Origin of the sequence: Enterobacter sp. ZOR0014 (assembly GCF_000798855.1) — a bacterium.
Lineage (GTDB): Bacteria > Pseudomonadota > Gammaproteobacteria > Enterobacterales > Enterobacteriaceae > Enterobacter > Enterobacter kobei.
In genome coordinates, this window is the sequence record NZ_JTLF01000277.1 from 1 (window position 1) to 57,394 (window position 57,394).

Consider the following 57,394-nt stretch of genomic DNA (forward strand, 5'->3'; position numbering starts at 1 on the left):
AACGCCCAAAGCAGAGTAATATGAACTAACCAAAAAGGCCGCCCACGCGGCCTTTTTTCTTTGCGCTCTCTGGCAAACCGACCGTAAAATCAAAGACATCACACGCTAATAAAACCACGCTCATGCTTGATTATGCTCATCGCCAACACCGTTCCGACCGACGTCGCCTGCTATTGCTGGCGCTGTTGCTGATTGTCGCCGCGGGTATCAGCCTCTGCGCGGGCGACAGCTGGATTGGGCCCGAACGCTGGCTGGGGCCTGACGGGCAACTCTTCGTCTGGCAAATTCGTCTGCCTCGCACCGTGGCGGTGATGCTGGTCGGTGCTGCACTGGCGCTGTCAGGTACCGTTATGCAGGCGCTGTTTGAAAACCCGCTGGCGGAACCCGGTCTGCTCGGGGTGTCGAACGGTGCAGGCGTCGGGCTGATTGCGGCGGTAATGCTGGGCGGAGGAGAACTCTCCGGATGGAGTATTAGCCTCAGTGCCATTTTCGGCGCATTACTGATCACCATCATCCTGCTTCGCTTTGCCAGACGGCACTTGTCGACCAGCCGCCTGCTGCTTGCCGGGGTTGCGCTGGGGATCATCTGCAGCGCGCTAATGACCTGGGCGGTCTACTTCTCGACCTCCTTTGACTTGCGTCAGCTGATGTACTGGATGATGGGCGGCTTTGGTGGCGTTGACTGGCATCAGGGCTGGCTGATGGCACTTCTGGTGCCTGGGATTGTATGGGCAGCCCTGCAGGCGCAGCCGCTGAACATGCTCGCGCTGGGGGAGATCTCAGCCCGTCAGCTCGGCATGCCGATGGCGTTCTGGCGTAACGTGCTGGTCATTGCCATCGGTTGGCTGGTGGGCGTGAGCGTGGCGCTGGCGGGAGCGATTGGTTTTATCGGGCTGGTTATCCCGCATATGCTGCGTCTGTGTGGCTTCACGGACCATCGAACCTTGCTTCCGGCTTCGGCCGTGGCCGGAGCCGTCACGCTGCTGGTGGCTGATATCATCGCTCGTCTTGCCCTGACAGCCGCGGAGTTACCGATTGGTGTGGTCACCGCCACGCTGGGCGCGCCAGTCTTTATCTGGCTACTATTAAAATCCGGACGTTAAAAAACGACCCGTAAGACAACCTGAGGGAATGCTATGCAGACTGATATCCTGAATACCGAAGTGACGACCATTGATGGCGAGAAAACCACGCTGGAAAGCTACAAAGGCAACGTGTTGCTTATCGTCAACGTGGCGTCCAAATGCGGCCTGACGCCACAGTACGAACAGCTGGAGAACATTCAGAAAGCCTGGGAGAAAGACGGTTTCACCGTGCTGGGCTTCCCGTGCAACCAGTTCCTGGGCCAGGAGCCGGGCAGCGAAGAAGAGATCAAAACCTTCTGCAGCACCACCTATGGCGTAACGTTCCCGATGTTCAGCAAAATTGATGTTAACGGCGAAGATCGCCATCCGCTGTACGCGAAGCTGATTGCTGCCGCGCCGAAGGCCGTTGCGCCTGAGGGCAGTGGTTTTTACGAGCGTATGGCCAGCAAAGGCCGCGCGCCGCTCTATCCGGACGATATTCTGTGGAACTTCGAAAAATTCCTGATCGGTCGCGACGGCCAGGTCGTTCAGCGCTTCTCGCCGGATATGACGCCTGAGGATCCGATTGTCATGGAATCGATCAAGCTGGCGCTGGCAAAATAATGTCACTGCTGATACAGCTCACGGACGTCGCCGAGAAGGGGCGTCTGGAGCCGATGACCGGCGCTATCAATGCGGGGGAAATCCTGCATCTGGTTGGGCCAAACGGCGCGGGAAAAAGCACGCTGCTGGCGCGGATGGCAGGGCTGACCACCGGGCCCGGGCAGATCACACTGCTGGAACATCCTCTTGCTGACTGGTCTCCCGGCTCGCTGGCCCACCGGCGCAGCTATCTGGTGCAGCAGCAGGTACCGCCGTTTGCGATGCCGGTCTGGCATTATCTGATGCTGCATTTGCACGACAAACAGGATACGGCACTGCTTACGGAGGTGGCGGCGGCGTTAGGACTGGAAGATAAACTGCCCCGCCATGCCAGCCAGCTTTCCGGCGGTGAATGGCAGCGAGTGCGTCTGGCGGCGGTCATTCTGCAGATCCACCCCGCAGGCAACCCTCACGGGCGGATGTTGCTCCTGGACGAACCCATGAGTGGTCTGGATGTCGCCCAGCAGGCGGCGCTGGATTCGCTGTTAAGCGCGTTGAGCCGGAAAGGTATTGCCGTGGTGATGAGCAGCCACGACCTTAACCATACGTTGCGCCATGCCCATCGGGTGTGGCTACTGTCGCGCGGCAGGATGATTGCCAGCGGCACGCGGGACCAGGTTCTTACGCCACCACATCTGGCACGTGCCTATAACATGTCGTTCCGCAGGCTGGATATCGAGGGACATAAGATGCTGATTTCTACGGGGCAGGAGTAACCGTTTCTTGCCTGTTAACACACTTGCGCGCTAAATTACCGAAAGAACAATAAAAGCAGAGGATTCGTCTGAAAATGCGATTCTGGTTTATCCTGGTGGCGGCACTCTTTCTTGCGGGATGCAGCAGCCATCGTGCACCGCCGCCTAATCCGCGGCTTTCAGATTCTATCACCGTCATTGCCAGTCTGAACGACCAGCTGAGCAACTGGCGCGGGACGCCTTATCGCTACGGCGGTATGAGTCGCGGCGGGGTGGACTGCTCTGGTTTTGTGCTGATGACGTTTCGTGACAAGTTTGATTTACAGCTTCCGCGCGAAACGCGCAAGCAGGCTGAAATTGGGACTGAAATTGATAAAGACGATCTGCTGCCGGGAGACCTGGTCTTTTTCAAAACCGGTTCGGGAGAAAGTGGCCTGCATGTCGGCATTTATGACACGGACAACCAGTTTATTCATGCCTCAACAAGTCGTGGTGTGATGCGCTCTTCTCTGGATAATGTTTACTGGCGTAAAAATTTCTGGCAGGCACGACGTATTTAATCTGCCCGAACACGTCTCACTGCCGGCAGGGTAACTATTAAATCATGCCGGTTTTTCTTGAATAAGCTGATTAAAGTTAAATTTACCTAAAATTAGCGTCATCCTTATGTGTCTGTTTTATCTAAAACTGGCTATTACTCAGTAACCAGGATAAGATTATTTTAGATTCAGGGATAAATCTGAAAATTAATACGGAACTAATGAAATTAAACTTATTAAAATCAAGACAGTGGAATTGTGTCGGCAATTGCTCCAGGATGTCCTCTCTCATCTTTAATGCGGGGCGAGTGCAATGATGATTACGCTAGATAATGCATACCAGTCTGAACTGATGCTTTTGCCTGCACGTAATAGTGCTGGCGAGCTTAAAGGTTTAGAGGTTCTGGTTAACTTTACTGGCGTCGGCACCGATGTGAGGATCCCCACTGAGCTCGTTATCCCCCGGCTTTCAGCGGCAGAAGAGTTAGCGCTGTTTAACGAAAAACTGCAATTGCTTGATACCTGTAAACTGTTTTTTATTCAGCATCAGTTAATTGCATGGATCAATATTACACCGGCTATTGTTGAATTTTTATTAAGTAATGGGAATGCTGTTTCAATTCTTGAGCGGTATCCTTTTCTTGAGTTTACTGTTAATGAGAATTATCCAGGTTTAAATAACGGAAAGGATGATCTGCAACTGGCGAGAATGGCGATCCATTTCCCCCTGGTCCTCGCAAACTTTGGTGCAGGCGCGGCATCGCTCAAAGCTGTCTATGATGGATTATTTAAACGGGTCATTCTCGATAAAGGTTTCATCCAGCAGCGGGCTTCGGAGCTCTCTTTCGAACCTTTTATGCGCGCTATCCTCTGGCAAATAACGCCGCACTGCCAGTCGGTGATCGTCTCAGGTATTGACGACCATGGTCTGCTGCAACGCGTCTTGTCCTTCAATTTTGGCGCCATGCAGGGCACGCTGTGGCCCGCTGTCCCGGCGGAGCACGTCACGACGCTGGTTCAGTAGCGATAACCCTGTCTTTCGCCCGTGTTTAAGTTCGGGCAAACCCTCTACACTAAAAGCAGGAGGACTTATGACCCTGTCTTTTACTGCTCACTGGCATGACGAGTTGCCTGGCTTTTACACCGCACTCAAACCCACACCGTTACACAATTCACGTCTTATCTGGCACAACGACCGGCTGGCCGATGAACTGGCCGTTCCGCCTGAGATGTTTAAGCCTTCCGGGGGCGCGGGCGTCTGGGGAGGCGAAACGCTTCTTCCCGGTATGCAACCCCTTGCCCAGGTCTATAGCGGACACCAGTTTGGCGTCTGGGCGGGACAGCTGGGCGACGGCAGGGGGATCCTGCTGGGCGAACAACAGCTTTCCAACGGAGAGACGGTTGACTGGCATCTGAAAGGTGCAGGTCTTACCCCTTATTCTCGGATGGGCGATGGCCGCGCAGTATTACGTTCAACAATACGTGAATGCCTGGCATCTGAAGCCATGCATGCTCTGGGGATCCCCACCACGCGCGCGCTGTCGATTGTCACCAGCGACACGCCGGTTATGCGCGAAACGGTAGAAAAAGGGGCGATGCTGATGCGTATCGCACAAAGCCATCTGCGCTTTGGCCATTTTGAGCACTTTTACTATCGTCGTGAGACGGACAAGGTTCGTCAGCTCGCGGACTACGCTATTCGCCGCCATTGGGCGCATTTGCAGGATGAGGCTGATAAATACGTTCTCTGGTTCCGGGACGTGGTCGCCCGTACCGCCAGGATGATTGCTCGCTGGCAAACGGTGGGCTTTGCTCATGGGGTAATGAACACTGACAATATGTCGCTCCTCGGGCTGACCTTTGATTATGGGCCGTTTGGTTTTCTGGATGATTATCAGCCGGGTTATATCTGCAACCACTCTGACTATCAGGGACGTTACAGTTTTGACAACCAGCCAGCGGTTGGGCTATGGAACCTGCAGCGGTTTGCGCAAACATTGTCGCCGTTTATGGATGTCGATGCCCTGAATGATGCACTCGACAGCTATCAGGACGTTTTGCTGCGAGAATATGGCACGCTGATGCGCAACAAGCTGGGGCTGATGACCCAGGAGAAAGGGGATAACGAGATCCTGAACGATCTGTTTGCACTGATGGCGCGTGAGGGGAGTGATTATACCCGCACTTTCCGGATGCTGGGCCAGACGGAGCAGCACAGTGCTGCATCGCCGCTGCGCGACGAGTTTATTGACAGGCAGGCCTTTGACGACTGGTTTGCACGTTACCGCTCCCGCTTGCAGCAGGAACAGGTCGATGACGCCGCCCGTCAGACGCAGATGAACGCGACGAATCCCGCGATGGTGTTGCGCAACTGGCTGGCGCAGCGGGCGATTGAACAGGCAGAGCAGGGAGAGTATGACGAGTTGCACCGTCTGCACCTGGCGTTGTGCACGCCGTTTGCCGACCGGGATGATGACTATATCAGCCGCCCGCCAGACTGGGGCAAACGGCTGGAAGTGAGTTGCTCAAGCTAAATATTTCTGGCCGGGTAGCGGCTTCGCCTTACCCGGCCAGAAACTCACTGTGCCACCCAGCCGCCATCCATATTCCACGCGGCGCCGCGAACGTTAACGGCGCTGTCGCTGCATAAAAACAGTGCCAGTTCGCCCAACTGCTCCGGGGTGACAAATTCACCTGAAGGCTGCTTTTCCCCGAGAAGCTGGTCCCGCGCCAGTTCCGGCGGGACGCCATCCGCGATGCGCTTATCGATTTGCTGTTGTACCAGCGGGGTCAGCACCCACCCCGGGCAGAGGGCATTGGCGGTCACGCCGGTGCGTGCGGTTTCCAGCGCCAGGGATTTGGTAAAGCCCACCACGCCATGCTTGGCGGCAACGTAAGCGGACTTCTCTTTCGACGCAACCAGCCCGTGAACGGAGGCGATATTAATGATGCGTCCCCAGTTTTGTTCACGCATGGCGGGCAACGCCAGCCGGCTGGTGTGAAACACCGCAGAAAGGTTAATGGCGATAATGTCGTTCCATTTCTCCACCGGGAAGGTCTCCACCGGAGCCACATGCTGTATCCCGGCATTGTTAACAAGAATATCCACGCCGCCAAACTGCGATTCGGCGTAGCGCATCATGGCTTCAATCTGCAACACGTCACGCAGGTCGGCATCGTGGTAGCCCGGCTTTTTGCCCAGTTGTGCAATTTCTTCTCGCGCTGATTCGCTGTCACCGAAACCGTTGAGAATCAACTGCGCCCCTGATTTCGCCAGCATGCGAGCGATCCCCAGGCCAATGCCGCTTGTCGAGCCGGTCACCAGGGCGATTTTACCGTTCAGATTCATTTTTCTCTCCTTACACAATGCCGGTCAGATAGAACACGGCAATGACAAAAAGCACTGCCAGGCTTTTAATGATAGTGATAGCGAAAATGCCGCCGTAGGCCTGACGATGGCTCAGGCCGGTGATGGCCAGCAAGGTAATCACCGCCCCGTTATGGGGAAGCGTATCCATCCCGCCGCTTGCCATTGACGCCACGCGGTGCAACACCTCAAGCGGGATATTGGCCGCGTGGGCGGCAGCAACAAAGGTGTCCGCCATGGCCGCAAGGGCAATACTCATTCCGCCGGACGCTGAGCCGGTGATCCCGGCGAGAACGGTCACGCTGATGGCTTCGTTCAGCAACGGGTTCGGGATGGCAGACAGCGCTTTAGATAACACCAGAAAACCGGGCAGGGCGGCGATAACCGCGCCGAAACCGTATTCGGACGCGGTATTCATCGCCGCGAGGATGGCGCCGCTGACCGCCGTTCGGCTGCCTTCTGCCAGACGTCCCCGGATATTGCGAAAACCAAAAATCAACACCAGCACAATACCGGAGAGCAGCGCCGCCTCCACGGCCCAGATGGCGGTGATCTTGCTCACCTCGGTCACAATCGGTTTCGCCAGTCCTGGCAGGGTAAGCTCATGACTCGTACCATACCAGCCGGGGATCCAGCGGGTAAACAGCAGGTTCAATATGCCCACGACCAGCAGCGGGGAGAGAGCAATCAGCGGATGCGGGAGATGAATATTGTCCGGCGTTTCAGGTTCGTTTTTCAGGTCCGCGCCATAACCTTCATTGTTATTGATCGCCTTACGCCGCTGCCGCTCCAGCCAGAGCAGGCCAAAGAAGATAATAAACAGAGAGCCGATAAGACCCAGCCACGGGGCCGCCCAGGCGTTAGTGCCAAAGAAGCTGGTGGGAATAATGTTCTGGATTTGCGGCGTGCCGGGCAGGGCGTCCATGGTAAACGAGAACGCCCCCAGCGCCACGGTAGCGGGGATTAACCGTTTAGGAATGCCGCTCTGGCGGAACAGTTCGGCGGCAAACGGGTACACCGCAAATGCCACCACGAACAGCGACACGCCGCCGTAGGTTAACAGCGCACACACCAGGACTATCACGGGGATAGCGTGCCGACGACCGAGGATCTGGATCGCGGCGGCAACGATGGATCGTGAAAAACCGGAAAGCTCAATCAGCTTGCCAAACACCGCCCCCAGCAGGAACACCGGGAAATAGAGCTTAACGAAGCCGACCATCTTTTCCATAAACAGGCCAGTAAACGTCGGGCCGACGGCACCCGGATCGGTCAGCAGCACGGCACCAAGCGCCGCAATCGGCGCAAACAAAATCACGCTGTATCCGCGGTAGGCCGCCAGCATCAGTAATCCCAGCGCCGCCAGGGCTATTAACACACTCATTACGACTCCTCACTTTAATTATTATTCGGGTACCAACGAGAGGTTTAACGCTCAACGGTCAGGGCAATGCCTTGTCCGCCGCCAACGCACAGGGTGGCAAGTCCCTTTGTTACCCCCCGGCGCTGCATTTCATGGAGCAGGGTCACCAGGATGCGACAGCCGGATGCGCCAATCGGATGGCCCAGGGCGATGGCGCCACCGTTAACGTTGACGTTCTGTTCATCCCAGCCAAGCTCTTTGCCCACCGCCAGTGCCTGTGCGGCAAAGGCTTCGTTGGCTTCAATGAGATCGACGTCGTCGAGCGTCCAGCCCGCCCGCGCCAGCGCCGTCCGGCAGGCGCTGACCGGGCCGATGCCCATCACCGACGGATCAACGCCCGTCACGGCGTAACTCACAATGTGGCCAAGAACAGGTAACCCGCTTTCCCGCGCCTTTTCCTCGCTCATCAGCAGTACCGCGGCGGCACCATCGTTAAGGGTGGAGGCGTTCCCGGCCGTGACCGTGCCCTCGTCATGCAAAAATGCGGGGCGAAGCTGTGCAAGCTGCCCGGCGGTGGTTTCCGGGCGTGGCTGTTCATCATGGCGGACAATCTGTGGCGCACGTTTGCCCTGTTTCACCGTCACTGGCGCTATCTCGGCGTCAAACCGACCAGTCTCTATGGCGGACGCCGCCTTTTGCTGTGACCGGAGGGCGAAGGCATCCTGTTGCTCGCGGGAAATGCCGTACTCACGGGCGACGTTTTCCGCAGTGATGCCCATGTGGTAATCGTTGAAGGCGTCCCACAGGCCGTCGGTAATCATGCTGTCCTGCAGGCCCGTATGCCCAAAACGCAGCCCTGAACGTGCGCCATCCAGCAGATACGGGGCGTTACTCATGCTCTCCTGACCGCCAGCGATAACCACGTCTGCGTCACCGCAGCGGATTGCCTGGGCGGCGAGCTGTACCGCTTTCAACCCCGCGCCGCACACCAGATTGACCGTTGTCGCCGGGGTGCTGACGGGTAATCCGGCAGTGATGGCCGTCTGGCGGGCGGGGTTTTGCCCGCACCCGGCCGTCAGCACCTGACCGAAAACCAGTTCGTCTATTTGCTCTGGGTGAAGGCCGCTGCTCTCCAGCAGACGCTGTACCGTGACGGCACCCAGCTCAACGGCTGAAAGGGGCGAGAGCGATCCGCGAAAACTGCCAATGGGGGTTCGCGTTGCCCCGACAATCATGACCTTTTTCATGTTGAGTCCTCAGTTGAAGCGCATCTCGCGAACGTCGTCCGCCACAATGATTTTTCCGGCCGTTTTACGGACAATCTCGTCGATACCGACACCCGGGGCGTATTCCCGCAGGATGAACGCGCCGTCCGCTATCTCCAGCAACGCGAGATCGGTCAGGACCCGACGGATGCAGCCCACACCGGTGAGCGGCAGCGTGCAGCGCGGCAGCAGTTTGGAGTCACCGTTTTTTGCAGCGTGGGTCATCACCACAATGATGTTCTGCGCCCCGGCAACGAGATCCATCGCGCCACCCATCCCTTTCACCATCTTTCCGGGGATCATCCACGAGGCAATGTTGCCCTCGACATCGACTTCAAATGCGCCCAGCACGGTCAGATCCACATGGCCGCCGCGGATCATGGCAAACGACTGGGCCGAGTCGAAAATGGCCGCGCCGGTCCGCGCAGTGACCGTCTGTTTACCGGCGTTGATCATGTCGGCATCAAGGCTATGCTCATCGGGAAAAGCCCCCATTCCGAGCAGACCGTTTTCCGACTGCAGCATCACGTCCATTTCCGGGGGAATATAATTCGCCACCAGCGTAGGGATGCCGATCCCCAGGTTGACGTAATACCCGTCGCGCAGTTCGCGGGCGACGCGCATCGCCATCTGTTCACGGGTTAACATCGTCAGACTCCTTGCGCGCGCAGCGTGCGCTGTTCAATGCGTTTTTCAAACTGGCCGACAATCAGCCTGTCGACGTAAATTCCCGGCGTATGAATAGCCGACGGAGGCAGTTCACCCGGCGGAACAATCTCTTCCACCTCCACAACCGTGATTCGGCCCGCCGTTGCCATCAGTGGATTAAAATTTTGCGCGGTATGGCGATAGATAACGTTGCCGTACCAGTCCGCTTTCCAGCCCTTAACCAGTGCGAAATCACCGGTAATGGCCTCTTCAAGAATGTAATTTTTACCGCCAAACTGGCGCACATCTTTGCCCGCTGCCACGGGGGTGCCATAACCGGTGGCCGTATAAAACGCCGGAATACCGGCCCCGCCCGCGCGGACCTTTTCTGCCAGCGTCCCCTGCGGAGTAAGTTCGATTGCCAGTTCCCCGCTCAGTACCTGCTGCTCAAACAGCGCGTTCTCGCCGACGTAAGACGCCACCACTTTGCGAACCTGGCGCGTTTCGAGCAGTATCCCCAGACCGAAACCATCCACGCCGCAGTTGTTTGACACGACCGTCAGATCTTTCACCTGACGGCGTCGAACCTCTGCAATCAGGTTCTCAGGAATACCGCACAGCCCGAAGCCGCCCGCCAGCAAGGTCATGCCGTCCGTCAGCCCATCCAGCGCCTGCGCATAGCTGCTGACGCGCTTATCCAGTCCTGCCATAGTCATCCCTCCCGTTAACCGTGCCGGTATCATTAGGGGTGGCGACTCATTTGTTAATTTTGAATTTGTGACCCACTCATTTGGATTTCTTATTAATTTCCTGTTAACTAAATTTTTTCAATTAGTTAACAGGATGAAAAATGAGAATGAGTGTCAAACAGTTACGCGCGTTTTTAGCGGTAGCTCACACTCTCAATTTCGCGCACGCCAGCGAACGCTTAAATCTTTCCCAGCCAGCGCTGAGCCTGACGATTAAAAGCCTGGAAGATGCGCTCGGTGGGCCGCTGTTGCAGCGGAGCACGCGCAAGGTTGCCCTCACGCAGGAGGGAGAAACATTTCTGCCGATGGCGCGGCAGCTGCTGGCCGACTGGGATAACGTGGAAGAGGCAATGCACCAGTGCTTTACGCTCCAGCGCGGCAAAATCTCGGTCGCGGCGATGCCGTCGTTTGCCGCCAACGTTTTACCGGAAGTGCTGAAAGCGTTTCGCGATCGCCATGCCGGGGTTAACGTCACCGTGCATGATGTCATCAACGAGCAGGTGATTGAGATGGTGCGGGAAGGGCGGGTTGAGATGGGAATAGCTTTTGAGCCGGCACCCACGCATAACCTGCTGTTTACGCCGCTGGGGCTGGACAGGTTTGTCGCCATTGTGCCGAAAGATTCCGCGCTTGCGGGAAAAAAACGCCTGGCATGGGAGGAGTTGCTGACGCTGGATTTCATCACCCTGCAGCGCCCTTCGGCGGTACGTCTGATGATGGAGGAGGAGCTGGCGCGGAGCGGCAGAAAGCTGGACGTGGCGCTGGAGAGTCATCAACTGGTGACGGTAGGGCGCATGGTCGCCAGCGGGCTGGGTGGCAGCGCCGTGCCGGCGCTCTGCGAGGCGCAGATGGCTTCCCTGGGGGCGGTCTGTATTCCGCTGGATAACCCGCCCATTGAAAAGTGCATCGGGGTGATCCATCCCGGGCACACGCAGCTCTCTAAAGCGGCGCATGCCCTGCTGGAAACGCTGAAGGATTTTTACCACCCCGCTCAGGGAGCGAGGAACACCTGCGGCACGGCATGAGCCGGATGGCTGCCGACCAGCACCTGCGCGCCATACCAGCGCGCCAGCGTCCCGGCCTGCAAAACGTCCTCCGGTGCCCCCCGGGAGACCAGCCTGCCGTTATGCAGCAGCAGGATACGATCCGCCCACAGTGCCGCCAGATTAAGATCGTGCAGAACCACGCAGACGTGGAGATGCCCCCGACGGGTCAGGGTTTTCATCAGGCGCAGCAGATGTTGCTGGTGGAAGAGATCCAGTGCGGAGGTCGGTTCATCAAGAAACAGCCAGCCGCGTGGGGCGCCGTCGCACCAGAGTTGGGCCAGTGCCCGAGCGAGCTGGATCCGTTGCTGCTCGCCTCCGGAGAGTGCCGAATAGCGTCTGCCCGCCAGGGGTAAACAGCCTGTGATCGCCATGACCTCCTCAACCACTGACGCCTCAGGGGACCGCGTCCAGGGGGCGCGCCCCATACCGACCACGGCTTCCACCGGCCAGTCGAATCCGGGCTGCGTATTTTGACGCATCACTGCCCGGTAGCGGGCGAGAGTCTCCGTTGGCCAGTCAGCAAGCGGCGTGCCTGCCAGACTGCACCGCCCGCTTGCGGGTGTGAGATAGCCGGTCAGCAGCCGTAATAATGTCGATTTCCCGGCACCGTTAGGGCCAATCAACGCGACCAGCTCACCCTGAGATAAGGTCAGTGATACATCGTCGATCAGCGTCCGTTGCCCGGCGTGAAAGACCAGGTTTTCCGCACAATAGCGTTCAGCCATGCGCACCTCCACGACGAAAGATAAGCCACAGGAACCACGGCGCACCGAGAAGGCTGGTCAACAACCCGACGGGCATTTCCGCCGGGGTGACCAGAGTGCGCGCCAGCGTATCGGCAGCCAGCAGCAGTAACGCTCCGGCCAGCACCGAGCCGGGGATCGCGGCCCGGTGGTCGGCCCCTAGCCACATACGCATCAGGTGTGGGACCACAAGGCCAACAAAGCCAATCACGCCGCTGATGGCCACCGCCGCAGCGACCAGCAGGGCGCTGCACAGCAGCAGGATCCGCTGTACCCGGGCAACATCCACCCCGAGATAGTGCGCCTCTTCATCACCCAGCTGCAGCAAATTGAGTGGACCAGCCAGCCGCCAGATAATCAGAACCGCAGGCACCATCAGCGAGGTCACCGCAAGCAGGGTGGACCACTGCGCCTGCCCGAGGCTGCCCATTCCCCAGAGCGAAAGCTGGCGAAGCTGCGCATCGTTGCTAAGCCAGGAAAGGAGACCGACGGCCGCGCCGCACAGGGCGTTGATGGCGATCCCCACCAGCAGTAAACGGGACAGGGAACCGTGACGCTGCTGGCTGAGCAGGAAGATCACAACGGTTGCAGCCAGCGCGCCGAGGAATGCCGCAACCATCGGGGCGTAAAGCATCATCAGGGCCGGCAACGTGACAGGAATAACCACCCACATCGCGACCGCCAGCGCCGCGCTGCTGCTGATCCCAAGCAAACCCGGGTCTGCCAGCGGGTTGCGGAACAGTCCCTGCATCACGCACCCGGCCAGCGCCAGCGCGCCGCCAATCACCAGCGCCAGCAGCACGCGGGGCAGGCGAATGGTCAGCCAGATCTGACGCATCGCCTCATCGCTGCCGTTCCACAGCAGGCTGACCGGCAGAGGCAATGCCCCAAAGCCTGTTGCCGTAAGGGTCATGATGCTCAGAATTGCGGCCAGCATCCACAACGACAGTGCGATCCGCCGGGACATCAGGGCAGTTGCTCCGCTTTAGCACGCAACTGCCGGATGGCTTCCGGCGTGCGCACGCTGAAACCCAGCAGCGCCATGTCATCAATCGCCAGCAGCTGTTTGTGCCGTCCCGCCGGGGTTTGCGCCAGTCCGGGCAGCTTCCACAGATTCGCCTCGCCACCCAGCGCGTTCACGCCGTCCTGCGAAATCACCACCAGGTCGGGCTGGCTGGCAATAATCCCTTCCTGCGACAGCGGCTGATACCGCGTGAAACCCTGCATCGCGTTCTGCAACCCGGCGGCACGGATGGCGGCATCGGCGCCGGTTTGCTGTCCGGCGGCCATGGCGGTCATTCCCCCGTGGTTGAGGATAAACAGCACCCGCTTGTTGAGCGGTTCTGCGGGCAGAGCCGCCATCGCCTGACGTAGCGAGCGGCGCAGGCTCTCTCCCTGCGCTTCACGGTGGGTGGCCTCGGCAATAATGCGGATCTTTTCGTCAATGACGCTCAGATCGTTGCGGCCAGGAACGGTAATCACCCTGACGTGACTGCGTTCAACCTGCTTTAACGCCAGAGACGGCTGCGCCTGGTCGCTGGCCAGCACCAGCGTGGGACGCATGGACAAAATCCCTTCGGCGTTAAGCTGGCGCAAATAGCCCACGTCCGGGAGCGCGTTCGCTGCCTGCGGCCACTGGCTGGTACTGTCGCGTGCGACCAGCGAAGAGTCCGCGCCAAGCGCATAAACAATCTCCGTGACGTCGCCGCCAAGGGTGACAATTTTCTCCTGCGCGGCGGCAAACGCCACCAGCGGCAGGGCGGTCAGCAGGGCAAACCACGTTTTCATGCGGCCAGCCCTTTTGGCGTCAGGGCATCAATCTGGCTACGCCACTGGCTCTGCTCCGGCTCGCCTTCCGTACGCTGACCATAGAGTTGGGCAATTTGCGTGCCGTCTGCGGCAAACAGTTCCAGGCTGGTGACGTGACCGTCTGCAGTCGGTTTGCGCGTGACCCAGCTCTCCGCAATCGTCTCCTCCAGCAGATGCAGGGTAAAGGTGGGGTTAAAGATGTTCAGCCAGCCTTTCATCGGCACGACTTTTTCCACCGCGCCGGTGAAGATCTGCACGCAGCCGCGGTTACCCACGAAGATCATGATTTCGTTGCCGTGCTGGCGCGCGGTTTCCAGCAGCAGTGCCAGCGCATTGTTTTCAACCTGGCAGGCGAGGTCGTCGCCCACCAGGCGAAATGCCTGCTGGCGGCTGAGGTTGTGGCGTTTCAGCAGGCCGAAGAACTGGTGCACGTCAGTCATCGCACGCCACGCTTTGTCCACGAGGGCGGCATCTGCATTTTCGGCATACAGCGGGGTCTCGGCAACCTTCAGCTCAAGCGGCGGGTTATCGGCAAAGATAAAGCGGGTCAACACGTCAGCCCAGGCGGCGAGGTCGGTGTTGTCAGTGGTATAAACTTTCAGTACGGCATCACCCTGATGATCGAAAAACTGAATGCTCTGCCGCTCGCCGCGTGCGGTGGTTTCGCTGAGGTGAAACGCGCTTGCCCACTGGTTGAGGAACAGGCGCAGATCCAGTCCGCGCGGGTTCAACACCAGCCCGGCGTGGCCGTTCAGGTGCTGCTGGGTGAAGCTGCCTGTCTGCTCGTGAACGGCATAGTCGTTGCGGAAGATGCATTTTGTTTCCCCTACGGCTTCAAGCGCGCCTAAGATCTCGCGAATTTCACCGCGCAGTCGCCAGGCATCATGGCCCACGCGCGCAAAGGTCAGTTCTGCTTCACTGAGGTTCATTAACCCTGCAATATCGCGCGCATACTTACCCGGGTTTTCTTCTTTTAGCGCCAGCCAGCGCGTGTAGTGATCCATTGTCTTTTCCTTCTGAATAGTTTCCCCGCGGGGAATTACCACTGATAACTCACAAAAATCTTGCCGTTACGACCGTCCTGCGGAATACCCTGAGGAGACCAGTATTCCTTGTCGAAGGCGTTACCCAGCACCAGCGTGGTGGTGATGCCCTTGAGCTGCTCCTGGCCCTTATAGCTGACGTAGATGTCGTTGACCGCATAGCCCGGCTGTTTGCTGTAACTGCTGCTGACATGGGTTGAACGATCGACAAAGGTGCCGATCCAGCCCACGGAGAAGCCGCTTTGCGCCACCGGAATATCCAGCCTGCTGGTGACGGTGTCCGGGTTGATGCTGGAGATGTACTCGCCGGTATCGGTATCTTTTCCGCGCGTGCGGTTATAGGCCAGATCGAGGTTAAACAGGTCGGCCGAGTATTTTGCCATCACGTCCCAGCCCCAGATTTTGGCGTTCGGAACGTTGTACGACATGGTGGTCGCCGCGGCAAAATTGACGGTGGTGGAGATGTAATCTTTGGCTTTGGTATCGAAATAGCTGGCCTTGAACTCCAGCCCGTCGTTGGCGAGCATCAGGTCGTCAAAGCGCAGGCCAAAACCAAACTCCTGCGTTTCGTTGGTTTCCGGGCGCAGGTTCGGGTTAGGCACCCAGTAGTTAGTGTAGAAACTGCCGATGGAGAAGTGTTTGGCGTCGTTATACATCTCGCCCATGGTCGGGGCGCGGAAGGCCTGAGCGTAAGAGCCAAACAGCATCAGCCAGTCGGTAGGGCTGACGGTTAACCCGGCGCGGGAGGACCACTTGTCGGCATCCACGTCGTCGTAGCCCTCGCTGCTACCCCGATAGTTGTCATAGCGCGTGCCGCCCAGCAGGGTAACGGGCAGATCGCGCAGGGTGATTTCATCCTGCAGCCAGCCGGAGCTAAAGTCGATTTTCGCCTCCGGGAAGCCGGTGGTGGTGCCACCCGGACGTTGTTCCTGACGATAATATTCCCCGCCGTAGGTCAAAAGGTGAGAGGCAAAGGTGTCGCCAAACAGGCGGGTACGGTTTTCTACTTTGCCGCCTTTGGTGGTCTGCTTGCGGAACTCACCGGTGCTGTCGATGTTCTGGGCATTTATGCGCGCCTCTGACCAGTAAACTTTTGCATCGGCGTTCAGCCAGTCGTTCCCTTCCGGCGCCAGACGGTAACCCAGCTGTGCATCACGCTGGATGGTGGAGCGGTCGGTGATGGGGTTGCTGCTGGTGGCACCGGAGGTTTGCGGGTTTTTCGGCTCCTGCGCGGCGTTGTTGTAGTAGCGCAGGGAGCCGCTTAACGTCTGAGCCGGGTCGATTTTCCAGCTGCCTTTCGCCAGCATGTTATTAATGGATTCGTCGTTTGGGGCACGCTTGCCGTCGCTCTGGCGGATATCGCCGCGGTCGCGGCTGGACCATGACACCAGACCGTCAAGCGTATCGGTGCGGCCATAGGCGCTGGCCCCCATCCCGAGGCTATGATCGCCCGTCGCACCGGTACCAAACACGCGGTAACCGCTGTTTTTGCCCGGTTCCAGGAGATCGCTGGCGTCAACGGTGTCATAGGAAATCACGCCACCCAGCGCACCGCTGCCGTAGAGCAGCGCCGACGGACCGCGCACAACTTCGATACGTTTGATCAGCGCCGGGTCGAGGAACGTGCTGTTGAGGTGTCCGGTGTCGGTACCCTGACGCACGCCGTCAACCAGCACCAGCACGCCGCGTCGGTCATAACCGCGCAGATTAACGTCCTGACCGTTGGTGCGGCCGGTGCCGTCCAGCGTCAGGCCTGGCACGTTACGCAGCAGGTCGGCGGCAGAGCTGGCGGTCTGTTTTTCCGGGGCAGCGGCGTCAATCACGCTCACCATCATTGGGGCTTCGAAGGCGCTACGGGCGTTGCCGGTCGCGGTGACGGTTATTTCATCTGCGGCAGCAAACGCGACGCCCGGCAGGGTACTGACAATCGCCAGCGCCAGAAGTGACGGGCGTAAACATGCGGTATGCAGGTGTGGCATAGCAACTCTCCATAAAGAATCGAAAGCGCTGGCTGCCTGGGGGTCACCTGGGTGGCTGGCGTATTTTTAGGTGTTGTTTATTTTGTGAGGATCAGTTTTCCGGCATGGGTCTGGCGCAGAAGATAGCGCTGGCCGTCATGCTCGATAATCACCCGGCCCTCATCACCCAGCAGGCTTTTGCTGTCGATGCGACGATCGGTGGAGGCAGGGGCGGGCGCTGTGTGTTTGTTTGCTGGCGTTGCCGCGCGGTTATCCGTAGGTGACATAATGTTTATAAATAACAATCAATGTAACAATGATAATCATTATCAATAAACTGCAATTTCACGGCAAGCGTTTTTGTGAAAATAATGTGACGGGATCAAATTTTGGGGGAAGGTGCGGTCTGATGCCCTCACCCCGACCCTCTCCCACAGGGAGAGGGAGAAGGGCACGAACCGTAGGCCGGGTAAGCGCAGCGCCACCCGGCGGGGGTCAGAAGCGCGTATCTATCGCAGACGCCAGCTTTTCCAGCAGCAGTTCGCTGTCTTCCCAGCTCAGGCACGGATCGGTGATTGACTGGCCGTACACCATCTGCTGTCCGGCAACGATTTTCTGCGTGCCTTCCTTGATAAAGCTTTCGGCCATAATACCCGCGATGGCGGTTGAACCGCTGCGGATCTGCTGGCAAATTTCATCGCAAACGTCCAGCTGGCGGCGGTGTTGCTTCTGGCAGTTACCGTGGCTAAAGTCCACCACCAGATGTTCCGGCAGATCGAATTCGGCCAGTGTTTCGCAGGCGGCGGCGATATCGTCGGCATGGTAATTGGGTTTCTTCCCGCCACGCATAATGATGTGCCCGTAAGGGTTACCGCTGGTCTGGTAGATAGTCATATGACCACTTTTATCCGGCGACAGGAACATGTGGCTGGCACGCGAGGCGCGGATCGCGTCAACAGCGATACGGGTGTTGCCATCGGTCCCGTTTTTAAAGCCGACCGGACAGGAGAGGGCGGAGGCCATCTCGCGGTGGATCTGGCTTTCAGTGGTGCGTGCGCCGATCGCGCCCCAGCTGATCAAATCGGCAATAAATTGCCCGGTCACCATATCGAGAAATTCAGTCGCCGTTGGGACGCCCAGCTCGTTGACCTGGAGCAGCAGCTTGCGTGCCAGTTCGATACCGTGATTCACACGATAGCTGCCGTTGAGATCGGGATCGGAAATCAGCCCTTTCCAGCCCACCACGGTACGCGGTTTTTCAAAGTAGGTGCGCATCACAATTTCAAGGCGATGCTGATACTTATCCCGCAGTCCCTGAAGGCGTTTGGCATAATCCAGTGCTGCATCCAGATCGTGGATAGAGCAAGGGCCAATCACGACCAGAAGACGCTTGTCTTCACCATTCAGGATTTTTTCAATACGTCGGCGGGAGGCCGTAACATGTTCCGCAACCGTGGCGGAAACGGGATGCCGCTGAGCCAGTTCAGCCGGTGTGACCAGGCTGTCAATGCGCGCCGTGCGGAGTTCGTCGGTTTTATTCATGATTTGTCTCAGAAAATTTTTGCTTCATCGGCAGACTACCGGGAAGTGATGGGCATCACATTAAACCAATCCCTGCTGATTTCAAGTTCGGGGCGATACCGCCCCGTTGTTGCAGAGGATGATACCCGAATCTGAGTTAATGTACTAGCATATTAGTACATGCGACGATTAAGTCCCATGATGTCGAGAATTTTGGTGGCGATCTCTTCTACCGAATAGTTAGTGCTGTTCAGCCACGGGATCTGGTTTTTGCGGTACAGCGCTTCCACTTCGGAGACCTCCATGCGGCACTGGCGCATGGAGGCGTAGCGGCTGTTCTCGCGGCGCTCTTCGCGGATCGCGGCCAGACGCTCCGGGTTAATCGTTAGTCCGAACAGCTTGTGCTGCAGCGGTTTGAGCGCAGCGGGCAGCACCAGGTTATCCATGTCGTCGGCAATAAAAGGGTAGTTGGCGGCGCGAATGCCGAACTGCATCGCCAGATAGAGGCTGGTCGGCGTTTTACCGCAACGCGACACGCCAAGTAAAATCACCTGTGCCTGGTCGAGATTGCGCAGAGAAATACCATCGTCATGCGCCAGGGTGTAGTCGATGGCGGCAATACGCGCATCGTATTTGGTCAGGTTGCCAGGGTTCAGCCCATGGGTACGGTGGGCGATAGGCGTCGGATCAAGCTTCAGCTCGCTCTGGAGCGGGGCCACCAGCGCCTGGACGATATCCTGGCAGAAGCCCTCGCTTTGCAAAATGATGTGGCGAATTTCGGGGATAACGATGGAGTAGAACACCAGCGGACGGACGCCGGTCTGCTGGTAGATGGCGTCGATCTGGTCCTTCACCGCTTTGGCGCGGCTCTCATTTTCCACGAACGGCAGCGTGATGCTGTTAATCGATACGGGGAACTGCGACATGACCGCGTGGCCCAGCACCTCGGCGGTGATCGCCGTACCATCAGAAATATAAAAAACGTGACGATCGACAGCATTATCCATTTTACCCACCCTGAATATCATACGTAATTGTCTGAAAGCATAAATTAAAAAAGTAATTTACACAGCAAAGAACTTATCCTAATTATGAATGAAACACTGTTTTTGATTTTCCTGAAAAGTGGATTTCATTTCTCAAATAGCGGCTTTATTTTTGTGGTTAACGGCTGAATATAGAGGAATCATCGGGTTAATCGCTGGTGGGAAACTATCCGAAAAGTTGAAAATTTAAATTGCTTACACGATTCACCGTTTTTTTAGCGCAAATAAATATGCCAGTATAAATACGTAGTCAGGTGTTACTTACTCCGATCAAATATCACAAAAGGATTGTTTCGATGTCCAACAATGGCTCGTCACCGCTGGTGCTTTGGTATAACCAACTCGGCATGAATGATGTAGACAGAGTTGGGGGCAAAAATGCCTCCCTGGGTGAAATGATTACAAATCTGTCCGGTATGGGTGTTTCCGTACCAAACGGGTTTGCCACAACCGCCGATGCGTTTAACCTGTTTTTAGACCAGAGCGGTGTAAACCAGCGCATTTACGACCTGCTGGATAAAACGGATATTGATGATGTGACCGAGCTTGCTAAAGCCGGGGCGCAGATCCGCCAGTGGATCATCGACACACCTTTCCAGCCGGAACTGGAAAAAGCCATTCACGATGCTTACAACCAGCTCTCCGCTGACGATGCGCAGGCCTCCTTTGCCGTGCGTTCTTCCGCAACCGCAGAAGACATGCCGGACGCGTCGTTCGCCGGGCAGCAGGAAACCTTCCTGAACGTTCAGGGCTATGATGCGGTGCTGGTGGCCGTGAAGCACGTATTTGCTTCCCTGTTCAACGACCGCGCCATCTCCTATCGCGTGCACCAGGGCTACGACCATCGCGGCGTCGCGCTCTCCGCTGGCGTCCAGCGCATGGTGCGTTCAGACGTAGGCTCATCCGGCGTGATGTTCTCCATCGATACCGAATCGGGTTTCGACCAGGTGGTGTTCATCACCTCTGCATGGGGTCTGGGTGAGATGGTGGTGCAGGGCGCGGTGAATCCTGACGAATTTTATGTACACAAGCCTACGCTGGCCGCGGGTCGCCCGGCGGTGGTGCGCCGCACCATGGGCTCGAAAAAAATCCGCATGATCTATGCCCCAACCCAGGAGCATGGCAAGCAGGTTAAGATTGAAGATGTGCCGCAGGAGCAGCGCGACCGATTCTCCCTGACCGACGCCGAAGTGCAGGAACTGGCGAAGCAGGCGGTGCAGATTGAAAAACACTACGGCCGTCCGATGGATATCGAATGGGCGAAAGACGGGAACACCGGCAAGCTGTTTATCGTCCAGGCGCGTCCGGAGACCGTCCGTTCTCGCGGTCAGGTGATGGAGCGTTATACGCTGCACGCCCAGGGCAAAATTGTGGCGGAAGGTCGCGCGATTGGTCACCGCATCGGTGCCGGTCCGGTAAAAGTGATCCACGACATCAGCGAGATGAACCGTATTGAGCCAGGCGACGTACTGGTGACCGACATGACCGACCCGGACTGGGAACCGATCATGAAGAAAGCGGCGGCCATCGTCACCAACCGCGGCGGTCGTACCTGCCATGCGGCGATCATTGCCCGCGAACTGGGTATTCCTGCGGTTGTCGGCTGCGGTGACGCAACCGAACGCATGAAGGACGGACAGAACGTAACCGTCTCCTGTGCCGAAGGCGATACGGGCTACGTGTATGCCGATATCCTCGACTTTAGCGTGAAGAGCTCCAGCGTGGATACCATGCCGGATCTGCCGCTGAAAATTATGATGAACGTCGGTAACCCGGACCGTGCGTTTGACTTCGCCTGCCTGCCGAACGAAGGCGTTGGTCTGGCGCGTCTGGAATTTATCATCAACCGCATGATCGGCGTGCACCCGCGTGCGCTGCTGGAGTTTGACGACCAGGACGCGAAACTGCAGAACGAAATCCGCGAGATGATGAAAGGCTACGACTCGCCGAAAGAGTTCTACGTTGGCCGTCTGACCGAAGGGATCGCCACGCTGGGCGCGGCGTTCTACCCGAAACGCGTGATCGTGCGTCTGTCTGACTTTAAGTCAAACGAATATGCCAACCTTGTCGGCGGTGAGCGCTACGAGCCGGAAGAAGAGAACCCAATGCTGGGCTTCCGCGGCGCCGGACGCTACGTGTCTGACAGCTTCCGCGACTGCTTCGCGCTGGAGTGTGAAGCGGTGAAACGCGTGCGCAACGACATGGGGCTGACCAACGTCGAAATCATGATCCCGTTCGTGCGTACGGTGGATCAGGCGAAAGCGGTAGTGGACGAGCTGGCGCGTCAGGGGCTCAAGCGCGGTGAAAACGGACTGAAGATCATCATGATGTGTGAGATCCCGTCCAACGCCCTGCTGGCCGAGCAGTTCCTCGAACACTTTGACGGCTTCTCTATCGGCTCGAACGACATGACGCAGCTGACGCTGGGTCTGGACCGTGACTCCGGCGTGGTCTCTGAGCTGTTCGATGAGCGTAACGAGGCGGTGAAAGCGCTGCTCTCCATGTCCATCCGTGCGGCGAAGAAACAAGGTAAATACGTCGGGATTTGTGGTCAGGGTCCTTCTGACCATGAAGACTTTGCCGCCTGGCTGATGGAGGAGGGGATTGATAGCCTGTCCCTGAACCCGGACACCGTGGTGCAAACCTGGCTGAGCCTGGCGGAACTGAACAAGTAACGCCAGCATGACCCGAAAAGGCGAGGATATTATTCCTCGCCTTTTTTATTTCATTTCATATTTGCTCCCCATCACAAATAAAGTAAAAAACCAAATATCATAATTTGTCTGTTAATTTAGACAATTGTTAGCGCGCAAAGCGTTGCTAATACTTGAGCCTTACTGCGCATTTCTCTTCAGAAGATGCGCAACTGGTTGAAATACGTTTTAACCTGATAAAAAGGCAAATAACAATGACACTTTCCTCTGTATTGCGTACCAAAGATAAAATAGGTTATGGCTTAGGTGATATGGCCAGCGCGCTGGTCTGGCAAACGGCAACGTTATTTCTTGCTTACTTCTATACGGATGTTTTTGGTTTACCCGCGGCCATTATGGGGACCATGTTTTTAGTGGTGCGCGTGGTTGATGCGTTTGTCGACCCGTGCATTGGCGCACTGGTTGACCGCACCCAGACGCGTCATGGTCGTTTCCGTCCCTGGCTGCTGTGGTTTGCCATTCCTTTTGGCGTAAGCTGCCTGATCACTTTCTATGTACCGGACGTCGGGTCGACGGCTAAAATCGTTTATGCCTGCCTGACCTACGCTATCCTGAGCCTGATTTACTCCGCGATTAACGTGCCTTACTGCGCCATGCCGGGCGCATTGACGCTGGACCCGCGCGAGCGTCACTCCCTGCAGTCATGGCGCTTTGGTCTGTCATTTATTGGCGGGTTGATTGTGACGGTTATCGCCTTGCCGCTGGTCTCACTGCTGGGCCAGGGCAACGTGCAGAAAGGCTATTTCTATGCCATGAGCCTGATGGGGCTGCTGGGCATTGTGCTGTTCTTCTGCTGCTTCCTGATGACCCGCGAGCGGTATTCTCCGCGCAATGATACCTCCGGCTCCATGCTTACCGATTTAAAACTGCTGGGCCGCAACAGCCAGTGGCGTATTGTGTTCCTGTTTAATATTTTGCTGCTGACCGCGGTGGTAACGCGCGGCTCCGCCACGATGTATTATGTGAACTACGTGCTGTTGCGCCCGGATCTGGTATTTGCCTTTATTGTTTCCGGAATGGTTGCCTCCTTAAGCGGCGCATTATTATCTGAACGGCTGCTGGGGAAATTTGACCGCGTTCGTGCTTACCAGTGGACGATTATTTCCTTCGTCATTTTCGGCGCGCTGATTTTCTTCCTGCCGCCTTCGCAGGTCTGGCTGATCTTCGGCCTTAACATTGTCTTTAGCTTTATTCAAAACCTCACCACACCGCTCCAGTGGACCATGTTCTCCGATGTGGTCGATTACGAAGAGCATCGCAGCGGCCGTCGCCTGGACGGGCTGGTCTTCTCCACCGCGCTGTTTGCCATCAAATTTGGCCTGGCGCTCGGCGGGGCGGTGGTGGGCTGGGTACTGGGCATGGTGGATTATGCGCCGGGCCAGGCAGCCCAGACGCCGCACGTGCTGTCGACCATTAACGCGCTTTTCACCCTTATCCCATGCGCGCTGTTCCTCTGCATGGTGGCGCTACTTTCCATCTACAAGCTTAACAGCCGGCTGGTGGATTCCATCGCCCGTGAGCTGGCCAGCAAACGTGAGGTCAGACCCGAAGCGGAGCAGCTCAGCCCGGCAACCCCTTCCGCACTACAGGAGTAAAACATGACAGCTATCTATAAGGACGCGGGACGTCCCGTGCACGAGCGCGTCGCCGATTTACTGGCGCGTATGACCCCGGAAGAGAAGTTCGCCCAGATGCATGCCTACTGGCTGATCCTCGACGAAAACGGTAACCACCGCGAGCGAAGCGATCTGAGCGACGAATTCGCCGGTGTGAGCGAGCAGGCGTCGCTCGGGGAACGGCTAAAACTGGGCGTCGGGCAGATCACCCGCCCGCAGGGCACCCAGATTGTTGACGCAAAAACCGGCGTGCGCGCGGCGAACCGCCTGCAACGTATGATGATGGAAGAGACCCGTCTCGGCATTCCGGCGCTGTTCCACGAGGAGTGCCTGGTAGGACTGCTGTGCAAAGACGCAACGCTGTTCCCGTCCTCGCTGAATTACGGTTCCACCTGGAACCCTGAACTTGTGCAGCGTGCAGCAGAGCAGATTGGCAAAGAGGCGCGCTCTGTGGGCTGCCAGCAGGGGCTGGCCCCGGTACTGGACGTTTCCCGCGACGTGCGCTGGGGCCGCACCGAAGAGACCTTCGGGGAAGATCCGTGGCTGGTGGGGGTGATGGCGACGGCATACGTCAAAGGGTTGCAGAGCGACAAGCGCGATCTGCTGGCGACGCTTAAGCATTACGTGGGTCACTCGTTCAGCGAAGGGGCGCGCAACCATGCTCCGGTCCACCTGGGCTTTAGCGAGCTGAACGACACCTTCCTGCTGCCGTTTGAAATGGCGGTCAAGCTGGCCAATGCCGGTTCGGTGATGCCCGCCTATCATGACATTGATAATCAGCCGGGACACAGTGACAGCTTCCTGTTGACCACCGTGTTGCGTGAGCAGTGGGGTTTCGACGGCATCATTGTCGCGGATTATGGCGGCGTCAGCCTGCTGCATCAGCACCATGGCATTTCCCACGATGCGGCAGAATCGGCCGCACTGGCATTTAACGCCGGGCTTGATGTTGAACTGCCGAAAGATGACTGCGCACGACACCTCGCAGAGGCCGTTGAGCGTGGGCTGATTTCCATGGACAAAGTCGATGAAATCGTGGGGCGTGTGCTGACCGAAAAATTTCGGCTGGGGCTGTTTGAACACCCGTATGCCGACGAAAACGGGATCGATCTGCAAAACGAGGCAACCCGCCTGGTCGCGCGGGACGTGGCGACGCAATCTGTCACGCTTCTGGAAAACAACGGCATTTTGCCCCTCGGTGGAAAACCGCGCGTGGCGCTGGTGGGCCCGACCGCAGACGATCCGCTGGCCCTGCTCAGCGGCTACAGTTTCCCGGTTCACCTGATTATCAGCGATATGGTGGAGGAGACTTCGCAGGTGACGACTCCGCGCGCGGCGCTGGAACATTACCTGGGCGCAGCGAACGTGCGCTACGCCAAAGGGTGTCACATTATCGAAAAACGCATGGCGGGTGCACCTGTCTTCCCTGGCGACAGCGGCGGTAAACCGATGCAGCAGTCACCGGTGTCGCAGAGCACCGCCTTGATCCCCGAGGCGGTAAACGCTGCGCAGCAGAGTGATGTGGTGGTGGCCTGCGTCGGCGACCTCGCCGGGCTGTTCCAGAGCGGCACGGTAGGGGAAGGCTCCGATACCGACTCGCTAAACCTGCCCGGCGTGCAGCAACAGCTACTGGACGCGCTGGTGGCAACCGGAAAACCGGTCATCGTTGTCATGACCGGCGGGCGTCCCTACAACCTGCAGGGGCTGGAGGATAAGGTCGCGGCGTTGATGATGGTATGGGCGCCAGGGCAGGAAGGTGGCTGGGCGATTGCGGACGTGTTAACCGGTCGCGCCGAGCCGCAGGGACGACTGGTGGTGAGCGTGCCGAAAAGCGCAGGCGCGATGCCGTATTACTACAATCACAAGCTGAAAAGCGGCGGGACGCCGTTCGCGTTCCACTTCGGTGCGCGTTATCCGTTTGGTTTCGGTCTCGGCTGGACGCAATTTAGCTGGGGAGCCGCGAAGGTAGAGGCATCGAGCGTGCCAGTCGACGGCGAGGTGGTCATCAGTCTGGATGTCACCAATAACGGCGAACGCAGCGGCAGCGAAGTGGTGCAGGTTTACGTCAGGGATAAGGTCGCCACGCAGGTACGACCGCTCCAGGAGCTGAAGGCCTTCCAGCGCGTCACGCTCTCGCCGGGGGAGACCGCCACGCTGAACTTTACGCTGCCGGTGGAGATGTTTAACTTCACCCGTCGTGATGGCAAGCGCATTGTTGAGCCGGGTGAGTTTGAACTGCAGATTGGCGCATCGTCGGCGGACATCCGTGAGGTCGTGACGGTCAACGTCACCGGGGAGACGCGGGTTGTGCCCGCTGAATGGCGGATGCTTAGTACCTGTGAAGTGACACGCGCGTAGTCAGGATAAAAAAAAGCCCATCGTGGGAGATGGGCAAAGACTACACACAGCAATTCGTTGTTTCACTCAGGGGATTTCCATGCTTATAAATCAAGGTGTTGATCTATAACCGTGAGCTAATAGTAGGCATGTGCGCTTTTAGCGTCGATCAGATTCGTCTCAATAGTTAAAGAGAAGTAAAGATTTCTTGAGGTTTATAGCAGACTTACTGTTGAAAGGGCGGGTCTGACCAGTGTACAACGAATAAATACTTTAGCAGCGTTTAAGTATTATGGGGAAGAATGTAGGCCGGGTAAGCGTTAGCGCCACCCGGCAACAAAACTTAATGCGTGTTCTTCTCTTCCAGCTCTTCCAGTTCGCCCAGAATCACGTCCGGGTCAGTTTCCGGCGGTGGAATTTCATGCACCCAGGCGGAGAACAGACGCCAGGTCACGGCGAGCAGTACCGGGCCAATAAACAGGCCAATCATTCCGAAGGCAATCAACCCACCGATCACCCCGGAGAGGATCAGAATCAGCGGCAGGTCTGCGCCCATGCGGATGAGGATGGGGCGAATCACGTTATCCATGGTGCCGACCACGCAGCTCCAGACCAGCAGAACCGTTCCCCACGTGGTGTCACCTGTCCAGTAAAGCCAGATAATGCTTGGAACCAGCACCAGTAATGGGCCCAGTTGCGCAAGACAGGTCATCAGCATGACAACGGTAAAGACGGTCGCGTACGGGACACCGGAAATCGCCAGGCCGATACCGCCCAGCACCGCCTGTACCAGGGCCGTTACCACCACGCCAAGCGCCACGGCGCGCACAGCCTGTGCCGCCAGCAGCACGGCGGCATCGCCGCGTTTGCCCGCCAGTCGGGTGGCAAAGTGACGCACGCCTAACGCCACCTGCTCACCGCGCCAGTAGAGCAGGGCGCTGAACAGCAGCATCAGGGTACAGTGCATCATAAAGCGACCAATATGGGCCGCCTGACCCACAAACCAGGTGGTGGTGGTGCCAATATACGGACGCACTTTCGCCATCAGCGCGCTGCCGCCCATCTCCAGCAGGCTGTGCCAGCCGCTATAGAGTTTGGCACCCACAACAGGGATGCTGTTCAGCCAGGCGAGATCCGGCAGCGTCAAATCGCCACTGGTAACGGCACGAATCACCGGACCACTAGAGTCCACCAGGCTATTAACCAGCAAGGCAATCGGAATAATAAACAGCAGGAACAACAGTAGCGTCATCACCAGTACGGCGAGGCCGCGACGGCCGAACAGCAGTTTCTGCAAACGCAGCAGCAAAGGCCAGGTGGCAACCACAACGGTTCCGGCCCAGGCGAAGCCGAGAATAAAGGGTTGAACGATCCACAAGCAGGCAATAATCATGAGGGCCAGGAACAGCACCGACAGCAAAATTTGCGCAACATCCCTGGGCTGGCGAACATTGACCATAAATAAAACTTTCCTTAAAAGAACGCCAGTATGGCTGGCGGGAACGGAAAACCGCGTCTCTCTAATCATTAATGATCTCAGCGGTTTTTGACAGGCGGATTTTGCCCGTAATTCTACGAAGCACATAAGAAAAAAATGTGATAAAACTTTCCAGACACAACGCAAACGATTTCACATTACTCTAATTAGGGTCGACAGTAATGATCCCACAGATTTCTCAGGCACCTGGCGTCGTTCAACTGGTGCTTAATTTTTTGCAGGCACTGGAGCAACAGGGTTTTACAGGTGATACCGCCACGAACTATGCCGACAGGCTGACGATGGCCACCGATAACAGTATCTACCAGCTTCTTCCCGATGCCGTCGTTTTCCCTCGTTCAACCGCCGACGTGGCGCTGATTGCCCGGCTGGCCACGCAAGAGCGGTTCGCCTCTCTGGTCTTTACGCCGCGTGGCGGCGGCACCGGGACCAATGGTCAGGCGCTGAACCAGGGCATTATTATTGACATGTCGCGCTATATGAACCGCATCATTGAGATCAATCCTGAAGAGGGATGGGTGCGCGTTGAAGCGGGCGTCATCAAAGATCAGCTAAATCAGTATCTCAAGCCTTACGGTTACTTCTTCGCGCCGGAACTCTCCACCAGTAACCGTGCGACCCTTGGGGGCATGATCAATACCGATGCGTCCGGTCAGGGGTCGCTGGTCTACGGAAAAACCTCCGATCACGTGCTGGGCGTGCGTGCGGTTCTGCTGGGTGGCGATATTCTTGATACCCAGCCGATGCCGGTCGAACTGGCGGAAACGCTGGGTAAAGACAACACCACCATCGGGCGTGTTTATCGCACGGTGCTGGAGCGCTGTCGTGACAACCGCCAGCTGATCCTCGATAAATTCCCCAAACTGAACCGCTTCTTAACGGGCTACGACTTGCGTCACGTCTTTAACGACGATCTGACGCAGTTCGATTTAACCCGGGTGTTGACCGGCTCTGAAGGCACGCTGGCGTTTATCACCGAGGCGCGGCTGGATATCACCCGTTTACCGAAGGTGCGTCGCCTGGTGAACGTCAAATATGACTCCTTCGACTCCGCGCTGCGTAATGCACCGTTTATGGTTGAGGCGCAGGCGCTGTCGGTAGAAACCGTCGACTCTAAAGTGCTGAATCTGGCGCGGGAGGACATTGTCTGGCACTCCGTGCGGGAGCTGATTACCGACGTGCCGGATAAAGAGATGCTGGGTCTCAATATCGTGGAGTTTGCTGGCGATGACGCGGAACTGATTGAAAGCCAGGTGACGACGCTCTGCCAGCGTCTGGATGATCTAATTGCGCAGGGTGAAGGCGGCGTGATTGGCTGGCAGCTCTGTAACGATCTGGCCGGTATTGAGCGTATCTATGCGATGCGTAAAAAAGCCGTGGGCCTGCTCGGTAATGCAAAAGGCGCAGCGAAGCCGATTCCGTTTGCCGAAGACACCTGCGTGCCGCCTGAGCATCTGGCGGATTATATCGTTGAGTTTCGCGCGTTGCTGGACAGCCACGGCCTGAGCTACGGCATGTTCGGCCACGTCGATGCCGGGGTGCTGCACGTGCGCCCGGCGCTGGACATGTGCGACCCGCAGCAGGAGATCCTAATGAAGCAGATCTCTGACGATGTGGTGGCCTTGACCGCCAAATATGGCGGTCTGCTGTGGGGGGAGCACGGGAAAGGATTCCGCGCGGAATACAGCCCGGCCTTCTTCGGGGAACAGCTCTATGCGGAATTACGCAAGGTCAAAGCGGCCTTCGACCCGCATAACCGCCTCAATCCCGGAAAGATCTGCCCGCCTGAAGGCGTGGATGCGCCAATGCTGCAGGTGGATGCCGTCAAGCGCGGTACCTACGACAGGCAGATCCCAATTGCGGTACGAGCCTCCTGGCGCGGCGCGTTGGAGTGTAACGGCAATGGCCTGTGCTTTAACTTCGATGTGAAAAGCCCGATGTGCCCGTCGATGAAAATCACCAGCAACCGTATCCATTCTCCGAAAGGGCGGGCGACCCTGGTGCGCGAATGGCTGCGCCTGCTGGCCGATCGCGGCGTTGATCCGCTCAGGCTGGAGCAGCAGATACCGGAAAAACGGGCCAGCCTGCGCTCGCTGATTGAGCGCACCCGCAATAGCTGGCATGCCAGTAAGGGCGAGTATGATTTCTCCCATGAGGTGAAAGAGGCGATGTCCGGCTGTCTGGCCTGTAAAGCCTGCTCGACGCAATGCCCGATTAAGATCGATGTGCCGGAGTTCCGCTCGCGCTTCCTGCAGCTCTACCACACGCGCTATCTGCGCCCGGTGCGAGACCATCTGGTGGCAACCGTGGAAAGTTACGCACCGCTGATGGCGCGCGCGCCTAAGACCTTTAACTTCTTTATCAACCAGCCGCTGGTGCGCAAGCTCTCCGAAAATCATATCGGTATGGTCGATCTGCCGCTGCTGTCGGTGCCGTCTCTGCAGCGCCAGCTTGTCGGGCATCGCTCGGCAAACATGACCCTGGAACAGCTTGAGGCGCTCACCCCCGAGCAAAAAGCGAATGTCGTGCTGGTGGTGCAGGATCCGTTCACCAGCTACTACGACGCCCAGGTGGTCGCGGACTTCATCCGCCTGACCGAAAAACTGGGGTATCAGCCCGTGGTTCTGCCGTTCTCGCCCAACGGCAAGGCGCAGCACATTAAAGGCTTCCTGACGCGTTTTGCGAAGACCGCGCGGAAAACCGCTGACTTCTTAAACCGTGTGGCGCAACTGGGTATACCCATGGTCGGCGTCGATCCGGCGCTGGTGCTTTGCTATCGCGATGAATATAAACAGACGCTGGGTGATAAGCGCGGAGAATTCCACGTCATGCTGGTGCATGAGTGGCTGCCGTCAGCCCTGGAAGCGCGCGCGATTCAGGATGTCAGCGGTGAACCATGGTATCTGTTCGGCCACTGCACGGAAGTGACGGCGCTGCCCGGCGCTCCGGCGCAGTGGGCATCCATTTTTGCCCGGTTCGGGGCGAAGCTGGAGAGCGTTAACGTGGGCTGCTGTGGGATGGCCGGTACGTACGGTCATGAAGTGAAAAACCACGCCAACTCGCTCGGCATCTATGAGCTGTCCTGGCACCAGGCCATGCAGCGTTTGCCGCGAAACCGCTGTCTGGCGACGGGCTACTCCTGCCGCAGCCAGGTGAAACGGGTAGAAGGTAACGGCGTACGCCACCCATTACAGGCTTTACTGGAGATAATTGGATGATCTGGAAACGTGCCGTCACGCTGCAGGCGCTGAATGCCATGGGCGAGGGGAATATGGTTGGGCTGCTGGATATCCAGTTTACCCGCATTGGCGACGATGATATTGAGGCCACAATGCCTGTCGATCATCGGACTCATCAGCCGTTTGGTTTATTGCACGGCGGTGCGTCCGTCGTGCTGGCCGAAACGCTGGGCTCGGTTGCAGGGTATCTCTGCACCGAAGGTGAGCAGAAGGTCGTCGGGCTTGAGGTGAATGCCAACCACATTCGCTCAGTGCGCAGCGGACGCGTACGGGGTATTTGCCGCGCGCTCCATGCCGGCAGCCGTCACCAGGTGTGGCAGATTGATATCCTCGATGAGCAGGATCGCCTCTGCTGCTCGTCGCGTCTGACGACGGCGGTCGTGTAAAGTTTTCAGATGAATTGCCTTTGGTCAAAAACTAGCCAGCAGGTTGTGATATACTGGTCAGGATTTGTACATAAGCGAGGACATCATGGATACTGAAATAACCCCAACACAGCTGGCAATTGAATATTTACGTCGCGATAAGAGCAACCTGTCTCCGGCGCAGTACCTGAAAAAGCTGAAACAGCTTGAGCTGGAATTTACAGATTTGCTGGCGCTCTCTTCAAATGAACTGAAAGAAGAGATCTACTTTGCCTGGCGGTTGGGCGTTCACGTCCATTGAGTGAGTGTTGTTGAAAAGGCCGCAATTGCGGCCTTTTTTGTGCCTGACATTCAGTATCTGGCAGGAAGTTTGTTGATTTTAAGGAGACGACCTTCTTCCATTTCGATAAACCCGCCGGTTTTTAAATCGGCCAGAATGCGCATGACCCCGCTTCGGGAGAGCTGGGTTTTCTCCCTGATATACCTTTCCGCCGTCACGCTGCCGCGATAGCTATCATCTTCCTCCATCAGCTTTATGAGCTGCTGGCGAATCATCTCATACGCCGTCGGTGCCCCCTGAGGCATCACGTTGTTATAAAGACGGCTATAAACAAACATGAGCTGTTTTGAAAGCAGCCCCCACAAGGCCTTTTCTTTGATGATGTCATTAACCCGCTCGGCGGTGAGCGTGCCTATGAGGCAAGGGCTTACGGTCTTGAGGTAGTCATTAAAATAAATGTCGGTCAGATTAGCGAGGCCGAAGAGGGCGGGGCTGCGGGCCGTGGAGAGCATCATATCGTCGCTTCTTCTGTAGATAGCGACCGTCCCCTCAAGAATTAAATAGCACATTCCCTGACCATCGATCTGAAGGTCAAGTCGCTCGCCGCGAGCGGTTTGTCGTGTCGTACAGTCAGGTAGTAAGTGAGAAATAAGCTCTTGCGCGTAGGGTGAGCCACGTTGAGGCGTTTCTGGAAGGGACATGGTCGCTGCTAACCTTTAAATAAACTTGGCTAAGTATAGCGTCTATCGTCTCTGGCGGCACGGCGGCGGTCAATATTTTCGTGGCAGATGATGAATGTCGAGCAACACGCCACGCTCCATGGTGATGTACTTCCCGGTGCGCAGTTCCGAGAGAATACGCATAATTCCGCTGCGTGAAAGATAGGTCCGGCTTTTGATGTAGGCTGCCGCCGTCGTATTTAACCGGATTGCGTCGGGTTCCTGCATCAGTTCTACAAGCTGGAAGCGGATAATATCGTAGGCCGACATTTGCGATATTTGCGCGCAATGTTCGTAGACCCGCGAGGCGGTATAAATAAGCAGCTTAGAAAAGTGCTCCCATAAATTATGTTGCGACACAATTTGATTGAAGCTCTCCAGCGGCACGCGGGCGATCTCTGCGGTCTCCAGCGCCCGGACATACAGGTGCTCAGAGGAAAACTGACTGCTGACACCCAGAATAAAAGGGGCCGATTCAGAGTTTAAAACAATGCCGTCGCCGCGCCGATGAAGCGCCACGCTCCCCTGGAGAAGCAAAAAGCATTGCCGAATATCATCTTTATAATAATGTACCGTTTCGCCACGGCCGATGATCATTCTGTTGGCCACAGGCAAAACATGTTTAATCAGCGTGTCTATATGGGCGAACGGTTTTAAATCCAGAACTGAGGACTGGTGATTATTCAGTTGGGTGGTTAAACGCGTATTCATAAGATACCTCACAGCGACGCTTTGTATGATCAATTTTTGATCTGCGAAGGGAATTATCTTAAAAATGAAGAACTCAGGGAATATTCCCCGCAGGTCTAAAAGTAGACCGGGGGATCTGTGGTGCCTAACGTTATGAATAAAAGGAGAAAGTGTGTCGGGTCTACAATTAGACCCGATCAACATTCGATAAATTTCTGCAGCGATAAATGTTGGTTTTTCGTTAAATCACAGTCTACAGCTAGACCATCAAAAAGTTGTTTTCAGGAAAATGATTATATAAATTTTATCCAGTCAGTCAGAAAGACCTTATGCCATCGATTGGAAAATAAAAGAATGTTAACTGATTCTTTTATCGGCTTTCTGCTACGTGAATTTCAATAATAAATAAAGTTATCCAGTAAACAGGAACATGATGATTATGAAAAAGAATATTATTTTAGCAATGGTAGCGGCAGGTACCGCCTTAATGATGGGCAATGCCTTTGCGGCTGCGGGCACCGTAAACTTTAATGGCAACATCCTCGATTCAGCCTGCGATGTTGCGGTGGCCTCTCAAAACCAGGTAGTGGTATTAGGTGATTATTATAAAACAGAATTTCCAACCACCGGCTCAAGAACGGCGGCAACGAAATTCAATATTATTCTGAAGAATTGTCCGGTAACCGTGACCAGTGCCAAAGTCCGTTTTGACGGCACGCCCGATATGACCAATACGGATCTGCTGGCGATTGATACGTCCGTCGCCGGTGCCGCAACCGGGGTTGCCATCAATTTGATGACTGCTGATAAAGCCGACCTGCCGCTGCATAGCAGCAATAGCTACAGCTATTCGTTAAGCAGCAGTGCTGACAATACGTTGGATTTCTATGCGCAGTATATTTCAACGGCGGCAGCGGTAACATCGGGTCCTGCAAACTCCGTCGCTAACTTCTCTGTTGTTTATAACTAATTACTCAGCAGCAAAAAGTCCGCTCCGCAAGGTGTTGTGTGGGGGCAGTCATTGCCCCCTTGTATCAAGAGGTTCAAAATGAATGTTATTAGCAAAGCCCTGCTGAGCGCGGCTGTTATTATGGCGTCGCTGTCACAGGCTTCTGCCGGGGTTATTATTGGCGGTACCCGCGTTATTTTTGATGGTGGAAAAAAAGAAGCCTCCATCAGCATCAATAATGCGGATGAAGCCCCTTACTTAATCCAGTCCTGGATTGAGATGCCAGAAGGTAATGCTAATAAAGCGCCTTTTATCATCACCCCACCGCTCTACAGGCTTAACGGTGGTCAGCAGAATATTGAACGTATTTTGCTCACCGGCTCGTTGCCGCAAGATAAGGAAAGTCTGTTCTGGCTGAACATTAAAGCGATACCGTCAGCCACGAAACAGGTTAATTCATTGCAGATTGCCGTGAAGACACGCATCAAGCTTATTTATCGTCCGGAAAAGCTGAAGGCGTCAACGCCGGAGGATCAGGTAAATAAATTAACCTGGTCCCGCAGCGGAAATAAAATCCAGGTCTCTAATCCTACACCCTATGTCATTAACTTTAATGACATAAACGTCGGGGGTAAAAAACTGGAGGAGGCCTCCTGGGTGGCGCCGGGCGCAGTGGCTGCATTTAGCTTACCGCCCGGCATTTCTGGCAATCAGATCCAGTTCAGCGTGATTAACGATTATGGCAGCCCGGGAATAAGACACCAGGCCAGTTTTTAATAGTTGAAAAACGGGCGCTCTCATTAGTGGGTCAGGTTTATGATGATGGCAACGAAAAATATAAAAATGCAACCCGCGCGTCTGGCTGTTTATATCACCTTCGCGCTGACGCATGCTGTATCTGTGGCGCATGCCCGGGAAACCTTTAACGCCGAGCTGGTGGAGCTGGATAATCCCGGGATGGCAAAAGCCGATTTATCTGCGTTTGAATCCGGTTCGCAGGCACCAGGGAAATACCATGTTGATATCATTCTTGACGACCAGCTTATTGAGACGGGCGATATTGATTTTATTGCAGGAAACGATGAGAAGGGAAATGACAGCCTGCTGCCTTGCCTGAGTATTGCACAGCTAAAAAGCTGGGGCGTCAAAACCGCACTGTTCCCCGGCCTGACGAGCGAAACGACATCCTGTGTCAACCTGCAGGCAATCCCGCATGCCAGTACCGATTTTCAGTTCGGCGCGCAGCGGCTGGTCATCAGTATTCCTCAGGCCGCGATCGATCTGCCTGCACGAGGGTATGTTTCGCCGGAACAATGGGATGAAGGGATCACCGCCGCGATGCTCAACTACAGCCTGAGCGGGGCGAACAGCCGGGCAAAACAGGCCGGCATGAAGAACAGTAACAGTCAATATGCCAACTTACGCCCGGGCATTAACGTTGGGCCGTGGCGGCTGCGCAACTACACCACCTGGTCGCGGGATGAGACGGGCCAGGACACGTGGGATACCGTCTACACCTACGCACAGCGGGCCATTATCCCGCTCAGCGCACAGCTCACCCTGGGCGATAGCGCCGCGCCCGCAGACGTGTTCGACAGTATGCCGTTTCGCGGCGGACAACTGGCTTCCGACGACGACATGCTGCCGGATTCGCTGAAAGGCTATGCACCCGTAGTTCGCGGTATCGCGCGGACCAATGCCCAGGTGGTGGTGCGGCAAAATAGCTATCAGATTTATCAGACCTATGTTGCGCCTGGTGCATTTGAAATTACGGATATGTACCCCACGGGCGGCGCGGGCGATCTGGATGTCACCATTAAGGAAGCTGACGGCAGTGAGCAACATTTCACTCTACCGTATGCCTCGTTGCCGGTATTACAACGCGAGGGGCGCCTGAAATATGCGCTGACCGGGGGCCAGTACCGCTCTTATAACCATAACGTTGATAAGACGCCGTTTGGGCAAATCACCGGGATCTATGGTCTTTCGCGGGGCGTCACGCTCTACGGTGGGTTGCAGGCGTCGAGCAAATACCAGTCTGTCGCAGCCGGGCTTGGGAAAAACATGGGCGATTTGGGTGCGATTTCTGCGGACGTGACCCAGGCCTGGTCCACCCCGCAGGACGGCAAAAAATCCAACGGGCAATCCTGGCGCGCGCGTTACAGCAAGAACTTTGTGGGGACCGGAACCCAGTTTTCGATTGCAGGCTACCGCTACTCGACCCGCGGTTACTACGGCATGCAGGAGATCCTCGATTCCTGGGGTGACAGCACTGCGCTTCAGGACCGGCGTCGCAACCGGGCCGAACTGACGATGAGCCAGACGTTAGGCAACAATCTGGGTTCGCTGACCCTGAGCGCGGCCCGTGAAGACTACTGGAATTCGGGTAAAACGATGGCGTCATACAGCCTGGGTTACAACAACTACTGGCACAACATCAGTTACGGACTGACCTGGACTTACAGTAAAAACGGCAGTGCGGGTTCTTATGATGGTAACAAACGATACGACAGCGATCGGCTCCTGGCTTTCAACGTCAGTATTCCCCTTGAGAAATTTTTGCCGCAAACCTGGGCTAACTATGGCGTGAGCGCCAGTCAGCATAACGGCACCACACACAACATCGGTCTGAACGGGGTGGCGCTGGAAAACCATGCGCTGAACTGGAACGTGCAGCAGGGGTACGGGTCGGATGGCGTGGGCTACACGGGCAACCTGAATGGTGATTATAAAGGAACCTACGCTGAACTGACGGCGGGCTACAGCTATGACAAAAACAGCGAGCGCCTTAACTATGGCCTGCAGGGAGGCGTTCTCGCTCACCGGGAAGGGATCACCTTCTCACAGCCTCTCGGTGAGACCAATGTGCTGGTTAGCGCCCCGGGTGCGCACGATGTTGATATCCGTAATCAGGCGGGGGTCAAAACGGATTACCGGGGCTATACGGTGGTCAGTAATCTCTCCGTTTACCGTAAAAATGAGATCGCCCTTGCTCCGGAAAGTATGCCGGATGATGTTGAGCTGGAGATTAATACCCGCACAGTGACCCCGACGCGTGGCGCGATCGTGGTGGCTGATTATCAGGCGAAGGTGGGGCGCCGTGTGTTGTTTAATTTAACGCATAACGGCCAATTTGTTCCCTTCGGGGCAATGGCGAGCCTGAACGGTGTGGATAACAGCAGCGTTATTGTTGGCGATAAAGGACAGGTCTATCTCACCGGTCTGGATGCACGGGGAACGGTCGTTGTGACCTGGGGGACGGAAAGCGACCGGCAATGCCGCGCACCGTTCGTCCTCCCTCCGCCATCATCGGCAGGCGGAATTACCGAACTCAACGTCAATTGTCTTTAGGGTTTTTTAAAATGCGCTTAATTACGATGATATGTCTGCTGTGTATCGCAGCAGGCTGGAGCAGTGCCCATGCAGGCACCTGCACGACGATTACGCCCCAGGAATCTACGTTGTCCATCGGCACCATTACGGTGCAGCGCGATGTGGCCGTTGGTACCGTTTTATTTTCGCGTAATGCGTCAATCACCAGCGCCTATTTAACGGGATGCACGAGTCCGGTAATGCTGGGATTTAGCATGCGATATCTGAATGCAACCCAGAGCGCTTTCGGAAATCACGTCTATGACACAAACGTGAGTGGAATTGGTATTCGTTTTTCATCTGGGGGATATTTTGAAAATCCGACCAATACCTTTTCCTATACCGCGCAGGCCAGCTATGTCGAATGGTGGGGCGGTAAAATAGAACTTATCGTGACCGGACCGGTCGCGTCAGGTTCACTCACGCCGGGAGTACTGGGCGTGGTGATGCTGCAGGGGAGCGATGGCATTTACCGTGATGCTCTGACGACCACGCTGCTGGGGGGAACGGTTAACGTGCTGGCCTGCAGCATCACCACCCCGCAGCTGACGTTCCCTATCGGCGATATTTCTGCGGCGACGTTTGGCTCGACGGTGGGCACCACACCGGCGGGCGCCCGGAATACGCAAAATCTTGGACTTAACTGCGATCCTGGCGCCAACGTGAATGTTTCTATCAGCGGTATTCAGAACCCGGACGTTGCGACGACGAGCGTGCTGGCACTTACAGGGCAAGGGAATACCGGCACGGCGAAAGGGGTTGGCGTTCAGTTGCTCTATAACGGCACGCCGCTGGCGTTAAATACGCGCCTGCCATTAACCGTTGCCGCGGGCGGTCAGCAGACATTTCCGTTAACGGCGCGTTATTACCAGACAAAAACGACGGTTGAGCCCGGCACGGCCAATGCCTCTGCGACCTTAAATTTGACGTATCAGTGATGGATAAAGCGATGAATATTTTGCGCACGGCCGCGCTCGCCGCCACAGTAATAAGCAGCAATATCTTTGCGGCGGACAGCGTTAATGTCAGCGTTACCGGCAATATTATTGCCGCTCCGTGTATATTCAATGGAGGGAATGCCAGTCTGAATATTAATCTTGGCAATATACAGGCATCAAATATGGCTACGCCGGGATCTTCATCCGATCCTGTGCCCTTTAACCTGTTATTTACCCAGTGCCCGACGGGGACGCGCAGCGTGACGGTCTCCTTTACCGGCACTCCCGATCCGGATGCGGGAGCGGATTATTACATGAACAGCGGTTCAGCCACGCACGTTGCGATTGCGATGAGTGAGGCCGCGACAGGCGTGCTGAAAGGAACGGGTGCAAGCCTCACTCAACCTGTTTCAGCAGACAGAACGGCAACGATAGCCATGCTGGCATCGGTCAGATCCTTCACCGGCGGTGCGACGCCGGGGAGCATCAGTGCCGTCGTGGTCATGACGATGCAGTACAACTGATATGCTGAATATTGTGATTAAAGAGACCGACGCATTTTTCAGAGCGGGGTTGCAGTGTTTTCTTGTGGATTTCTTCTTTCATAATTTCAAACATCTGCTTCACTTTGACGGCGAACTTTCTCATGAAAATGTCAGTGCCGCCGATATTATTTTTCTCTCTTTATGTCAGGGGGAAACCCTGACCTGTTATCCCGAATTACAGGCGCGGAAAAAAGGAATTGTGGTTGGGCTGGTGGATGATGAACACCGTTTCTCGACATATCCGTCCTGTTTTCAGGATATGATTTTTATCTCCCGCCGCGCTTCGCTGGACAGGATCACCGAGGCGCTGTTTATCGCATGGTACCGCACACAGCTCTCAAGCTTTCACTGGAGGAAGAGAAGCTGCAGCGAATGCCAGCATAAAATATTATCGCCACAGCAAATTCGCGTTATGGTGAATTTTTACAGAGGATTATCGGTAGGGCAGATCGCGAATAAGCTTAAAACAAGTGATAAAACTATTTTTACCCATAAATATTTGCTGATGCAAAAATTCAACCTGCGCAGTGATTTTGAACTGGTGGCCTTGATTCACAGGATGGTGGAGAAGAATACTCCTGGAAACCGGTTGCGAGACTATCTGACTCACCATCATGGTTAACCAGTATTCCCAATAACATACCAGGGGCGCAATAGTGTCATTCATTATCGCGCCCCTGTTTCTGCGAATTACAAAACTGTTAAGCCTCTTTTCCTTACACGTTCACGGCATTGATCAACCGCGTTTTCATCGTCTGGTAAGACGACGCCGCAAAATCCTCCGCCCAGCGCTGGTCCTCAATGGCTTCCAGCGTTACCGCGCAGTACTTGGTTTCCGGCGTTTTAGAGACAGGGTCCAGGTTGTCCTGCGTTAACTCGTTGCAGGCGCCAATCCACCACTGGTAGGTCATATAGACCGCACCGGCGTTGATACGCTCACTGATGCTGGCGCGGGTGATGACCTTGCCCCTGCGTGAACGAACCCACACCAGCTGGCCGTCACGGATGCCCAGCTTATCCGCATCGGCTGGATGCATCTGTACCCGGCCAGGTTCGTCGGCCAGGCTTTGCAGCGCGGCGCAGTTCCCGGTCATTGATCGGCACGAATAATGTCCCACTTCACGCACCGTGCAGAGCACAAGAGGGTAGTCATCATCAGGGGTTTCTGCCGGTGCGCGCCACGGTGCAGCAAAGAGCTGCCCCTTGCCGGTTGGGGTGTCGAACTGATTGTCTTTGTACAGGTATGGCGTTCCCGGATGATCCAGCGTCGGGCACGGCCATTGCACGTGGCCCATTTCGCCCATTTTTTCATAGGTCACGCCATAGAAAAGAGGGCACAACGCGCGCATCTCGTCCCAGACCTGCTGGTTATCGTCGTAGTGCATCGGATAGCCCATTTCGGTGGCGAGCAGGCTGATGATCTCCCAGTCACGCTTAACGTTGCCGCTGGCCTGAATGGCCTGGCCAAAACGCTGGAACCCCCGGTCGGCACAGGTAAAGACGCCGCCGTGTTCCCCCCAGGAGGTGGCAGGAAGCAGCACGTCAGCCACTTCCGCCGTTTTGGTCATAAAGATGTCCTGAACCACGACAAAATCGAGAGCGTCAAAACCGCTGCGGACCAGGCCGAGATCGGCTTCCGTCTGGAGCGGATCTTCCCCCATGATGTAATAGGCTTTGACCTTGCCTTCCAGCGCCAGGTGAGGCACTTCGGTAATGCGCGTCCCGACGCGATCGTCCATCTTGTTGACGTCAATTCCCCAGGCATCGGCGAACTTCTGTCTGACGGCGGGATCGGTCACATCCTGATAGCCGGGGAACATATTCGGCAGCACGCCCATGTCACAGGCACCCTGAACATTGTTTTGTCCACGCACGGGACCGACGCCGACGGCAGGACGGCCGAGGTTGCCGGTCAGCAACGCCAGGCTGGAAAGTCCTTTAACCACATCCACAGCCTGACCAAACTGGGTCACGCCCATTCCCCACATCACTGTGGCGGAAGGGGCCGCCGCGAACGTACGCATTGCCTGACGAACGTCACTGGCGGGAATGCCGGTGAGGTGTTCAACCCGCTCTGGCGCATACTCTTTGACCGTCTGCCGATAGGCTTCAAGCCCTTCAGTAAAGCGTGCGACGTAGTTTTTGTCGTACAGCTCCTCTTCCAGCAGCACATAGCCAAAAGCGTTGACCAGCGCCATGTTACTGCCGTTTTTCAACTGCAGATGCTGGTCGGCAATGCGCGCCGTTTCGATGCGGCGCGGATCGCAGACGATGATTTTTGCACCGTTTTCCCGGGCTTTCAGCACGCGACGGGCGACGATAGGGTGGGAGTCTGCGCAGTTGTAGCCAAATACCAGCAGACATTTTGAGTTTTCAATATCGTTGATTGAATTACTCATTGCGCCGTTGCCAAGTGTCTCCTGTAAACCGGCCACGGAAGGGCCGTGACAAACGCGCGCGCAGCAGTCTACGTTGTTCGTGTTCAACACCGCACGGGCAAATTTTTGCATCACGTAGTTGGTTTCATTACCGGTGCCGCGTGATGAACCGGTGGTCATGATCGCGCGCGGACCGAATTGCGCTTTGATACTGCTGAGCTTGTGGGCGGTGTAGCGGATAGCCTCTTCCCAGGTCACGGGGGTGAATGCCTCTCCCTTACGATAACGGATCATCGGTTGGGTCAGGCGGGGAGTGAGCAGACGGGTGTCGTTGAGGAAGTCCCAGCCGTAAAATCCTTTCAGGCACAAGGTCCCCTGGTTTGTGACCCCCTCTGCCGCTTCGGCGCGGAGGATACGGTTATTTTCAACAACAAGGTTTAATTTGCAGCCTGCACCACAGTAAGGGCAGACGCTGGCGATTTTTTTCATCAATAACAGACCTGTTAAGAAATGAAGCAAAATGACTGGTAAGCCCAGTCCCGTGAAAGGGATTAAGCAGAAACCATGCCATATTTAAAGTGCTTGTTTTACAGGGTGTTATGAGGGCGGGGGCGTGTCATCGTCAAATGTTCGTCAGTTTTGACGATGACACGAGAGCAGCGGCTGGGAATTAAAGGTCGTCCATGGTGTAACCCACGACGATTTCAAGCGTCTTACGAATAACATCCGCCTGAACAACATCATGGGTGGCTTCCAGCGTCTGGATGAGCCACAGAATGATGGCTTTATTTGACAGATGGCCTTCGGAAGCCAGAACACAGCGTACTGCAGTAGAAAAAACAGCGGACTCTTCAGCAAAACGATCGCCTGCGTGACGGAAATACTCCGACAGCGCGCTTTCTAAAAAAGCAGAATGGTATTCGGGTTGAAGCTGAATATTTTGTCTCATTTGTTCTCACCGTAGCTGTTAAATTGCAGTCAATGTATTTTTTTGGGATCGGACGGTTTTCCATTTCCAAATAACGGCACTACATTGTCTCGGTTATCATTGAGAGGTCCCTCTCTTGTTATTCGTCCTTGCGCGGTTCTGCGACGTTTTAATGGGAAGCTGTTTGAGCCGATTTCGGCAATCACCTTCGCCAGTGTCTCCCGCCGCCGGGGATCCTTTTCATGTACTTTCATATCCCGCAGACGCTGTACAAGAGCCTCAGTGGTGATCGGGCCGTGCTCTTTCAACAGTGAAAGAACGGCTTCCCCAATCAACTGGTCAGTCAGCTTATCTGCGTCACTGCTATTCATAACCTTACCGTTCGAAGAGCAGACCAAGCAGCATGTGATAGTGCTCTTCCTCTTCAGGGCCATCGGCTTTTTCGAGGCGGCTTAACAGCTTGGTACAGAGCGATTTGCGATTAAGGTTTCGCCCGTCGCTCAGGATTTCAACCACAACTTGTCCCAGCGTTTCCTGTTGAGTGGGAAGCGCGGCTTTTTCGAAGTACTGTGCGATCGCTGCTGCGGAATCTGCGACGTAACCTTTCTGCTGCATGTTTCGCTCCTGTAAAATTTTGTAATCAGTAACGTTACATTTAAGGTATACACAATTTCCAAATCTGTACATAAAAAATGTACAGATTTTTAATAAAATCAGGATATATTTTATAAATTCTTTATTTTTCAATTTGTTGTGTGTTGTTCATGAAACGGTAATGTTACAGAATATATTGTACAAATTGACGAGCCACTGTTAAGTTGTACAGCGCCCCATAAATGCACCATTAACGGCCGTAAATGATTGAGATGTAAATTATTTGTCAGGCAATTAATGTGCTATAAAAAGAAGTCTCCCCACATGTTTTTGTGGTCAAACCTTAACCCCCCAGGACTCGCATGCTTACAACCATCATTTACCGCAGTCACATCTGCGAGGACGTGCCAGTGAAAGCGCTGGAAAATATGGTCGCTGCTGCAAATAGTAAAAACCGGCAATCCAGCGTCACGGGGATCTTGCTGTTCAACGGCACACATTTTTTTCAATTGCTTGAAGGGCCTGCGGAAAACGTAACGTCCATCTACGAACAGATCTGCTCTGATACGCGCCACCATAATGTGGTCGAGCTGATGCGCGATCACGGGCCTTCACGGCGTTTCGGTAAAGCGGGTATGGAACTCTTTGATTTGCGCCAGTACGACAGGGAAGAGGTGCTCCAGCAGGTGCTTGATAAAGGCACAACCCGCTACCAGTTGACCTACAACGACCGTGCGCTGCAGTTTTTCCGCACCTTTGTCGAGGCCACAGAGAAAGCCAACTATTTTGAGCTGCCGCCTGCGGATTCCTGGGATTTCGTCCCGGAAGAAACGCGCTTATCTGCGCAGCCTGAAGTCGTGGCAAAAGGGGCGGACTGTAGCTTTGCGTTTCAGCCTATCGTCGATCCTTTCATGCAGCAGGTTGTCTCCTGGGAAGCGCTTCTGCGCACTCCATCCGGTGACTCACCGGGAGCGTATTTCGCCAATCGCACGCGTGAAGAAGTGCATGCTTCTGATTTGCAAAGCAAACAGGTGGCTCTCTCCATGGCCAGCGCGCTGGGGTTACAGGATCAGACTTTATCCATCAACCTGCTGCCTATGACGCTGGTCAACGTGCCCAATGCCGTGGACTTTCTGCTCACCGCTATTGATGCAAATGGCTTTGTGCCGGAGCAAATTGTGGTGGAGTTTACCGAAAGTGAAGCCATTTCCCGTTTCGATGAGTTTACGCATTCGGTCAGACAGCTAAAAAGTGCGGGTATCAGCGTAACCATCGATCACTTCGGTGCCGGTTTTGCCGGGTTGCAGCTCCTGGCGCAATTCCAGCCGGACAGAATTAAGATTAATCGCGATCTGGTCGCGAACGTGCATAAAAGTGGCCCACGCCAGGCCATTATTCAGGCGATAATCAAATGCTGTGCCTCACTGGAAATACAGTTTTGCGCGGTGGGCGTGGAGAAGGCGGAAGAGTGGATGTGGCTGGAGTCTGCGGGCATTTCTCAGTTCCAGGGGCATCTTTTTGCCAGCCCCCGACACGGCGGTATCCCGGCTATCGCATGGCCAGAGAAAAAATACGATTTCTGACGAAGCTGTACAAAAACCTGCAGACTTGACTGTACGACAGGCAAAATTTGTACAACAATGTAGTAACAGCTGGATGGCCTTGCAGGCCATTCACCCGTGCAAAATGAGGTCTGAATTCTACAAATGGGTTGTACAATCTGATAAGGTTGGTGTAGTTAGGTATGGAAGTTCTGAGCGTGAGGGAGTTAATGGCCTATTACAGTATCGGCGAAGTGGCCGAACGATGCGGTATCAACCCCGTTACGCTGCGTGCCTGGCAGCGCCGTTATGGATTGTTGAAGCCGCAGCGCAGCGAAGGGGGTCATCGTCAGTTTGACGACGAAGATATCCTGCGTATCGAAGAGATCAAGCGCCTGATGAAAAGCGGCGTTTCGGTCGGAAAAGTAAAATCCTTGCTGGAAAATAAGGAAGTGATGACTCAGGGTAACTGGGCTTCTTTCCAGGAAGAGATGATGACCGTTCTGCGTTACGCCAGCCCGGCAAAGCTGCGCGCCAAAATCGGTGAATTCCGCCGCGATCACGCGATGGATGCGCTGATCGATAACATCATTTCACCCGTCCGTCAGCGAATGAATCAGGATCAAAACACCGTACGCCATATGGCGAGTCTGTTTGACGGTGTCCTGATTGAATTTGCGATTGCAAGCCTCGCGGAATCGCGCAAGAAAGCGGGTAAAGACGCACTGCTGATTGGCTGGGAATGCGATGACCGTACACATCTTTGGCTTGAAGCCGCGCGTTTAGCCCAGAAAGGCTGGCATATTGACGTGCTGGCGGAACCCATTGATTCGCCGCGTCCTGAACTGTTCCCCGGGCAAAAAATCTTCGTCTGGACGGGAACATCGCCAACGCCCCGTCAACAGGAACAGCTCGATCACTGGCGTGAGCAGGGATTTAGCGTTTCATTTCACCACTGATTATCTGAGGCCTTGCGGCCTTTTTTTTGTTTTTTCTCCTTTCCAGAGCAAAAGCTATCTTAAAAATAGGCATTTCCGATGCATATTTTACGTCCCCGTTTTGCGCTTTCTCGCTGATTAAATAAGCCATTATTTTTCAAAGTATTGAACAATTACATCCATCTCGCCCGCATCTTCAGACAGGGTCTATGCTTAATAAAAGTAGACAAAAAGGGCGGTTTAGCCGAATGCCCCTGCTGACAGAGGGTTGAAGTGATAATCGTTATCACTAACATGGTGTTATGCCCTGATGGCTAATCAGATGAGGTGGACCTATGGAACTGCATTCAGAAACCTTCAATCCTGCCGATTTTGCCTGGCGCGGTTTGACGCTCACGCCTGCGGCGGCAGCGCATATCCACGAGCTGGTGGCGAAAAAGCCCGAGATCCTCGGCGTACGTTTAGGCGTTAAGCAGACCGGCTGCGCGGGCTTTGGCTACGTGCTGGATACTGTCACCGAACCCGAAAAAGATGATCTGGTCTTTGAAACCGACGGTGCGAAGCTGTACGTCGCGCTGCAGGCCATGCCGTTTATCGACGGCACGGAAGTGGATTACGTACGGGAAGGTTTAAACCAGTTATTCAAATTTCATAACCCGAAAGCCCAGAACGAATGCGGCTGCGGCGAAAGCTTTGGGGTATAGGCGGTACTATGTCTCGTAATACTGAAGCAACGAGTGATGTAAATACCTGGAGCGGCGGGCACCTTAATTATAAAGAAGGGTTCTTCACGCAGCTGCAGACCGATGAGCTGGCGAAAGGCATCAACGAAGATGTCGTGCGCGCCATCTCGGCCAAACGCAACGAACCCGAGTGGATGCTGGAGTTCCGCCTGAGCGCTTACCGTGCCTGGCTGGAGATGGAAGAACCGCACTGGCTGAAAGCCCATTATGACAAGCTGAATTATCAGGATTACAGCTACTACTCTGCGCCATCCTGCGGTAGCTGCGATGATACGTGCGCTTCGCAGCCCGGTGCAGTACAGCAGACCGGTGCGGAGAACAGCTTCCTCAGTAAAGAGGTGGAAGAGGCGTTCAATCAGCTCGGCGTCCCCGTGCGCGAGGGGAAAGAGGTCGCCGTAGACGCTATTTTTGACTCCGTTTCGGTGGCGACTACCTATCGTGAAAAGCTGGCGGAGCAGGGGATTATTTTCTGCTCCTTTGGCGAAGCGATTCATGACCATCCTGAGCTGGTGAAAAAGTACATCGGCACCGTGGTACCGAGTAACGATAATTTCTTCGCCGCGCTCAACGCGGCGGTGGCGTCGGACGGGACCTTTATCTACGTGCCGAAAGGCGTGCGCTGTCCGATGGAGCTCTCCACCTATTTCCGCATTAACGCCGAAAAAACCGGACAGTTCGAACGCACTATTCTGGTGGCGGATGAAGGCAGCTACGTCAGCTATATCGAAGGGTGCTCCGCCCCGGTACGCGACAGCTATCAGCTGCACGCGGCGGTCGTTGAAGTCATTATTCACAAAGACGCTGAGGTCAAATACTCAACGGTGCAGAACTGGTTCCCCGGCGACGGCAATACCGGTGGGATCCTGAACTTCGTCACCAAGCGTGCGCTGTGTGAAGGTGAAAACAGCAAAATGTCGTGGACGCAGTCGGAAACCGGCTCAGCCATTACCTGGAAGTACCCGAGCTGTATTCTGCGCGGGGATAACTCCATCGGTGAGTTTTATTCTGTGGCGCTGACCAGCGGACATCAGCAGGCCGATACCGGCACCAAGATGATCCACATCGGTAAAAACACCAAATCAACCATCATCTCGAAAGGGATCTCCGCCGGGCACAGCCAGAACAGCTATCGCGGGCTGGTGAAAATCATGCCAACGGCGACCAACGCCCGTAACTTCACCCAGTGTGACTCGATGCTTATCGGGGCCGACTGCGGAGCGCATACCTTCCCGTACGTCGAGTGCCGTAATAATTCAGCACAGCTGGAGCATGAGGCGACGACGTCGCGTATTGGGGAAGATCAGCTCTTCTACTGCCTGCAGCGCGGGATCAGTGAAGAAGATGCCATTTCGATGATTGTGAACGGCTTCTGTAAGGACGTGTTCTCTGAACTGCCGCTGGAATTCGCCGTTGAAGCACAAAAACTCCTCGCCATCAGTCTTGAACACAGCGTCGGTTAAGGGAAAGCACATGTTACGTATTAAAGATTTACAGGTTAGCGTGGAAGATAAAGCGATCCTGCGTGGCCTCAATTTTGACGTCAAGCCGGGTGAAGTTCACGCCATCATGGGGCCTAACGGCTCCGGGAAAAGTACGCTTTCAGCGACGCTGGCGGGACGTGAAGATTACGAAGTGACGCACGGCTCGGTCGAATTTAACGGTAAAGATCTGCTGGAGATGTCGCCGGAAGATCGCGCGGGTGAAGGTATCTTCATGGCCTTCCAGTATCCGGTCGAAATTCCGGGCGTCAGCAACCAGTTCTTCCTTCAGACGGCGCTGAATGCGGTGCGCAAGTACCGCGGACTGGAGGCCCTGGATCGCTTCGACTTCCAGGATCTGATGGAAGAGAAGATCAAACTGCTGAAAATGCCGGAAGACCTGCTGACCCGTTCGGTCAACGTTGGTTTTTCCGGTGGCGAGAAAAAGCGTAACGATATTCTGCAGATGGCGGTGCTGGAGCCACAGCTGTGCATTCTGGATGAGACCGACTCCGGTCTGGATATCGACGCCCTGAAGATTGTCGCTGACGGGGTGAACTCCCTGCGTGACGGCAAGCGTTCGTTCATTATCGTCACTCACTACCAGCGTATTCTCGACTACATCAAGCCGGATTACGTCCACGTGCTTTACCAGGGACGCATTGTGAAATCCGGTGATTTCACGCTGGTTAAACAACTGGAGGAGCAGGGTTATGGCTGGCTTACCGAACAGCAGTAATGCACTCCAGCAGTGGCACCGGCTGTTCGAGGCGCAGGGGAATCGCTCTGAGCTGGCGCAGCAGCACCTGCAGCAGATGCTGCGCCTCGGCCTGCCGACGCGTAAACATGAAAACTGGAAATATACCCCGCTAGATGGCCTGCTGAGCGGCGAGTTTGTGGCGCGTCCGGCGGCGATCGGTCCGGAGCGACGAGATGCCCTGGCGTTGACCGTGGATGCGGTACGGCTGGTCTTTGTCGACGGCGTTTATCACCCTGAACTGAGCGATAACACCCGGGAGAGCGGTTACGGGATTGTGATTAACGACGAACGCCAGAGTCTGGGCGCCCCGGTTCAGCCGGAGGTTTTCCTGCATTTGACCGAGAGCCTCGCCCGCAGCGTGACGCATATCCAGGTTAAGCGTAACCAGCGTCCGGCCAGGCCGTTGCTTCTGATGCATATCACCCAGGGCGTAGAGGGCGATGAAATCAACACCGCCCACTATCGCCACCATCTTGAACTGGCCGAAGGGGCCGACGCGACGGTGATTGAGCATTACGTGAGTCTTAATGACACCCGCCACTTTACCGGGTCGCGTCTGACGATGAACGTTGCCGCCAATGCGCAGCTCCACCACATTAAGCTGGCGTTTGAGAACCCCCAGAGCCACCACTTCGCGCATAACGATATCCTGCTGGGACCGGATGCCGCGGCGTACAGCCATAGCTTCCTGCTCGGCGGTGCGGTGCTGCGCCATAACACCAGTACCCAGCTTAACGGTGAAAATACCACGCTGCGTATCAACAGCCTGGCGATGCCGGTCAAATCAGAAGTGTGCGATACGCGCACGTGGCTTGAGCACAACAAAGGTTACTGCAACAGCCGCCAGCTGCACAAAACCATCGTCAGCGATAAAGGACGCGCGGTATTTAATGGTCTGATTAACGTCGCGCAACACGCCATCAAGACTGACGGGCAGATGACCAACAACAATCTCCTGCTGGGACGCCTGGCGGAGGTCGACACGAAGCCGCAGCTGGAGATTTACGCCGACGACGTAAAATGCAGCCACGGCGCCACGGTCGGGCGGATCGACGACGAACAGATGTTCTACCTGCGTTCCCGCGGTATCGACCAGCAGGCGGCGCAGAAAATGATTATCTATGCCTTTGCGGCGGAGCTTACGGAAGCGCTGCATGATGGCGTACTGAAGCAGCAGGTGTTGGCCCGTATTGGTCAGCGTCTGCCCGGAGGCGAAGCATGAGTTTTCCCGTAGAGAAAGTACGGGCAGATTTCCCGGTTCTGACCCGTGAAGTGAACGGTCTGCCGCTGGCTTATCTCGACAGCGCGGCCAGCGCGCAGAAACCGAATCAGGTGGTGGATGCGGAAGCCGAGTTCTACCGCCACGGTTATGCAGCGGTACATCGGGGTATTCATACCCTGAGCGCGGAAGCCACCCAGCGCATGGAGAACGTGCGCACGCAGGTGGCTGCCTTCCTCAATGCGCGCTCGCCGGAAGAGCTGGTGTTTGTGCGCGGCACCACCGAGGGGATTAACCTCGTCGCCAACAGTTGGGGTAACGCTCAGGTGCATGCCGGGGATAACATCATCATTACCCAGATGGAGCACCACGCCAATATCGTACCGTGGCAAATGCTGTGTGAGCGCGTTGGCGCGCAATTACGCGTCATCCCGTTGAACCTCGACGGAACGTTACAGCTTGAGCAGCTTGACGCCTTGCTGGACGATAAAACGCGGCTCGTGGCGGTCACCCAGGTCTCTAACGTTCTGGGTACTGAAAACCCGGTTGCGGAGATTGTCGATAAGGCCCATCAGGCCGGGGCGAAAGTGCTGATTGACGGTGCACAGGCGGTAATGCACCACGCGGTGGATGTCCAGGCGCTGGACTGCGACTTCTACGTGTTCTCTGGACACAAGCTTTATGGCCCAACCGGTATCGGCGTGCTGTATGTGAAAGAGGACATCCTGCAGGCGATGCCGCCGTGGGAGGGGGGCGGGTCAATGATAGCTACCGTTAGCCTCTCGGAAGGGACCACCTACGCCCGTGCGCCGTGGCGTTTTGAGGCGGGCACGCCCAACACCGGTGGTATCATCGGGCTGGGGGCGGCGGTGTCTTACGTTTCCGGAATTGGTCTTGATGCCATTCACGAGTACGAACAGCTGCTGATGCATTACGCGCTGCAGGAGCTGGCCAGCGTGCCGGACCTGACCTTGTACGGGCCGGCTGACCGACAGGGTGTGATTGCCTTTAATCTGGGACAACACCACGCCTATGACGTGGGCAGCTTCCTCGACAATTACGGCGTGGCCGTGCGCACCGGGCACCACTGCGCCATGCCGCTCATGGCCTTTTACCAGGTTCCGGCAATGTGCCGCGCATCGCTGGTGATGTATAACACAATGGAAGAGGTCGACAGGCTGGTGGCGGGGCTAAAACGCATTCACCAGTTGCTGGGCTGACAAAGAGGCGAACGATGGCAGAACTGCCGGATAAAGAGAAATTGCTGCGCAACTTTGGGCGTTGCGCAAACTGGGAAGAGAAATACCTCTACATCATTGAGCTGGGGCAGCGTCTGCCGCCGCTTAGTGAAGAGGCGCATACCCCGGAGAACAGTATTCAGGGCTGTCAAAGCCAGGTGTGGATTGTGATGGCGCAGTCTGACGATGGCACGATAACCCTGCAGGGTGACAGCGATGCGGCAATAGTAAAAGGGCTGATTGCGGTGGTCTTTATTCTTTATCACCAGATGTCAGCGCAGGATATTGTCGCCTTCGATGTCCGCCCGTGGTTTGAAAAAATGGCCCTCACCCAACACCTCACCCCGTCTCGTTCCCAGGGACTGGAAGCGATGATTCGCGCCATTCGCGCCAAAGCGGCAATCCTTAGCTAGACTTACAGAACAGCATTCATTCTGTTTCGCGAGGTGGTTCCCGCCTCGCTGGTTTTTCAGCTTTCTGGCATTCTGCCAGTGAATAAGGAATCTCAGCATGAAGCGCGCGTCTCTCATAACTCTATTACTCCTCAGTTCGCTCGGTGCACTTAATTCGGCCCGCGCGATGGACTATCCGTTGCCGCCCGCAGGCAGTCGCCTGATTGGGCAAAATCAAACCTACACCATACAGGAAGGGGATAATAAGCTGCAGACCATCGCCCGCCGGTTTAATACCGCAGCGCAGGTGATCCTCGAAACGAACAATACGATTGCGCCGGTAAACCCTGCACCGGGAACCGTTATCACGATCCCGTCGCAGATGCTGCTACCCGACACGCCGCGCGAGGGCATTGTTGTGAACCTCGCTGAGCTGCGGCTTTACTATTTCCCGCCGGGAGAGAACATTGTCCAGGTTTTCCCACTTGGCATCGGGCAACTGGGGCTGGAAACACCGGTGAGCACGACCCGCGTCAGTCAAAAAATCCCGAACCCAACCTGGACGCCGACGGCCGGTATCAGAGCCCGTTCGCTGGCGCAGGGAATTAAACTGCCTCCTGTGGTTCCCGCAGGGCCAAATAACCCGCTGGGACGCTATGCCCTGCGTTTGGGTATTGGTAATGGGGAATATCTTATCCACGGAACCAGTGCGCCAGACAGCGTTGGCTTGCGCGTCAGTTCCGGCTGTATGCGAATGAACGCCCCGGATATTAAAGCCCTGTTCGAACAGGTACGGGTTGGTACTCGGGTACAAATCATCAATGAGCCAGTGAAATTCGCGGTCGAGCCGGATGGTAAACGCTATATTGAGGTCCATCGTCCGCTGGCGCAGGTGGAAGGTGAAAACCCACAGATTTCGCCCATTACGCACTCTGCCGACTTTGCGACCTTTGTTTCACAGTCCGGAAGCGATAAGGCGCTGATCGATAAAGCCCTGGCGCGCCGTGCGGGGATCCCGGTTGTGGTTTCTGCGGGAAGCGGCCCGTCGGCCAGTAACAGCGTATTGTCAGTGCAGAACAGTCGTGTGTCCGCGGCGGTAGCGGAAGAGGCAGGGGAGAAGATGACGCAGTAGAGCCGTTTGACGCAGGCAAAAAAAATGGCGCACAATGTGCGCCATTTTATTAACAGGTACTATTACTTACGGTATTTAGTAGCCTGGTTGTCCAGACGCTGGTTAGCGCGAGCTGCGTCATCTTTAGCAGCCTGAACGTCGGAACGCATTGCGTTCACGTCGTTGCTCAGCTGGTCAACTTTAGCGTTCAGAGTCTGAACGTCAGAAGACAGCTGATCGATTTTAGCGTTGCTGGAGCAACCAGCCAGCAGAGTAGAACCCAGGATTACCGCGCCCAGTACCAGTTTAGTACGATTCATTATTAATACCCTCTAGATTGAGTTAATCTCCATGTAGCGTTACAAGTATTACACAAAGTTTTTTGGGTTGAGAATATTTTTTTGATGGGAATACGCCTATTTTTGATCGTTCGCTCAAAGAAGCATCGAATCGGCCCTTTTTGAGTAAAAAGCTATGTAAAAAAAGGCATTTTTCATCGGATTCATCTTAGATAATTCGCAATTAAATAGAAAAACCCGATTTGCTTTTTGAATGAGTTTGGCTAATGACTGGAATAAAAAAAGCGCCCATTGGGCGCTTTTTATCAAAATTAATTCGTTCGTGAATTATTACAGCACGTGAACGGATGCAGTATTGGTCGTTCCGCTTGGTACCAGCGCACCAGAAACCATAACCACAACGTCGCCTTTCTGTGCCAGACCGCTTTCCAGAGCCATGGCTTTACCCTGAATGTAGAAATCGTCAGTAGAGGCAATCTCTTTAACCAGGTGTGCAACGACGCCTTTGCTCAGCACCAGCTGACGCGCGGTGGTTTCGTTGGTGGTCAGGGCCAGGATAGTGGCATCCGGGAAGTATTTACGCACTGCACGCGCAGATTTACCGCCCTGGGTCGCAACCACAATCAGTGGCGCTTCCAGTTTCTCAGCAGTTTCTACCGCACCGCGGCAAACGGCTTCGGTGATGCGCAGCTTGCGGCTGTCGTTATTGAAGTCCAGACGGCTGGTCATCACGCGGTCAGTACGTTCACAGATGGTCGCCATAATGCCAACCGCTTCCAGAGGATATTTCCCTTTTGCGGATTCGCCGGACAGCATAACAGCATCGGTACCGTCGAGGATGGCGTTAGCCACGTCGCCTGCTTCAGCGCGGGTTGGGCGTGGGTTTTTGATCATAGAGTCCAGCATCTGCGTAGCGGTAATAACCACTTTACGCGCGCGAACACATTTTTCGATCATCATCTTCTGCGCGAAGATCACTTCTTCAACCGGGATTTCAACGCCCAGGTCGCCACGTGCAACCATGATGCCGTCAGACGCTTCGAGGATTTCGTCGAAGTTGTTCAGGCCTTCCTGGTTTTCGATTTTGGAGATGATCTGGATCTTCTCGCCGCCGTGCGCTTTCAGGTGCTCACGAATTTCGACCACGTCAGAACGCTTACGGATGAAGGACGCTGCAACGAAGTCAACGCCTTGTTCGCAGCCGAAGATCAGGTCTTGCTTGTCTTTTTCAGCCAGTGCTGGCAGCGCGATAGAAACGCCCGGCAGGTTAACGCCTTTGTTTTCGCCCAGGTCGCCGTTGTTCAGCACTTTACAGATAACCTTGTTACCTTCAATCGCGGTCACTTCCATACCGATCAGACCATCGTCGACCAGGACGGTGTTACCGACGGACAGATCGCTGGTGAAGCCTTCATAGGTGACCGCAACGATTTCGCTGTTCCCCACAACGGATTTGTCCGTGGTGAAGGTGAACGTCTGGCCTGCTTTCAGAGAGACGTCGTTGCCGCCTTCCAGCTTGATGGTACGGATTTCCGGACCTTTGGTGTCGAGCAGGATAGCCGCTTTTTTACCGGTTTTGCTCATCACGTTGCGCAAGTTCTGGATACGCTGACCGTGTTCTGCATAGTCACCGTGAGAGAAGTTCAGACGCATCACGTTCATGCCGGCGTCCAGCATTTTGCTCAGCATCTCTTCGGATTCGGTTTTCGGGCCGATAGTACAAACAATTTTCGTCTTTTTCATGACAGTCTTAGTCTTTAAGTTGGGAAGGATATGGAAATCTCGCTCCGGGGGCGCACCGCCGCAGAGTCAAACCTGTGTTGCAAAAGAGTATATGACACGCACTAAGGATAGGAGACATCAAATGAGCGTGCAGAAGAAAGTGTGCCTGAGTGACAGCCCAACGAAGGAGAGGAGAAGTTGTACGTTGTTTTTTGTATTCCAAGCGCTGAAACCATTCACCAGGGATTTGGCGCGCATTATACGCTGATTTTAAGATAAAAGGAAAATGGAAACGGTGTTTCAGAAATAATCAATGCCGTTTTACATAATATTGTTATCAACGCGTTAAGCCATGATGACAACTTATCGCGGCAGGTGATTAACCTGCCGCATTTTGCTTATTTTTGCAGCGCCTGACTGAGGTCAGCGATCAGGTCCCTGGCATCTTCAATCCCCACCGACAGGCGAATCAGCTGTGGCACAATACCGTTTGCCAGCCGTTGCGCCAGCGGAATCGAGGCGTGCGTCATGCTGTAAGGCTGGCTCACCAGACTCTCTACGCCGCCAAGGCTTTCCGCAAGGGTGAACAACGTCAGGTTGCGAATCACCTCTGTGGCGCGTTGCGCATCACCTTTCACCACGACAGAAATCATCCCGCCGGGCAGCGCCATCTGCGTGCGGGCAAGCTGATATTGCGGGTGCGACTCCAGTCCGGGATAAAAGACCCGTTCAACCAGCGGATGCTGTTCCAGCCATTGCGCAATCGCCAGCGCGTTGCTGCTGTGTCTCTCTATGCGGAGCGAAAGGGTACGAATACCGCGCAGGGTCAGGAAGCTGCTAAACGGGTCCAGTACGCCGCCAACCGCGTTCTGCAGGTAGCCAAGCCTGTCCGCCAGCGCCGGATTATCACCCACCACTGCCAGCCCGGCCACCACGTCAGAGTGGCCGTTAAGGTATTTGGTTGCTGAGTGCACCACGATGTCGAAACCCGACGCCAGCGGACGGTGAATGACCGGCGATGCGAAGGTGTTATCCGCCACGCTGATAACGTTATGACGACGGGCGATGTCAGCGATAGCCGCTAAATCCGCCAGCTTCAGCAGCGGATTGGTGGGTGTTTCAACCCAGATCATGCGGGTGTCCGGGCGAATAGCCGCCTCAAGCCCGGCTAAATCGTCCGGCTTAACCCAGCTGACCTGCAGACCGGTGCTGCGTTTGCGGACATTTTGAATCAGGCGATATGTGCCGCCGTAGACGTCATCAATGGCGACGATATGGCTGTCTTTATCCAGCAGTTCAAGCACGGTGGAGATGGCGGCGAGGCCGGATGCAAAGGCGTAGCCGCGCGTTCCGCCTTCCAGTTCGGCGATGGCGGTTTCGAGCGCATGGCGCGTCGGATTGCCGCTGCGGGAATACTCATAGCCGGTATGCTCCCCGGGAGAGGGTTGCGCAAACGTCGAGGTGGCGTAAATCGGCGGCATAACGGCGCCATGCTGATCATTGAACGCGCCGCTGTGGACGCTCAGGGTTGCCAGGTTTTTCATCATCTGTTCCTTATGGCTGAAGACGGTTGCGCCACGCGGTCAGCACGTCGCTGCGCGTAATCAAACCGAGAAAACGGTCGTTGTCATTAATGACGGCCACCAGACCGCGGTCGAAGATGGCGTGCAGGGCGCTTTCCGGGGCGCGTTTATCGAGAAATTCCACCTGACGCGTCATGGCCTCTGTCACGGGAAGGGCGAAGCGGTCAGCTTCACCGCCGATATGCCGCAACAGATCCCACTCGTCGATAATGCCGACGACCCGACCGTTTTCCAGTACCGGCAGTTGGGATATGTCGTACAGGCGCATGCGTGCCAGAACGGTGGAGAGCGTGTCATCCGGGGCGGCGGTGACGGTAGCGCCTTCATCGTGGCGCAGGGCAATGTAATCAGAGAGATCGCCTGCCTGAGGGCGCGTGATGAGCCCCTGTTGGCGCATCCAGTCGTCGTTGAACATCTTCGAGAGATATTTATTGCCGCTGTCGCAGGCGAAGGTCACCACGCGTTTCGGCGTGGCTTGCGCCTGGCAATATTTCAGCGCCGCCGCCAGCAGGGTACCGCTGGAGGAGCCCGCCAGAATGCCTTCCGTTTTCAGCAGTTCACGCGCGGTGGCAAACGCTTCGCGGTCGGTAATGCGCCAGGCGCGGTTCACGCCTTCAATGTGGGCCAGCGGCGGAATAAAGTCTTCGCCAATGCCCTCAACCAGCCAGGCGCCCGCATCGTGGTAGCGACCGGTCTCGACCTGATCGGCGAGCACAGACCCGGCCGGGTCGGCCAGCACAAACTCCGTATGTGGAGAATGCTCGGCAAACCACGCCTGCAGGCCGCCCAGCGTGCCGCCTGAGCCGACGCCGACCACGATGGCGTCAATTCTGCCGTCAAGCTGCTCATACAGTTCCGGTGCCGTGGTAGTGCGATGTGCCAGCGGGTTAGCGTCGTTATTGAACTGGTCGATATAAAACGCGCCCGGCAGTTCATCGGCCAGGCGCTGGGCGTAATCCTGGTAATAGGCCGGATGCCCCTTATTGACGTCGGAACGGGTCAGTATCACCTGGGCACCCAGCGCGCGCAGGTGGAAAATCTTCTCGCGGCTCATTTTGTCCGGCACCACCAGGATAAGCGTATAGCCTTTCTGGGCGGCGATCAGCGCCAGCCCGAGGCCGGTATTCCCCGCCGTTGCTTCAATAATCGTGCCACCCGGCCGTAGCTTGCCGGTACGCTCCGCGTCGTTAATCATCGACAACGCCACGCGATCTTTAATGGAGCCGCCGGGGTTTTGGTTCTCCAGCTTCAGAAACAGCGAGCAGGGACCGGTATCAAGCTTGTGCAGCTGGATCAGCGGTGTCCGGCCAATCAGTTCGGTGACGGAGTGGTAAATCGTCATGATGTTTTCCTTTCTGGGTGTCATGACGGGATGATAGGGCGGAGAAATTTTCGCAATAAAGAACACTTCACTGCTTTTTATAACAGACGGGAATATCAGTGCTGTTTTTGGATGTCAGGACAGCAAGACGTAAAGTTGTCTGGAAGTGAGGATGGCTATCTCGGCATAAAATGCTGCAATAATGACCGTTTTCTTCGCATATCAGTCAAGCGTTATGCGTCTGGCAGATAATCATTGCTGAAATCAATCTAAATACTTCCCGCCGTGTAGCGTCGTTGTTTATTACTGAAAGTTATAACACATGCTTTTTTGTTCATTTAAAAACTGATAACGCCTGTTTACTATCG

General features: G+C 55.7%; 53 protein-coding genes and 1 other RNA gene. 28 read left to right on the top strand and 26 right to left on the bottom strand.

The genetic code is table 11. The features are described 5' to 3' along the window. Window positions 1-122: 122 nt before the first annotated feature. The 6 genes from btuC to selO all read left to right on the top strand — a co-directional run bounded on the left by btuC (window position 123) and on the right by selO (window position 5,495). Window positions 123-1,103 (top strand): vitamin B12 ABC transporter permease BtuC, encoded by a 981-nt coding sequence (gene btuC / locus L977_RS14460; protein WP_014883492.1) that lies wholly within the window; start codon window positions 123-125, stop codon window positions 1,101-1,103. A gap of 33 nt (window positions 1,104-1,136) precedes the next feature. Then, a complete protein-coding gene (locus L977_RS14465; protein WP_014883493.1) occupies window positions 1,137-1,688 on the top strand; it encodes a glutathione peroxidase in 552 nt (183 codons plus the stop codon). Further along, the gene (gene btuD, locus L977_RS14470) at window positions 1,688-2,443 is read left to right on the top strand and encodes a vitamin B12 ABC transporter ATP-binding protein BtuD (protein ID WP_047626040.1); all 756 of its coding nucleotides are present in this window, start codon (window positions 1,688-1,690) and stop codon (window positions 2,441-2,443) included. Before L977_RS14465 ends, btuD begins: the two co-directional genes overlap by 1 nt. Before the next feature lie 74 nt (window positions 2,444-2,517). After that, complete coding sequence (locus L977_RS14475) at window positions 2,518-2,982, top strand: C40 family peptidase (protein ID WP_014883495.1); 465 nt, start codon at window positions 2,518-2,520, stop codon at window positions 2,980-2,982. A 292-nt stretch (window positions 2,983-3,274) separates the two neighbouring features. Beyond that, window positions 3,275-3,985 (top strand): EAL domain-containing protein, encoded by a 711-nt coding sequence (locus L977_RS14480; RefSeq protein WP_014883496.1) that lies wholly within the window; start codon window positions 3,275-3,277, stop codon window positions 3,983-3,985. A gap of 67 nt (window positions 3,986-4,052) precedes the next feature. Continuing rightward, window positions 4,053-5,495: a protein adenylyltransferase SelO gene (selO, locus tag L977_RS14485; RefSeq protein ID WP_047626041.1), complete on the top strand. Its 1,443-nt coding sequence runs from the start codon at window positions 4,053-4,055 to the stop codon at window positions 5,493-5,495. Window positions 5,496-5,539: 44 nt separating this feature from the next. Here selO and L977_RS14490 read toward each other — a convergent pair whose 3' ends face one another. The 5 genes from L977_RS14490 to L977_RS14510 are packed head-to-tail and all read right to left on the bottom strand — an operon-like array spanning window position 5,540 to window position 10,314. Continuing rightward, on the bottom strand, window positions 5,540-6,310 hold the full coding sequence (locus L977_RS14490; protein WP_047626042.1) for a 3-hydroxybutyrate dehydrogenase: 771 nt from the start codon (window positions 6,308-6,310) through the stop codon (window positions 5,540-5,542). 10 nt (window positions 6,311-6,320) lie between these two features. Continuing rightward, window positions 6,321-7,712 (bottom strand): GntP family permease, encoded by a 1,392-nt coding sequence (locus L977_RS14495; protein WP_047626043.1) that lies wholly within the window; start codon window positions 7,710-7,712, stop codon window positions 6,321-6,323. Window positions 7,713-7,756: 44 nt separating this feature from the next. Beyond that, window positions 7,757-8,938 carry an acetyl-CoA C-acetyltransferase gene (locus L977_RS14500; RefSeq protein WP_047626044.1) on the bottom strand — a complete coding sequence of 394 codons (1,182 nt, stop codon included), beginning with the start codon at window positions 8,936-8,938 and terminating at the stop codon, window positions 7,757-7,759. 9 nt (window positions 8,939-8,947) lie between these two features. Beyond that, the gene (locus tag L977_RS14505) at window positions 8,948-9,604 is read right to left on the bottom strand and encodes a 3-oxoacid CoA-transferase subunit B (protein ID WP_045269456.1); all 657 of its coding nucleotides are present in this window, start codon (window positions 9,602-9,604) and stop codon (window positions 8,948-8,950) included. Between the two features lie 2 nt (window positions 9,605-9,606). Then, on the bottom strand, window positions 9,607-10,314 hold the full coding sequence (locus L977_RS14510) for a CoA transferase subunit A (protein WP_014883501.1): 708 nt from the start codon (window positions 10,312-10,314) through the stop codon (window positions 9,607-9,609). A 140-nt stretch (window positions 10,315-10,454) separates the two neighbouring features. On the opposite strand from L977_RS14510, the gene L977_RS14515 reads away from it, so the two are divergent. Continuing rightward, complete coding sequence (locus tag L977_RS14515) at window positions 10,455-11,378, top strand: LysR family transcriptional regulator (protein ID WP_045135067.1); 924 nt, start codon at window positions 10,455-10,457, stop codon at window positions 11,376-11,378. Here the strand turns inward: L977_RS14515 and L977_RS14520 are convergent. The 8 genes from L977_RS14520 to ppsR all read right to left on the bottom strand — a co-directional run bounded on the left by L977_RS14520 (window position 11,345) and on the right by ppsR (window position 19,480). After that, entirely contained in the window at window positions 11,345-12,124 is a 780-nt protein-coding gene (locus L977_RS14520) for a heme ABC transporter ATP-binding protein (RefSeq protein WP_045269457.1), read from the bottom strand. The two genes, L977_RS14515 and L977_RS14520, sit on opposite strands and share 34 nt — an antisense overlap. Next, on the bottom strand, window positions 12,117-13,109 hold the full coding sequence (locus L977_RS14525) for a FecCD family ABC transporter permease (protein ID WP_045269458.1): 993 nt from the start codon (window positions 13,107-13,109) through the stop codon (window positions 12,117-12,119). The genes L977_RS14520 and L977_RS14525 overlap by 8 nt, the downstream gene beginning before the upstream one ends. Further along, window positions 13,109-13,930: a heme/hemin ABC transporter substrate-binding protein gene (locus L977_RS14530; RefSeq protein ID WP_045269459.1), complete on the bottom strand. Its 822-nt coding sequence runs from the start codon at window positions 13,928-13,930 to the stop codon at window positions 13,109-13,111. The genes L977_RS14525 and L977_RS14530 overlap by 1 nt, the downstream gene beginning before the upstream one ends. Then, the gene (locus L977_RS14535) at window positions 13,927-14,955 is read right to left on the bottom strand and encodes a hemin-degrading factor (protein WP_047626045.1); all 1,029 of its coding nucleotides are present in this window, start codon (window positions 14,953-14,955) and stop codon (window positions 13,927-13,929) included. The genes L977_RS14530 and L977_RS14535 overlap by 4 nt, the downstream gene beginning before the upstream one ends. 35 nt (window positions 14,956-14,990) lie before the next feature. Further along, window positions 14,991-16,973 carry a TonB-dependent hemoglobin/transferrin/lactoferrin family receptor gene (locus L977_RS14540; RefSeq protein ID WP_047626046.1) on the bottom strand — a complete coding sequence of 661 codons (1,983 nt, stop codon included), beginning with the start codon at window positions 16,971-16,973 and terminating at the stop codon, window positions 14,991-14,993. A gap of 77 nt (window positions 16,974-17,050) precedes the next feature. Continuing rightward, window positions 17,051-17,239 (bottom strand): hemin uptake protein HemP, encoded by a 189-nt coding sequence (hemP, locus tag L977_RS14545; RefSeq protein ID WP_023332785.1) that lies wholly within the window; start codon window positions 17,237-17,239, stop codon window positions 17,051-17,053. A gap of 208 nt (window positions 17,240-17,447) precedes the next feature. Beyond that, window positions 17,448-18,494 carry a 3-deoxy-7-phosphoheptulonate synthase AroH gene (aroH, locus tag L977_RS14550; RefSeq protein ID WP_032636862.1) on the bottom strand — a complete coding sequence of 349 codons (1,047 nt, stop codon included), beginning with the start codon at window positions 18,492-18,494 and terminating at the stop codon, window positions 17,448-17,450. A gap of 152 nt (window positions 18,495-18,646) precedes the next feature. Beyond that, window positions 18,647-19,480, bottom strand: a complete 834-nt coding sequence (gene ppsR / locus L977_RS14555; protein WP_014883510.1) for a posphoenolpyruvate synthetase regulatory kinase/phosphorylase PpsR — start codon at window positions 19,478-19,480, stop codon at window positions 18,647-18,649. Between the two features lie 335 nt (window positions 19,481-19,815). Here ppsR and ppsA point away from each other — a divergent pair, with 335 nt between their 5' ends. From ppsA to L977_RS14570, 3 genes are all read left to right on the top strand, one after another. Next, window positions 19,816-22,194, top strand: coding sequence for a phosphoenolpyruvate synthase (gene ppsA, locus L977_RS14560; protein WP_014883511.1), 2,379 nt, complete (start codon window positions 19,816-19,818; stop codon window positions 22,192-22,194). Between the two features lie 233 nt (window positions 22,195-22,427). Continuing rightward, the gene (locus L977_RS14565) at window positions 22,428-23,828 is read left to right on the top strand and encodes an MFS transporter (RefSeq protein ID WP_047626047.1); all 1,401 of its coding nucleotides are present in this window, start codon (window positions 22,428-22,430) and stop codon (window positions 23,826-23,828) included. Window positions 23,829-23,831: 3 nt separating this feature from the next. After that, entirely contained in the window at window positions 23,832-26,207 is a 2,376-nt protein-coding gene (locus L977_RS14570) for a glycoside hydrolase family 3 N-terminal domain-containing protein (protein ID WP_047626048.1), read from the top strand. A gap of 5 nt (window positions 26,208-26,212) precedes the next feature. Here L977_RS14570 and rprA read toward each other — a convergent pair. Next, window positions 26,213-26,320: antisense sRNA RprA (gene rprA / locus L977_RS23905), an RNA gene on the bottom strand. A 209-nt stretch (window positions 26,321-26,529) separates the two neighbouring features. Then, the gene (gene ydiK / locus L977_RS14575) at window positions 26,530-27,645 is read right to left on the bottom strand and encodes an AI-2E family transporter YdiK (protein WP_014883514.1); all 1,116 of its coding nucleotides are present in this window, start codon (window positions 27,643-27,645) and stop codon (window positions 26,530-26,532) included. A 200-nt stretch (window positions 27,646-27,845) separates the two neighbouring features. Here ydiK and ydiJ point away from each other — a divergent pair, with 200 nt between their 5' ends. The 3 genes from ydiJ (at window position 27,846) to L977_RS14590 (ending at window position 31,589) form a co-directional block, all read left to right on the top strand. After that, the gene (ydiJ, locus tag L977_RS14580) at window positions 27,846-30,902 is read left to right on the top strand and encodes a D-2-hydroxyglutarate dehydrogenase YdiJ (RefSeq protein ID WP_047626049.1); all 3,057 of its coding nucleotides are present in this window, start codon (window positions 27,846-27,848) and stop codon (window positions 30,900-30,902) included. Then, on the top strand, window positions 30,899-31,309 hold the full coding sequence (gene menI / locus L977_RS14585; RefSeq protein ID WP_014883516.1) for a 1,4-dihydroxy-2-naphthoyl-CoA hydrolase: 411 nt from the start codon (window positions 30,899-30,901) through the stop codon (window positions 31,307-31,309). Before ydiJ ends, menI begins: the two co-directional genes overlap by 4 nt. A gap of 85 nt (window positions 31,310-31,394) precedes the next feature. After that, the gene (locus L977_RS14590; RefSeq protein ID WP_003857766.1) at window positions 31,395-31,589 is read left to right on the top strand and encodes a YdiH family protein; all 195 of its coding nucleotides are present in this window, start codon (window positions 31,395-31,397) and stop codon (window positions 31,587-31,589) included. A gap of 50 nt (window positions 31,590-31,639) precedes the next feature. Here the strand turns inward: L977_RS14590 and L977_RS14595 are convergent, their stop codons facing one another. Further along, window positions 31,640-32,269, bottom strand: a complete 630-nt coding sequence (locus tag L977_RS14595; RefSeq protein ID WP_047626050.1) for a helix-turn-helix domain-containing protein — start codon at window positions 32,267-32,269, stop codon at window positions 31,640-31,642. Between the two features lie 69 nt (window positions 32,270-32,338). After that, a complete protein-coding gene (locus L977_RS14600) occupies window positions 32,339-32,998 on the bottom strand; it encodes a helix-turn-helix domain-containing protein (RefSeq protein ID WP_045282001.1) in 660 nt (219 codons plus the stop codon). A 418-nt stretch (window positions 32,999-33,416) separates the two neighbouring features. Here L977_RS14600 and L977_RS14605 point away from each other — a divergent pair, with 418 nt between their 5' ends. The 6 genes from L977_RS14605 (at window position 33,417) to L977_RS14630 (ending at window position 39,403) form a co-directional block, all read left to right on the top strand. Further along, window positions 33,417-33,947 carry a fimbrial protein gene (locus L977_RS14605; RefSeq protein WP_047626059.1) on the top strand — a complete coding sequence of 177 codons (531 nt, stop codon included), beginning with the start codon at window positions 33,417-33,419 and terminating at the stop codon, window positions 33,945-33,947. A gap of 78 nt (window positions 33,948-34,025) precedes the next feature. Continuing rightward, complete coding sequence (locus L977_RS14610; RefSeq protein ID WP_047626051.1) at window positions 34,026-34,703, top strand: fimbrial biogenesis chaperone; 678 nt, start codon at window positions 34,026-34,028, stop codon at window positions 34,701-34,703. Window positions 34,704-34,748: 45 nt separating this feature from the next. Further along, on the top strand, window positions 34,749-37,277 hold the full coding sequence (locus tag L977_RS14615; protein WP_047626052.1) for a fimbria/pilus outer membrane usher protein: 2,529 nt from the start codon (window positions 34,749-34,751) through the stop codon (window positions 37,275-37,277). 11 nt (window positions 37,278-37,288) lie between these two features. After that, complete coding sequence (locus L977_RS14620) at window positions 37,289-38,236, top strand: fimbrial protein (protein ID WP_023332795.1); 948 nt, start codon at window positions 37,289-37,291, stop codon at window positions 38,234-38,236. An 11-nt stretch (window positions 38,237-38,247) separates the two neighbouring features. Next, on the top strand, window positions 38,248-38,760 hold the full coding sequence (locus L977_RS14625) for a fimbrial protein (RefSeq protein ID WP_023332796.1): 513 nt from the start codon (window positions 38,248-38,250) through the stop codon (window positions 38,758-38,760). Between the two features lies 1 nt (window position 38,761). After that, window positions 38,762-39,403 (top strand): helix-turn-helix transcriptional regulator, encoded by a 642-nt coding sequence (locus L977_RS14630; RefSeq protein ID WP_023332797.1) that lies wholly within the window; start codon window positions 38,762-38,764, stop codon window positions 39,401-39,403. Between the two features lie 94 nt (window positions 39,404-39,497). Here L977_RS14630 and fdhF read toward each other — a convergent pair whose 3' ends face one another. The 4 genes from fdhF to ycgZ form a co-directional block, all read right to left on the bottom strand. Further along, a complete protein-coding gene (gene fdhF / locus L977_RS14635) occupies window positions 39,498-41,648 on the bottom strand; it encodes a formate dehydrogenase subunit alpha (RefSeq protein ID WP_047626053.1) in 2,151 nt (716 codons plus the stop codon). Window positions 41,649-41,829: 181 nt separating this feature from the next. Then, window positions 41,830-42,108 carry a biofilm/acid-resistance regulator YmgB/AriR gene (locus tag L977_RS14640; protein WP_014883526.1) on the bottom strand — a complete coding sequence of 93 codons (279 nt, stop codon included), beginning with the start codon at window positions 42,106-42,108 and terminating at the stop codon, window positions 41,830-41,832. A gap of 29 nt (window positions 42,109-42,137) precedes the next feature. Continuing rightward, window positions 42,138-42,458, bottom strand: a complete 321-nt coding sequence (locus L977_RS14645) for a hypothetical protein (RefSeq protein ID WP_032628871.1) — start codon at window positions 42,456-42,458, stop codon at window positions 42,138-42,140. Window positions 42,459-42,462: 4 nt separating this feature from the next. Beyond that, window positions 42,463-42,702, bottom strand: a complete 240-nt coding sequence (gene ycgZ / locus L977_RS14650) for a regulatory protein YcgZ (RefSeq protein ID WP_008500634.1) — start codon at window positions 42,700-42,702, stop codon at window positions 42,463-42,465. 341 nt (window positions 42,703-43,043) lie between these two features. Between ycgZ and L977_RS14655 the strand changes: the two genes are divergently transcribed. From L977_RS14655 to ldtE, 9 genes are all read left to right on the top strand, one after another. Next, window positions 43,044-44,264, top strand: coding sequence for a diguanylate phosphodiesterase (locus tag L977_RS14655; RefSeq protein WP_014883528.1), 1,221 nt, complete (start codon window positions 43,044-43,046; stop codon window positions 44,262-44,264). A gap of 188 nt (window positions 44,265-44,452) precedes the next feature. Beyond that, on the top strand, window positions 44,453-45,181 hold the full coding sequence (locus tag L977_RS14660; protein ID WP_014883529.1) for a MerR family transcriptional regulator: 729 nt from the start codon (window positions 44,453-44,455) through the stop codon (window positions 45,179-45,181). A 314-nt stretch (window positions 45,182-45,495) separates the two neighbouring features. Further along, entirely contained in the window at window positions 45,496-45,864 is a 369-nt protein-coding gene (gene sufA / locus L977_RS14665; RefSeq protein ID WP_008500631.1) for a Fe-S cluster assembly scaffold SufA, read from the top strand. A gap of 8 nt (window positions 45,865-45,872) precedes the next feature. Next, window positions 45,873-47,363, top strand: coding sequence for a Fe-S cluster assembly protein SufB (sufB, locus tag L977_RS14670; RefSeq protein ID WP_014883530.1), 1,491 nt, complete (start codon window positions 45,873-45,875; stop codon window positions 47,361-47,363). Window positions 47,364-47,373: 10 nt separating this feature from the next. After that, a complete protein-coding gene (sufC, locus tag L977_RS14675) occupies window positions 47,374-48,120 on the top strand; it encodes a Fe-S cluster assembly ATPase SufC (protein WP_014883531.1) in 747 nt (248 codons plus the stop codon). Then, window positions 48,095-49,363 carry a Fe-S cluster assembly protein SufD gene (sufD, locus tag L977_RS14680; protein ID WP_047626054.1) on the top strand — a complete coding sequence of 423 codons (1,269 nt, stop codon included), beginning with the start codon at window positions 48,095-48,097 and terminating at the stop codon, window positions 49,361-49,363. Before sufC ends, sufD begins: the two co-directional genes overlap by 26 nt. Beyond that, the gene (gene sufS, locus L977_RS14685) at window positions 49,360-50,580 is read left to right on the top strand and encodes a cysteine desulfurase SufS (protein WP_045135082.1); all 1,221 of its coding nucleotides are present in this window, start codon (window positions 49,360-49,362) and stop codon (window positions 50,578-50,580) included. The genes sufD and sufS overlap by 4 nt, the downstream gene beginning before the upstream one ends. A gap of 14 nt (window positions 50,581-50,594) precedes the next feature. Continuing rightward, window positions 50,595-51,011, top strand: a complete 417-nt coding sequence (sufE, locus tag L977_RS14690) for a cysteine desulfuration protein SufE (RefSeq protein ID WP_014883534.1) — start codon at window positions 50,595-50,597, stop codon at window positions 51,009-51,011. Between the two features lie 97 nt (window positions 51,012-51,108). Then, window positions 51,109-52,122, top strand: a complete 1,014-nt coding sequence (gene ldtE, locus L977_RS14695; protein ID WP_014883535.1) for a L,D-transpeptidase LdtE — start codon at window positions 51,109-51,111, stop codon at window positions 52,120-52,122. Between the two features lie 62 nt (window positions 52,123-52,184). On the opposite strand, the gene lpp is transcribed toward ldtE, so the two are convergent. The 5 genes from lpp to L977_RS14715 form a co-directional block, all read right to left on the bottom strand. Further along, window positions 52,185-52,421 (bottom strand): murein lipoprotein Lpp, encoded by a 237-nt coding sequence (gene lpp, locus L977_RS14700; protein ID WP_001082307.1) that lies wholly within the window; start codon window positions 52,419-52,421, stop codon window positions 52,185-52,187. Between the two features lie 309 nt (window positions 52,422-52,730). Continuing rightward, window positions 52,731-54,143: a pyruvate kinase PykF gene (pykF, locus tag L977_RS14705; RefSeq protein WP_014883536.1), complete on the bottom strand. Its 1,413-nt coding sequence runs from the start codon at window positions 54,141-54,143 to the stop codon at window positions 52,731-52,733. A gap of 7 nt (window positions 54,144-54,150) precedes the next feature. Beyond that, on the bottom strand, window positions 54,151-54,345 hold the full coding sequence (gene ynhH, locus L977_RS25285) for a protein YnhH (protein WP_418251742.1): 195 nt from the start codon (window positions 54,343-54,345) through the stop codon (window positions 54,151-54,153). A gap of 175 nt (window positions 54,346-54,520) precedes the next feature. Further along, a complete protein-coding gene (locus L977_RS14710) occupies window positions 54,521-55,666 on the bottom strand; it encodes a trans-sulfuration enzyme family protein (RefSeq protein ID WP_047626055.1) in 1,146 nt (381 codons plus the stop codon). Between the two features lie 10 nt (window positions 55,667-55,676). After that, window positions 55,677-57,047, bottom strand: a complete 1,371-nt coding sequence (locus tag L977_RS14715) for a pyridoxal-phosphate dependent enzyme (RefSeq protein WP_047626056.1) — start codon at window positions 57,045-57,047, stop codon at window positions 55,677-55,679. Window positions 57,048-57,394 lie beyond the last annotated feature (347 nt).

Bases quoted from the DNA above. Each gene is read 5' to 3' on its own strand.
- btuC (WP_014883492.1), top strand. From the start codon at position 123: ATGCTTGATTATGCTCATCGCCAACACCGTTCCGACCGACGTCGCCTG.
- L977_RS14465 (WP_014883493.1), top strand. From the start codon at position 1,137: ATGCAGACTGATATCCTGAATACCGAAGTGACGACCATTGATGGCGAG.
- btuD (WP_047626040.1), top strand. From the start codon at position 1,688: ATGTCACTGCTGATACAGCTCACGGACGTCGCCGAGAAGGGGCGTCTG.
- L977_RS14475 (WP_014883495.1), top strand. From the start codon at position 2,518: ATGCGATTCTGGTTTATCCTGGTGGCGGCACTCTTTCTTGCGGGATGC.
- L977_RS14480 (WP_014883496.1), top strand. From the start codon at position 3,275: ATGATGATTACGCTAGATAATGCATACCAGTCTGAACTGATGCTTTTG.
- selO (WP_047626041.1), top strand. From the start codon at position 4,053: ATGACCCTGTCTTTTACTGCTCACTGGCATGACGAGTTGCCTGGCTTT.
- L977_RS14490 (WP_047626042.1), bottom strand. From the start codon at position 6,310: ATGAATCTGAACGGTAAAATCGCCCTGGTGACCGGCTCGACAAGCGGC.
- L977_RS14495 (WP_047626043.1), bottom strand. From the start codon at position 7,712: ATGAGTGTGTTAATAGCCCTGGCGGCGCTGGGATTACTGATGCTGGCG.
- L977_RS14500 (WP_047626044.1), bottom strand. From the start codon at position 8,938: ATGAAAAAGGTCATGATTGTCGGGGCAACGCGAACCCCCATTGGCAGT.
- L977_RS14505 (WP_045269456.1), bottom strand. From the start codon at position 9,604: ATGTTAACCCGTGAACAGATGGCGATGCGCGTCGCCCGCGAACTGCGC.
- L977_RS14510 (WP_014883501.1), bottom strand. From the start codon at position 10,314: ATGGCAGGACTGGATAAGCGCGTCAGCAGCTATGCGCAGGCGCTGGAT.
- L977_RS14515 (WP_045135067.1), top strand. From the start codon at position 10,455: ATGAGAATGAGTGTCAAACAGTTACGCGCGTTTTTAGCGGTAGCTCAC.
- L977_RS14520 (WP_045269457.1), bottom strand. From the start codon at position 12,124: ATGGCTGAACGCTATTGTGCGGAAAACCTGGTCTTTCACGCCGGGCAA.
- L977_RS14525 (WP_045269458.1), bottom strand. From the start codon at position 13,109: ATGTCCCGGCGGATCGCACTGTCGTTGTGGATGCTGGCCGCAATTCTG.
- L977_RS14530 (WP_045269459.1), bottom strand. From the start codon at position 13,930: ATGAAAACGTGGTTTGCCCTGCTGACCGCCCTGCCGCTGGTGGCGTTT.
- L977_RS14535 (WP_047626045.1), bottom strand. From the start codon at position 14,955: ATGGATCACTACACGCGCTGGCTGGCGCTAAAAGAAGAAAACCCGGGT.
- L977_RS14540 (WP_047626046.1), bottom strand. From the start codon at position 16,973: ATGCCACACCTGCATACCGCATGTTTACGCCCGTCACTTCTGGCGCTG.
- hemP (WP_023332785.1), bottom strand. From the start codon at position 17,239: ATGTCACCTACGGATAACCGCGCGGCAACGCCAGCAAACAAACACACA.
- aroH (WP_032636862.1), bottom strand. From the start codon at position 18,494: ATGAATAAAACCGACGAACTCCGCACGGCGCGCATTGACAGCCTGGTC.
- ppsR (WP_014883510.1), bottom strand. From the start codon at position 19,480: ATGGATAATGCTGTCGATCGTCACGTTTTTTATATTTCTGATGGTACG.
- ppsA (WP_014883511.1), top strand. From the start codon at position 19,816: ATGTCCAACAATGGCTCGTCACCGCTGGTGCTTTGGTATAACCAACTC.
- L977_RS14565 (WP_047626047.1), top strand. From the start codon at position 22,428: ATGACACTTTCCTCTGTATTGCGTACCAAAGATAAAATAGGTTATGGC.
- L977_RS14570 (WP_047626048.1), top strand. From the start codon at position 23,832: ATGACAGCTATCTATAAGGACGCGGGACGTCCCGTGCACGAGCGCGTC.
- ydiK (WP_014883514.1), bottom strand. From the start codon at position 27,645: ATGGTCAATGTTCGCCAGCCCAGGGATGTTGCGCAAATTTTGCTGTCG.
- ydiJ (WP_047626049.1), top strand. From the start codon at position 27,846: ATGATCCCACAGATTTCTCAGGCACCTGGCGTCGTTCAACTGGTGCTT.
- menI (WP_014883516.1), top strand. From the start codon at position 30,899: ATGATCTGGAAACGTGCCGTCACGCTGCAGGCGCTGAATGCCATGGGC.
- L977_RS14590 (WP_003857766.1), top strand. From the start codon at position 31,395: ATGGATACTGAAATAACCCCAACACAGCTGGCAATTGAATATTTACGT.
- L977_RS14595 (WP_047626050.1), bottom strand. From the start codon at position 32,269: ATGTCCCTTCCAGAAACGCCTCAACGTGGCTCACCCTACGCGCAAGAG.
- L977_RS14600 (WP_045282001.1), bottom strand. From the start codon at position 32,998: ATGAATACGCGTTTAACCACCCAACTGAATAATCACCAGTCCTCAGTT.
- L977_RS14605 (WP_047626059.1), top strand. From the start codon at position 33,417: ATGAAAAAGAATATTATTTTAGCAATGGTAGCGGCAGGTACCGCCTTA.
- L977_RS14610 (WP_047626051.1), top strand. From the start codon at position 34,026: ATGAATGTTATTAGCAAAGCCCTGCTGAGCGCGGCTGTTATTATGGCG.
- L977_RS14615 (WP_047626052.1), top strand. From the start codon at position 34,749: ATGGCAACGAAAAATATAAAAATGCAACCCGCGCGTCTGGCTGTTTAT.
- L977_RS14620 (WP_023332795.1), top strand. From the start codon at position 37,289: ATGCGCTTAATTACGATGATATGTCTGCTGTGTATCGCAGCAGGCTGG.
- L977_RS14625 (WP_023332796.1), top strand. From the start codon at position 38,248: ATGAATATTTTGCGCACGGCCGCGCTCGCCGCCACAGTAATAAGCAGC.
- L977_RS14630 (WP_023332797.1), top strand. From the start codon at position 38,762: ATGCTGAATATTGTGATTAAAGAGACCGACGCATTTTTCAGAGCGGGG.
- fdhF (WP_047626053.1), bottom strand. From the start codon at position 41,648: ATGAAAAAAATCGCCAGCGTCTGCCCTTACTGTGGTGCAGGCTGCAAA.
- L977_RS14640 (WP_014883526.1), bottom strand. From the start codon at position 42,108: ATGAGACAAAATATTCAGCTTCAACCCGAATACCATTCTGCTTTTTTA.
- L977_RS14645 (WP_032628871.1), bottom strand. From the start codon at position 42,458: ATGAATAGCAGTGACGCAGATAAGCTGACTGACCAGTTGATTGGGGAA.
- ycgZ (WP_008500634.1), bottom strand. From the start codon at position 42,702: ATGCAGCAGAAAGGTTACGTCGCAGATTCCGCAGCAGCGATCGCACAG.
- L977_RS14655 (WP_014883528.1), top strand. From the start codon at position 43,044: ATGCTTACAACCATCATTTACCGCAGTCACATCTGCGAGGACGTGCCA.
- L977_RS14660 (WP_014883529.1), top strand. From the start codon at position 44,453: ATGGCCTATTACAGTATCGGCGAAGTGGCCGAACGATGCGGTATCAAC.
- sufA (WP_008500631.1), top strand. From the start codon at position 45,496: ATGGAACTGCATTCAGAAACCTTCAATCCTGCCGATTTTGCCTGGCGC.
- sufB (WP_014883530.1), top strand. From the start codon at position 45,873: ATGTCTCGTAATACTGAAGCAACGAGTGATGTAAATACCTGGAGCGGC.
- sufC (WP_014883531.1), top strand. From the start codon at position 47,374: ATGTTACGTATTAAAGATTTACAGGTTAGCGTGGAAGATAAAGCGATC.
- sufD (WP_047626054.1), top strand. From the start codon at position 48,095: ATGGCTGGCTTACCGAACAGCAGTAATGCACTCCAGCAGTGGCACCGG.
- sufS (WP_045135082.1), top strand. From the start codon at position 49,360: ATGAGTTTTCCCGTAGAGAAAGTACGGGCAGATTTCCCGGTTCTGACC.
- sufE (WP_014883534.1), top strand. From the start codon at position 50,595: ATGGCAGAACTGCCGGATAAAGAGAAATTGCTGCGCAACTTTGGGCGT.
- ldtE (WP_014883535.1), top strand. From the start codon at position 51,109: ATGAAGCGCGCGTCTCTCATAACTCTATTACTCCTCAGTTCGCTCGGT.
- lpp (WP_001082307.1), bottom strand. From the start codon at position 52,421: ATGAATCGTACTAAACTGGTACTGGGCGCGGTAATCCTGGGTTCTACT.
- pykF (WP_014883536.1), bottom strand. From the start codon at position 54,143: ATGAAAAAGACGAAAATTGTTTGTACTATCGGCCCGAAAACCGAATCC.
- L977_RS14710 (WP_047626055.1), bottom strand. From the start codon at position 55,666: ATGAAAAACCTGGCAACCCTGAGCGTCCACAGCGGCGCGTTCAATGAT.
- L977_RS14715 (WP_047626056.1), bottom strand. From the start codon at position 57,047: ATGACGATTTACCACTCCGTCACCGAACTGATTGGCCGGACACCGCTG.